The organism is Acidobacteriota bacterium, from assembly GCA_026393755.1.
Classification (GTDB): domain Bacteria; phylum Acidobacteriota; class Vicinamibacteria; order Vicinamibacterales; family JAKQTR01; genus JBAXOX01.
Genome location: JAPKZO010000036.1, coordinates 1 through 57,671 on the forward strand (window position 1 = coordinate 1; position 57,671 = coordinate 57,671).

The following is a 57,671-nucleotide window of genomic DNA, read 5'->3' on the forward strand; positions in this document are numbered from 1 at the left end:
ACCATCACTAACGCGGGCGCGGACTTCACGATCAACCCGAAGGTGGCGTCGGTGACGCCGACGGTGGCGGGCAAGACGTATGGCGACGTCGACCCGGCATTGACGGGGACCCTGAGTGACTTCCTCGCGGCTGACAACGTGACAGCGGTCTACGCCCGGACGGCCGGAGAGACGGTGGCGGGGAGTTCGTACACCATCAACGCGACGCTGAATCCGTCAGGAGCGCTAGGGAACTACAGCATTACCTATAACACTGCGGCCTTCACAATCGCCAAGCGCCTGGCGGCGTGGACGACGAACGCAAGCGGCAAGACGTACGGCGACGCGGACCCGGCCCCGCTGACGACAGGGAGCGGCAGCAATTTCACGGCGGCGGACAACGTGACGGCGACCTACGGCCGTGCGTCTGGCGAGACGGTGACGGGCGGGCCGTATCCCATCACGGCGACGCTGAGCCCGGCAGGCGTGCTGAGCAACTACACCATCACTAACGCGGGCGCGGACTTCACGATCAACCCGAAGGTGGCGTCGGTGACGCCGACGGTGGCGGGCAAGACGTATGGCGACGTCGGCAAGACGTATGGCGACGTCGACCCGGCATTGACGGGGACCCTGAGTGGCTTCCTCGCGGCTGACAACGTGACAGCGGCCTACGCCCGGACGGCCGGAGAGGCGGTGGCCGGGAGTCCCTACACGATCAGCGCGACGCTGAGCCCGGCAGGCGTGCTGAGCAACTATACGATCACGAACGCCGGGGCGGCCTTCACGATCAACAAGCTGGCGGCGACGTGGACGACCAGCCCCAACAGCAAGACCTACGGGACCGCCGATCCGAGTCCGTTGACGACGGGGAGTGGCACTTTCCTGACGGCGGACAACATCAGCGCAACCTACACCCGAGCCCCCGGGAATACGGTCGCGGGCGGGCCGTATCTCATTACGGCAACACTGGTCGATCCGAACGGGAAGTTGGTGAACTATGAGCCGGTCACCAACATCGGCGCGAGCTTCACGATCAGCCCGGCCAATACCACGACGACCGCACCGAGCATCAATGCGCACTTTGGGGATCCGCTCGTGACACTCACCGCGAATGTCAAGGCCGGCTTGCCGTCTACGGCAACCGTCAATGAGGGGTCGGTCACTTTCGTCGTGACAACGACGAGCGGCACAGTGCTTGCCACACTGGGACCCGTAACTGTTGCTGCCGGCGCGGCGAGCGCAAGCGTGACACTTGGATCGAGCTTTGTCGCTGGCCACTACAACGTCGCTGTGACGTACAACCCAGCCAGTGTTGCGCCGAATTTCAGCGCCGGCGGTACAACCTCCGGGTTGACAATAGACCCGGCGCAAACGACGCTCGTCATTACGAAGCCCGCAGACACTCAGTACAGCGATCCGGTTAAGCTGGCAGCCACCGTCAGCCCGACGATTCTCAATGGCCAGACAATCTCCGGTTCCGTGGAGTTCTTCATCGCCGGAGTGTCGGTTGGTTCGGCTGCGGTGAACAATGCCGGCGTGGCGACGAAGTCGGGAATCTCGAACATGCGGGTGCCCGCCAACTACGCTGTAACGGCTGCATTCACTAGCACGAACTCCAACTTCACCGATAGCAGTGGCGTCGGAGTTGTTCTCACCGTAACCCCGGAGGACGCGCGAGCGGTTTCCACGGGATTGACGTCACTGAGTACTCCTTCCACCAGTACCTCCAACGTGTCCGCGAAGCTCATGGCGACGGTCCAGGACATCACGGGCATCCTGCTCGACCCCGCCTATGACGGCGACCTCGGCGATACACGGAACGCGCGCGTAACGTTCGTGAACCGTAATCAATCGAACGCGCCGTTCCCGGGCTGCTCTGACCTGACTCCCACTCTAATTGCTCCAGCCGACCTCAAGACAGGTGTTGTGTCCTGTGTGACCACGCTGACAACGGGAAGCGCGGACAGTGCCACCTATGAAGTAGGAATCGTGGTCACTGGCTACTACACGAGGAACGACTCGTACGACGACTTCGATGTCAACGTGTACAAACCCGGTACCGGGTTCCTCGGCGGCGGCGGGTACCTGATCAACACCGCGTCGGTCGGTGTGTATGCTGGCACGGCCGGGACGAGAACGAACTTTGGCTTCAACGCGAAGGCGAAGACGCCAAAGGTACTCCAAGGGCACGTGAACATCATCGTACGAAGCCGCCAGGCCGACGGCCGGTGGAAGATCTACCAAATCAAGAGCAACGCGATTGATTCTCTGAGTATTACGCCGGGCACGGTAAAGGGTACTGGCACGGGACAGTTCCTCTCCAAGGCAACTATCTCGGATATCACGAATCCCCTCGCGCCGACGTCGCTCGGCGGCAACTACCAACTCCAGGTCACGGTCTTCGACAACGGCGAGCCCGGAACAAGCGACACGCTGGCGGTGGCGCTCTGGGACGGAAGCGTACTTCTGTTCTCCAGCAACTGGTCCGGTACGCCTCCCAAGACCGTCCCGCAGATCCTCGCAGGCGGTAACCTGCAGGCTCGTTGAAGGCGGTAGCCTCACCAGCGCCGTCCAGGTTCACGATGGGGTCGACCGCCACAGAATCACCGCCGGTTGAGTGCGGGGCTTTGCGTTCCTCGCGGACCTCACCGAGGAAGAGCGCGTGCTCGCTGGTGACCAGCATCAGCGTTGCCCTTTTCTTGCCCTTTGGACGCCACAAAGTCCGGCAAGCGGCAGCAAACAGCGGCACAAAGCGAAACCGCAAGATCGTCAGGTGTTCCGGTGTCAGGCGCGCGGTCCGACACAGCGGCGCAACGCCCAGCAAGACGCGGCTAACGACGCTTGTTCCGCCTGTTAACCGGAGGGTTGTCCGCCTTCGCTCGCCGAGACTCGAGGCGAGCTTCGGCGAGATCCCGCCGAAGCTTCGCACCCGTACACCACGAAGCGTAGGCGAATAAGTTCGAATCTTACCTGAGGAGCCAGACCCGCTCGGAGCGCACGCGGGCTCGCTCCGAAGAAGAGCGCGCCGGAGCCTTGGCGAAGGCGTGCCGAGGATCCAACTTCTCCACTTCCCGTCTACTCCATCAGAGTTGGCGACGAAATCGCGCCGTAGCTCCGTCTGCGGAGTGAAGGCGGATGAGGAGCCAATCTCATTTTGTCGCAATCACTACCCGTCGCCCGACAGTTCGGCGAGCAGCCACGCCTTGGCGAGCAGCCAGTCGCGTTTCGCGGTGCCCGGGGAGACCTGGAGGAACGTCGCGGCCTCATCGATGGTCAGCCCGCCGAAGTAGCGCAACTCGACGAGGCGGCTCTTGCGGGGATCGATGCGGGCCAGAGCCTCGAGCGCTTCGTCCAGTTCGAGCAATTCCACGCCGTGCCCGGGAGCCGGCAGCCGGGCCTCTTCGATCGGCAACTTCGTGACGCCACCCCCGCGCTTGGCGGAGGCCCGCTCCCGCACGTGGTCCACGACGATCCGCCGCATGATCTGGGCGCAGAGCGCCAGGAAGTGGACCCGGTTCTCGCAGCCAATCCCGCCCGCGCGCACGAGCCTGAGATACGCCTCGTTGGCCAGCCCGACGGACTCGAGGCTGTCGCCCGGACGGCGCCTCCAGAGCTGCCGGTGCGCGATGCGGCGAAGCTCCGCGTAGACGAGGGCAACCAGGCGGTCCAGAGCATCCTGGTCGCCGTGCTTCCATGCGTCCAGCATCGCCGTCAGATCGGCGTCTTCCCACTTCGCCACGTTGCGCGAATCCTACACCGGCTCGCCGCCCGTTGGCCATTCCGCCGCCCACTTGCGGATTGAAGATAGATGGACGGTCGCCGGACCACTTCGCGTCGAGGATGCTACAATTCGCGCCGTCCGCCTGCGGCGCTGCCTGCCGCCGGCCCCCGGCCGGGCAGAAGGTCGCGCGCTTAGGCCTCCCATCGGAGTTCGCCATGAAGCAGGAACTCTGGCGGCGCGTCGAGGCACTGTTCCACGCGGCGCGCGCGCGCGCGCCGGAAGCCCGCGCGGCGTTTCTGGAAGAGGCCTGCGGCGGAGACGTCGTGTTGCGACATGAGGTGCTCCGGCTCCTCTCGAAGGAAGCTCAGGCCGCCAGCTTCCTGGAAAACCCCTCCTGCGAGTTTCGCGGGGAAGTCGAGGCGCTGCTTGCCGGGGACGCGGACGACGATGCGATTCCGGTGACGACACCGGCCGCGCCCGCCCGCCCCGTTCTCGAGGCCGGCCGGCGCCTCGGGCCGTACGAGATTCAGTCGGTGATTGGCCGCGGTGGCATGGGCGAGGTCTACAAGGCCCGAGACACGCGCCTCGACCGCACGGTTGCCATCAAGGTTCTCCCGCCGGGGCTCGCCGCGGATTCCGGCCTTCCGACATCGAAGACCCCCTGGCGCACCCGCTTCGACCGCGAGGCGAAGGCGATCGCCAGCCTGAATCACCCGCACGTCTGCGCGCTTCACGACGTGGGAGACCAGGCAGGCCTGACGTTCCTCGTGATGGAGTACATCGAGGGGCAGACGCTCGCCGATCGCCTGCAAGGCGGTCTGCTGCCGGTGGACGAGGCGCTCACGAGCGCAATCGAAATGGCGGACGCCCTGGCGGCCGCCCACCGCCAGGGCGTCATTCACCGCGACCTCAAGCCGGCGAACGTGATGGTGACGGCCGACGGGCAGGTGAAGGTTCTCGACTTCGGCCTGGCGAAGCACGTGGGCGCGCGGTTCGACATCGAGCAGAGTGCGATGACCCCGACCGCTCCGCCGCCCGAGAGCGACCTCACGGAAGACGGCGCGGTGCTTGGCACGGCGGCCTACATGTCGCCCGAGCAGGTGGAGGGCGCCACGCTCGATGCTCGCTCCGACGTCTTCAGCTTCGGAGCCGTGCTCTATGAACTGCTGACGGGGCGGAGAGCCTTCCAGGGGCACTCGCCGATCTCGAAGATGCAGGCGATCCTGCGCGACACCCCGGTGCCCGTCCACCGCCTTCGACACGACGTTCCCAGAGCGCTCGAAGCCATCGTGACCCGGTGTCTCGAGAAGGAGCGTGATCTCCGCTATCCCTCGGGCGTCGAACTCCACGAGGCCCTGGCCGGCTGCCAGGCGCAGATGGCCACCCGGCCCGGGCCGTGGACGCTCCTGCGAGACCGGCGGTTGGCGGTTCCCGCGCTTGCAATCGTCGTCGTGTCGCTCGCGGCCGTCTCGTGGTCGCTCTGGGGGTTGTCACGCGTCAGTTGGGCCCGGAGGATCGCGTTGCCCGAGATCGCGCGCCTGATCGACGAAGGGCGGAATGCCGCGGCGTTCCGCCTGGTCCGGCGCGCTGAGCGCTACCTGCCGAACGACCCGGAGATCGCGCGGCTCCGGGTGAACCACACGCGCCGCGCCTCGTTCCAGTCGGATCCACTCGGTGCCGACGTGCGGGTCCGCGACTACATCGATACGGGCGCCGATGCCGAGTGGGACAACCTCGGCCGAACGCCCCTCGATGCGGTGGCCATTCCCGCCGGGCACCTGGCGTACCGGATCTCGAAGCCGGGCTATACGACCGCTGAGGGATACACGGCCAGCGCCGTCACCAGCGGTGTCGGGCGCGTGAGCGTCAAGCTGGATCTTGAAGGGACCGCGCCGCGCGGGATGGTCCGCGTGTGGGGGCGGATGCCAATCGGGAAATTCTGGCTGGACAAGTACGAGGTCAGCAACGCGCGCTACAAGGAGTTCGTCGATCGCGGTGGCTACGGAAAGGCCGAGTACTGGAAAGGGCCATTCGTCGAAGGCGGCCGGGTGATCGGTTGGGAACGGGCCGTCGCGCGTCTCACGGACGCCACGGGCCGTCCCGGCCCCGCGACCTGGCAGTTCGGCGCTTATCCCCGCGGACAGGACGACTACCCGGTCGGCGGCGTGAGCTGGTACGAGGCGGCGGCGTACTGTGAATCGGAGGGAAAGGTGCTCCCGACGGTCCATCACTGGCAGGTGGCGGCACACCAGGGGATGTTCACGACCATCCTGGAGACGAGCAATTTCGGCGGGCGGGGACCGGCCCGCGTCGGAAGCTACGCGGGGCTCGGGCCGTTCGGAACCTACGACGCCGCGGGGAACGTGAGGGAGTGGTGCCTGAACGCGTCCGGCGACAACCGCTGCATCCTGGGCGGGGCGTGGAACGACCCGCTGTATCTCTTCCAGCTCTCGGACGCGCGCCCCCCGTTGGACCGCTCGAACGGCAACGGCTTTCGTTGCGCGAAGTACGAGCTCGAGCCGCCGCCCGAACTCACCGGGTCCGTGGCCGTGTCTCTCGTCGCTGCCGACCGCTCCGGTGACCGGCCTGTCGGCGACGAGATCTTCCAGGTCTACAAGGCGCTCCACGCGTACGATCACGGCGAGCTGGACGCAAGGGTCGAGGCGATCGACGAGGGTTCCCCTTTCTGGCGCCAGGAGAAGGTCAGCTTCCGCGCGGCCTACGGCAACGAGAGGGTGACCATGTACCTCTTCCTTCCGAAGAACGCCGTCCCTCCGTTCCAGGCCGTGGTGACGTTCCCGGGGACGTGGGCGCTGGACCTCCAAAGTAGCGCCCGGCTGGAGTCCCAGTGGTTCGACTTCTTCGTCCGGAGCGGCCGCGCGGTGGTGCACCCGATCTACAAGGGGATGTACGAGCGCACGATCGGGGAGAACTACGCCGCCTGCATCTCGAAGCCGAACGTCTGGCGCGAGCTGGCCCTTCAGTGGCACAAGGACCTCGGGCGAACCCTCGACTACCTGGAGACACGCGGGGACTTCGACCGCGAGAAGGTGGCGTACCACGGGCTCAGCCTCGGCACGGTGCAGGCCCCGAGACTGCTGGCGCTGGAGCCGCGCCTGAAGGCGGCGGTGCTGTTCTGGGGCGGGTTCCTTCACCGGGTCTCCGCCGAGGTCAACCCGCTCGACTACGCCCCTCGTTCGACGGTGCCGACGCTCATGGTCTCCGGTCGTTCAGACCCCCTCTTCCCGGAATCGACCAGCCAGATTCCCATGTTCCGCCTCCTCGGCACGCCCGACAAGGACAAGCGCCGCTTGGTCGTCGAGGGAGGGCACGTCGCCTTCAACCAGGAAGTGGTGCGGGAAGTTCTCGCCTGGCTCGACAAGTACCTGGGGCCCGTCAGGACCCGGTGAGACGGGCGAGCTCGAGTCATCCTCCGAGCATGTCGAATTTGGCGCGGGCGGGCGGTCCGTTGGCCGTTTCCGCCCCCGCTTCCGGAGTACTGATGGGAGCGAGTGCCGCGTGAAGGCACCGCTTTCAGGAAGACGCCGCGAAGCGAAAGGCCACAGAGGAGATGTGCTATGAGACTGCGCAGGTTGATCCCCGCCGTGCCGATGATCTTGGCGCTGTTCGCGCCGGCGACTGCCGCCGCGCAAGTGCCGGCCGCCGTGCCGCTGCCCGCCGACTTGCAGGGCGAGCTGGGCGGCGTTCCGTATCGCATCCGGGTCCCGGCCAACTGGAACGGCACGCTGATCGTGTACGCCCACGGGTACGGCGAAAGTGCCGTGCCGCCGGCGCTGGCGCCGCTGCCCGCCGATGTGGACGCGCTCCTGGCAAAGGGGTTCGCGCTGGCCGCGTCGCGCTTCCAAGGGGGGGTGCCGGTGCCGCCACAGGTCCTTGCCGGGTACCAGGTCAAGGAGGGCATGCAGAACAACGTCGCGCTGACGGGCGCTTTTCGGGAGATCGTGGGCCGTCCTCTACGGACGATCATCTGGGGCAAGTCGCTGGGCGGCCTCATCGCGCTCGGCCTGATCGAGAAGTTCCCAGGCCTCTACGACGGGGCGGTTGCCCTGTGCGCCGCGGGTGCGGGTACGCCGCGTCGGTTCGACCATTTCCTCGACATCACGCTGGCCTACAAGGTCGCCTTCGGCTGGATGCCGGAGTGGGGGTCGCCCGGTGATCTTCGCGACGACCTGAACTACATGACCGACGTACTCCCGCACGTGCCAACACCGACTCCCGGCAACTTCGGCCGCTGGGAATTCATCCGGCTGGTGAACCGGCTGCCGAACGACAGCTACTACGTCAACCCGGTTGGGTTGCCGGAGAGAGGCCAGAACCTGTACTTCGCCTTCGCCGTTCGAGCGGAACTGGAGCGACGCGCGGGCGGGCCGGTGGCCGAGAACGTCGGCCGCGTGTACACGCTGAGCGACGACGACAAAGCCTACCTGGGCGGGCTCGGCGTGAACGCCGACGAGCTGCTGGCGGACATGAACGAGATGACGAACATCACGTCCGACCGCAACGCCCGGAACTATGCCGCCCGCTATTTCGACCCGTCCGGTGACATCCGTCGGCCGGTTCTCACCGTGCACACGACGGGCGATGCGCTCGCCCCGCCCAATCACGAGAGCGCGTACTGCGCCAGCGTCGGGCAGTTGGGCAACGGCGACCTGCTGATGCAGCAGTTCACCGCCGGGTATCGCACGCAGAGCGGGACCGCCGTGAACGGCCACTGCACGTTTACGTCGCCGCAGGATGTTGCTGGCATCGACGCGATGGTGAGCTGGCTCGACACGGGGATCCGGCCGGAGGAGGAGGCGCTCTTCCCGGCAACACTCGGATTCCTGCGAGGATTCGTCCCGCCGCCGTGGCCCTGGTGAACGCCACCTGGGTGCCGGATGTCGTATAGCCGGCGCGACCCCGGATAAGGAGACACCGGGCGCAGACAACCAGATCGGCGCACAGCTCCAACCGTCGTACAGGTGGGTGCCTGAACAGCGCCCACCTCTCGCCGCGTTCCGGCGGCACGTGACATTCGACCTGACCGCTCGGCAGTGCGCCTGATGTTGGATGTGGCTTTGCGGCAGGCTCGGGTCGTCCCGAGCGACGTCGAGGGACGAAGCGCAGGCGGGTAAGTTCGAATCTTACCTGAGGGGCAAACCTCTCCACGAAAACCACTCGCTTCCAGCCGCGGTTCTTAGAACTTCACCGCATTTGGCTTGTCAACCTGCGGAGTCGCCTCGAACCGATCGGGTAGGTACCGCCCGCGGAGTACAAAGCGCGATACGGTGAGCAGGCCAAGGTGGCCTGACTCACACAACCCGCTCTCCGAGATTCGCGGTACGATTCATGTCCTCGAGCATGCGTTGGCGCAACGGTGTCATGGCGGTCTCCTTTCGGCGGAGAGGGAGATCTCTCCGACAATCGGAGTATCGTCAGACGCACGGTGGGATTCGCAGACCGAGATAGACGAGCGAGGGTTACACTATCCGCCGCAGGCGGATTGAGTTCAACAAGCGGCTGCACCCGACGGCCGCCTGACCTGGCGCGGCGCGGCCGCGGGTGGACCGCAGCCGTTGGGCAGAAACAACGCACACGCGAGAACTGGAGAGGTACTTGAGTAGTCGTCGTCGATGGCCGCCATGGTGGGACTGGGAATTGGAATTCAGTCCTCACCTGCTGAAGCGCATGGAAGACCGGCGCTTCACGGAAGTCGATCTCAGGCGTATGCTGGAACATGCGACCGGAAATCGGCGGGACGCGGTGGCTGGGCGATGGATCATCCAGACACGGCACAGTCGGCGGGCGTGGGAAGTGATTGTGGAACCACTGACGACCGAACAACTTCTTCTGGTCGTCACCGCGTACCCTCTCGAGAACGAGAAGAAGGCGAGATGAACACCCCGTATCTTGAAGTGACGTATCGCCGAGGGCGAGCGATCGCGGCCTACTACTACCTGCCGCGCCGTCCCGGTCAACGCAGCATGCGAACACGGCGGGTGGAGGCTGGCCTGTTGGTCGACTACGCCAGGGGCGGTCGGCCGATCGGCGTGGAAATCACCAACCCCGGCGCCCTCTCGGTGGCCGCGTTCAATCGGGTGTTGCGAGAACTCGGCTTCGCATCGGTGAGCCGGGAGGACGTAGCTCCGCTCATTGCTGCCTGATCGGTCGGGCAATGTCGAACCTCCGCCCAACATGGCTTGCGCCGACGGCGGCTGGTGCGATCGTGGGCCGCCGCGGCTGAAGCCTGACGTCTAGGGGGACAGCGGGGCAACGAAAGGTGAGGGATTCCCTGATGAGACATTCAAGTGTGCTTGGGTTCGGTGGTGCATCAGCAATTGCTGTCGGCATGCTCAACATTCTTACAGGGGTGACGCACTTTTTGCTGCCGCGGGCTCAACTTCGAGGTGCCGGCGGCGTCACTGCAGCGTTCTTTCAGTCACTCTCTGAGAGCTCATTGGTCTTCTCGCTTCACTACTGGATTGTCGTCGCTCTCTCGCTGCTGACGCTCGCGGTTATCGTGGCCTTCCTCTCATTGCTTCGTGAACAGCTCACGGGACCTCTGTGTTGGGCGGCGGTTGTGGGCTTCCTCGGGGCGGCACTGGCAACAATCGATTTTGCCTATGTCGCCGTGGAGGCGCCCCGGCTGGCGAAGCTGTTCATGAGTGCCTCACCCGATGTACAGTCGCTATTGCTCGTCGTTGGTATGCCTCACATCGATCCGTGCTTCTTCGCGTGGGGCCTCATGGGGGTATTCGCGCTGACCGTAAACGCCGCAGCGCTACGCCGGAGGCTCGTTCCCCGCTCACTTGGGTACATCGGCCTTGTCGGCGGCGTGCTGTTTCTCCTTGTGTTTGTGGGATCGCTTTCACGATCTTCGTGGCTGATTGATTTCTCTGTAGGGTTGGGAGCGCTCGCCGTTGGCCCGGTATGGTACTTCTGGATTGGATTCGTGCTCAGGGCCAGAGGTCGATCCGAGGAATTGGCTCGACATGAGATATGAGATGGAGGCCCCCTAACCCGCAAATTGGGCCTGATCCGACTATGCGGAGATCCGCATAGACGGATCAAGCCCAGAGGCCGCGCGATGCCGCGTGGAAGATCTACGTGAACGCCACCGTGGAAGCGGACCTGTGATTCCTCGCGACCATCACCTTCTTCTTCTTGTTCCCCGTGGCCATCGTCATGGTCGTCGTCGCCGTCGTTGAACTAAACCGCTTCGCGGCAGTCGCGCTCGCCAACGCTCATTACCCGCCGACCGCCCCCATCTTCGGCCACCCGTTTCTCCTCTGACGGATCGCTCTTCGCCTCGTCGCGCATGACGATTCGCGTCGAGCAGATTATCGGCGCGGTGAAGCGACTTCCGAAGAGGGAGTTCGCGCAGTTTCGAAAGTGGTTTGCGGAATACGACGCGGCTGTCTGGGACTGGCAGATCGAACAGGACACAGCGGCTGGGCGGCTGGACGCTCTCGCTCGCGAAGCACTTCGGGACCACGCAGGGGCGCACACTCGCGAACTATGAAACACTACGCCACCGCGCGATTCTGGCGTTGCTACCGCACACTACCTCAGGAAGTCCGCCAGTTGGCCGATCGGTATTTTGCTCTGCTCAAGAGCGACAGTTCACATCGATCGCTGCAATTCAAGAGACCTGGCTAGTTGCGGTCCGCCCGCGTCGGGCGTTAGAGTCCCAGCATGTGGTGGAATTTCGGTAAACCGCTGAGCCTGGACAGGGGAAGCGGCCATCGTGCATCGTTCCGTGAGTTCTTCTCGGCAAAGAGGACCTACACGGAGGGCGACGACGATGGCCAAGGCAAGGATGGATCTGACGGCGTTTGTTGGCAAGCTCCTTGAGGAGCAGGACGGGGATGTCCTTCGGGAGGGCATCCGGGTGCTCTCCCAGGCGTTGATGGAGAGCGAGGTCGCCGGCTTGATCGGTGCGGAGCGGTACGAACGCACGAGCGACCGGGCCGCGTATCGGAACGTGTGCTGATTGTGTGGGCGCCGTGGAAGTGCTGGCGGACCAGAATCGTCAAGAAGGGTAACGCCGGTGAGCTGCCTGATCTGTCTCGGTCCTACGGATTCATCGCCATATCACGCCCGCTGCCTCCGAAGGTTGTTCGGGGCTGGGTCGGTACCGGATCTGGACATCGATCTCGCGCGTCTCCATACCGTCGCCTTGGCGATGGTCGGACGTACTACTCTGTCGGGCATCCAGCGGAAGATCTCGATCGACTTGGCGGTCGAGCGGGGAGCGTTGCGACTGGTGCTTGGAGCCGGTCACTTCATTCTGAAGCCACAAGCGCAGACGTTTCCAGAAATTCCCCAGAATGAACTGCTGACGACGCGGATGGCGGAGCACGTGGGGATCGACGTTCCGCCCTGTGGTCTCGTCCGTTTGCGTGACAACACACTCGCGTACATCGTTCGGCGGTTCGATCGTCTTCAGGATAAGCGGAAACTGCGCCAGGAAGATTTCTGCCAGCTTGCGGAAAAGCCGCCCAAGGATAAGTACGAGGGCTCGGGTGAACTGTGCGTTCGGCTGCTCCGTCGCTACGCGAGCGAGCCGCTGGTTGACGTGTTGCGCCTGTACCGCTTGATGGTGTTCTCGTGGTGGACGGGCAACGGTGACATGCATCTGAAGAACTTCTCGCTGTTGACCGGCGACGATGACCTGCATCGACTCTCTCCAGCCTACGACCTCATATGTACAAGGCTGGTCATCCCCGGTGATCAGCTCGCGTTGTCGGTAGGCGGCAAGTGTGAACACCTCACACGCGAGGACTGGTTGGCTTTCGCCAAATATGGGGGAGTTCCTGATCGATCGGCGCAGCGCATCTTAGCGACGATTGTATCGTCGCTGGACGCGTGTCTGCAGATGATTGACCGGTCTTTCCTCAGTAGCGCATTCACGGACGCCTATCGCGATCTGCTGCGAGAGCGGGCAGCCGTTCTTGCAGCGTGAAGCGAGTGAGTGACGTTGGTCCCAAAACGCGACAGCCAGCGCTAGAGAAATCCGGCTTCAGGCGATCCGTCGTTCCTGACCGACATCAGCCCGCTGCTTTCGGCTGGCTACACGTGGGACCCGGAGGCGGAAGCACCGCTCGTTTCTTTGCGGCTGATCGAACGTTTACCCGGCGATCCCTGGAAGGGCGCAGCGTAGCAGTTGCTGACGGTCCGGTGCGCTGGGATATCCGCCGGGCGTTCATCGGAACAGAGGCGCACCCGCTTTCGTAGCTTCTGGAGAGCGTTTCTGCACCGCGAACCCCGGTCCGATGGCCAGAACGGGAGTGCCTGTTTCGGCTGAACCCCTGGGGTCGCACGCGGGCCGGTATCTGGAACGCAGCCCAGGTGAATCAGGGAGGGGATCGTGGACAGGAGATCGTGGCTGAAGGTTGCGGCCGGGCTGAGTTTCCTGCAAGGGCAAGTCCTGCTGCCGGGCGTGGCGTCCCACGTGGTCTTCCTCTCAGCCGGTATCGCGTACCTGGGAGGAGCCGTCCTCAACTGGAAGGCATCGAAGGGTCGCTAGCCCGCTTCGGACAGTGGTTCTGTGCTTCCCATCGCAGTGGTGGACCCGTCATCCAGCCGCGAGGCAAGGCCCGGCAGCAGTCTACCCATGACTGTCGATCGAGAGGCGGAGCTTGCGTCAGGAAGAGCGAATCATCGGGTCAATGTGAACTGGCCGCTGTTCATGGCGCCGCCGCAGGACACGGTGGACATCATTCCGGACATCATCCCGGACATACTGCCCGAGTAGGTCCCCGTCAGGGCGTGTCCATCGTCGGACATCTGTCCCTGGCCATCCACCAGCATGGAGCAGGACGACATCGTGCCGCTGAATCCGCCGCTCGGCACCGTCATGTGGAACGACACGGTGGAGCCGCTGATGGCGCCCTGCATCGAGCCGTTCCCCATCATGCTTCGGCTGGTGTCGCTGATGTTCATCGTGCCGGTCATGGAGTTTCCGTTCTGGGTGAGGGCCCACGTCATGCTCTCCCGGCCGGTCGTGTCCGCCGACGTGCCAATCCACGTGCCGGACAGGCTCGTGAGCGGGGCAGCGGGGGTCTGCGTAAGTGCGGTGGGTGCGGTAGGTGTCGCCGCGCTTCCAGCGCACGCGGTCGTGAACATCAGACTCAAGGCAACGAGAGCATATCTGCGCATATCACGCTTCCGATTGGGTTTACGCCGAGTTGTAGAGGTGGGTTGTCCCACTCGTCACCATAACAGATTCACAGAACCGACTTTCGGTGACACCAGGAGCGATCCACGCATCGGTGCGGCGAGCGCAGCCCATAACGAGGCATCCTCATCGCTTCGGTTGCGGCGGCACTGCAGCCGCAAGCCGAACCTCATTCACGGAGCAGACGACGCGAATGTCACCTGACAAACGACGGTCGTGGCTTGCGCGTCCCCAGAACTCTCGTGCCGCCGTGCGAGCGTCGTCCCAGACGTCCAGCGTGTCGGAAGCCGCCCTCGGCAACGCAAACGTCCTCGCGCGCACTTGGCCGTCGGCCAAAGGCGCGTACAGCATCGAGACCTGATCGAACGCCGGCGCGAGCCGGAAACTCGAACCATCGGGGAACAAGAGGATGTTGAACTGATGTCGATCGGTATTCCCGATAAACGCGCCAAAGGCATCAAGCCATCGAAGGCGACGCGCGTCTTCATCAGACAGGCGACCGGCGTTTCTCAGCTCGACCGCCGCCCGGGCCCAGGAGTGCGCCGGATCGTTGCAGACCGCGGCCAGGCTCAGCACAGCAATGCGTCCACGCGCCCCAAGCCGATCAAATCGCTCGCTCTCGAGGAACCGGTGCGAAGGCGTCTCCACGACTTGCGTGCGGGCCGCCGACACGCCGTGCGATGAAACCACGTCGAGCGCCAACGCTTCCATGGCAAGCAAGTCACACCACCGCCTCGCCACAGCATCTGCGGAGCGGGCGGCGAACTTGATGAGCCGGTGACGTCTGTCAACAAACACCCCGAATTTCGGCCGCTCACCGCCGGCCGATGAACCGGGCGGATGCCCGGCCATCGTCGCTTCTGCCAGTTCGGGATAGTCGTCGTGCGTTTTCGCACCGGTGTCAAGCGCTTGCCATCGCGCAAATGATTCGTCGCCGAGGATCAGATTGCCTGGCAGATCTTCGCCGCGTCTCGACATGGCGATGAGAACATGATGATCAGACCAGTCAGCCAGACGCGTCGGCAACCGAAGATCGGCGTGAATTGCAGCGAAGTGTCGGCCCAGGAAACCCGAAGGCCGCGCATCTGCGATTTCGATGGGCAGTCCGTCGGACACCGCACCGGCTGGCATCCAGACTGTCTGACGCGATGCCAGGGTGAGCACCTCGCCCGCCGAACGAGCGACGCCGTTTTCAAGTATGCGAAACACTGGGAACCGCGACGCGTCGAGGCCGGGCCACAACTCGCGCAAGCCATAGCGTGTGGCTCGTCCTCGACCGATGCGGATTACACGCGCCTCGGCTTTGCGGACGGCTCGCATCATCGTCGGTGCGGACACTCCAAGCCTCTGCCGGAGGTCGGCGGCGTCAACAACCCTACGGCCTAGCTCGCTCAGAAGATTGTTCACAATGAAACGATTCAATCATATCGTACTATGGCATAATATCGAATAAAATGCAGCACTTGTCGATGACTGTGAAACAAATAATGAAACGAGTATGAAACGATTTAACGTGTGAACGAGGAGACACAATTTCCAGAAAGGTCACTCGGTTCCAGCGCCGTTGGATTCGACGCGATCAAGGAGCGCGGCCGGCCTTCAGCGCGACTGTGGACGTGTCTTCACGTAGCCGAAGTAGAAGAACACGGCGCACAAAACGACTGACACGACCGCCCTCACGCCAAAGAGTCGTGGGGAGATCGTGAATCCAAAGAACGGAAACGGCACGGAGATGTCGTACAGGAACAGATACCCATTCGCGATCGTGCCGGCGAATGCTGCGCCAGAGAAGAACTTGAACACTTCCCGCCAATTGATTCGCATGGTCACACCCTCCGTTTCAGTAGCCAGGAGGCCGATGCGCGAGAGTATAGCGCGACGCCACCGGCCGCGTGGGAGAGCCCCCTCGGGACGTATCGAACCATCTGTTCAATTTTGAACAGCGTAGACCCACCTGTTACCAGTAACGTCGCTTCTCATGACAGACCGCGCAGAGCTCATGCGACTGAGCCTGCAACTCGAGCGTGACCTGGTGGCTCAAATGCACCTCAGAGTGCTCTTGACCGCCACCGAGACAACCGTCGCCGGTCGCCGGCTGGAATTGCGAAACCTCAAGGCTCGCATGGCGCGCCGATCGCCCGGGCCAGGACAAACTGAATGACACAAAAGACGAAGACAAGGCCACCATCTTCCCTGACGCTCCCGAAGGCCCTCACGGGCATCCAGGGTCTGGACGAAATCACCGGGGGAGGGTTGCCATGCGGACGGCCCACGCTGGTCAGCGGAGGCGCCGGCTCCGGAAAGACGATGTTCGGACTGGAGTTCCTGGTTCGGGGCGCCACGCAATACGGCGAAACCGGCGTGTTCATCTCGTTCGAGGAGACAATCCCGGACCTGGCCAAGAACGCCGCTTCCCTGGGCTTTGATCTGCACGGGCTCGTGGCCGACAAGAAGCTCTTCCTGGACCACGTGCACATTTCGCGAAGCGAGATTGCGGAAACCGGGGAATATGACCTCGACGGTTTGTTTATTCGCATTGCCGATGCCGTCAAGAGGGTCGGGGCTCGGCGAGTCGTCCTGGACACCATTGAAGCGCTGTTCAGCGAGTTGCCGAACCCGGGTATCCTGCGCGCCGAAATCCGCCGCCTGTTCGGCTGGCTCAAGGACCAGGGACTCACCACGGTCATTACCGCCGAGCGGGACCGGCCCGACAAGCTGACCCGGCACGGCATTGAGGAGTTCGTTTCAGATTGCGTGATCGTCCTGGACCATCGTATTCGGGAGGAGATCTCGACCCGGCGCCTGCGCATCGTCAAGTACCGCGGATCGACTCACGGCACGAACGAGTACCCCTTCCTCATTGATGAGCACGGCATTTCGGTCCTGCCGATTTCCTCGCTGGGCCTGGACCATGCGGCGCCCGCCGAACGCATCTCGACGGGTATCGACCGGCTCGACGGCATGATGGGCGGCAAGGGCTTCTATCGGGGCAGCAGCATTCTGATGTCCGGCACCTCCGGCACCGGCAAGACGAGCGTGGCGGCACATTTCGTGGATGCGGCCTGCCGCCGCGGCGAGCGCTGTTTATATTTTGCTTTCGAGGAATCGCCCAAGCAGGTCATTCGCAATATGCGTTCGATCGGCATCGACCTCGAACCCTGGGTCAGCAAAGGGCTCCTGCAATTCCATGCGGCGCGTCCCACCTACGGGGGAATCGAAGAAGTCCTGTTAGTGACCCACAAACAAATCTCCGCCTTCAAGCCCAGCATCGTGGTGGTGGACCCGATTACCAATCTGCTCATGGTCAGCACCCTGAACGAAGTGCGGTCCATGCTCACGCGGCTGGTCGATTTTCTGAAGACGCAGGAGATCACGGCGATATTCGCCAGTTTGACAGCGGCAGGCGGCGACCTGGAAGCGAGCGAGGCGGACGTCTCCTCCCTCATGGACACCTGGCTCCTGCTGAAAGCCGTTGAGGTCGGGGGAGAGCGGAACCGCGCGCTCTACGTGCTGAAATCGCGAGGCATGGAGCATTCCAACCAGATTCGCGAATTCGTGCTCACCAACGACGGCCTCCGCATGCTGGACGTGTACCTCGGGCCCGAGGGCGTGCTGACCGGTTCCGCCCGGATGTCACAGGAAGGGCGCGAGAAAGCCGCAAGCACATTCCGCAGCCAGCAACTGCAGGGCCGCGGGCGCGAACTGGACCGCAAGCGCCAGATCTTCGAAGCCCGCATGACCATGCTCCGGGCGGAGTTTGAAGTGGAAGAAGAGATCATTCAACAGAGCATCGCCGAATCGAAATTACTCGACGCGGAACTGTTGCAGGACCGCGGGCAGATGGTGCGCAGCCGGGAAGCCGACACCTCTGCCTACAAGAAGGTGGGGAGCGCGCCAGCCGCGCGGAAACGCTGAATGGCGACCACCAGGATCAAGACGCGGGCGCGGCCCAGTAAGGCCGCCTTCGAAAGCCTCAAGCCGGCCCCCGTCCATCGAGGGGCGAAGCCACCAGGACCGAAGGCGTGGAAGCTGAGACTCTACGTAGCGGGCCAGACACCCAAGTCGATTTGCGCCTTTGCCAACCTCAACGTGCTGTGTGAAAAGCACTTGAAGGGCCGCTATCAGATAGAAGTGATCGACCTGCTGGAGCATCCGGAGATGGCGCGCGGCAACCAGATCGTCGCCATTCCAACCCTGGAAATCAAGCTTCCGCAGCAAGTGCGAAAGATCATTGGAGACCTGTCCAACACCGATCGTGTGCTGGTGGGTCTGGCTCTGCAGCCGGTTGACTAGCCCGGCTCGGAAATGTCTGTATGAAGAAACTCCCGACGAAGTCCAAGGCCCGCGAGCCCCACTACGTTCTGCGTTTGTATGTCAGCCGATCCACATTGAAGTCAAAGCTGGCGATCGAGAACATGAAGCGGGTCTGTGAGGAGCACTTGAATGGCCGGTATGACCTCGAAGTCATCGACATTCACGAGCATGCGAATCTGGCCAGAAACGAACAGATTGTGGCGGTACCGACGCTCATCAAGCGGCTCCCGCTCCCGCTTCGAAGGCTCGTTGGCGACATGTCGGATCTGAACAAGGTGCTCTTTGGACTTGACCTCAGACAGCAGGGGTCATAGGTGGCAGCAGGCAAGAAGACGTTGGTTCGGCCGATCCGATTGCCCATTGGCGCTCGGGCACGACGTGTGCCCGTCGACGAGCCGGAGGCGACCGTCGTGGTGACGACGAAGAACGCACCAGTCGGATGGGAAGGCCTTCTGACTCAAAGCTCCAGGGGCAAGACCGCGTTGGAATGCGGCGACAACCACACGATCTTCATGCAGGGACAGCCTGCGGATTCCCTGTACTTGCTCCTGCGAGGCAAGGTGAGGCTCGCGGCGACCACACAGGGCGGCAAGGAAGCGATTGTCGCGACGCTCGGTTCCGGTCAGTTCTTCGGGGAAGGATGCCTCGCCGGTCAGCCGTCGCGCGTGGTCACGGCGACTTCCGTGGGAGACTGCACGCTAACCAGGTTTGAGAAGCCGACCCTGGCACGAATGCTCCACGAAGAGCCGGGACTCGCGGAGACTTTTGTCACGCATCTGCTTTCCCGACTCGTCCGGTACGAAGCGGATCTGATCGACCAGATGTTCAACTCCAGCGAGAAGCGCCTGGCTCGGATGCTCCTGCTGCTGTCGCATTTTGGGAAGGACAGCACGACCGAAACGGTCGTGGCCGGCATCAATCAGGAACACCTGGCGCAGATGGTCGGCACGACCCGGTCGCGGATCAACGTGTTCATGAACAGGTTCAGGAAGCTCGGCTTCATCGATTACAGCAGTGAAGCCGGACTGACGGTCCATCGTGGCCTTCTCAGCGTCCTGCAGGACTAGCGGGACGAGCAGGTCATCAGAAAACCGCCGGAACTTTGGCTCCTCTGACGTCACGGGTTTTTCAGATTCACGACAGCGTCGCCGACAAGCGTGGTGTTCCTGGCAAGGGCGTGCACGAGCTTCGCTGTCTCGGCACGGGCGGTCGTCCAATCCTGCTTCTCAACCGCCTCGGTGATGCCGGGCAGTTCGAGATGCGCGTACGTGTAGCGCGCGGCGTAGATCATGTGCTTGAACCACGGGCGGCCGGGGATGCCCTCCGGGGACAGCCAGTTTGCTTCCACATCCAGGATGCGCCTGTTCAGCGCGGCGGCCTTCTTCTGGTCGAGCGGGCCGGCGGCGAGCGCCACGTCAATAGCCTGCTTCAGCTCGCGGCCCGCGGCGGCAAACCCCTCCGCTGCAGCGATCGCGGGACCGAGATCCAGTTCTCCAGCGCGGCACCCAACCGACGTTGCGCCGCCAGCCGTGCCAGACGGAACGCCGGCCCCGCATAGTTCCTTCAAGAACTTCGCGATGTCGCGGCCGTAGAAACCGAAGTCGAGGGGCAGGACGTCGGCGTTGGCCAGCCGCAGCGCGAGCACGCCCCAGAGCTGCGACATCAGCGTGTGATAGCGGTAGCCGGGATCGCCGAAGTGATTGATCCAGAAGTAGTCGTCGTACACCGAGTGATACACGCCATACGGCCCGTCGAACGTCAGGCCGACAACGGGCCGCCCGAGTGCATTCAGGAACACGGTGTGGTCGGAGCCGCTGCCGATTCGCGTGTCCACCAGCGACTCATCGTCTACGGCCGCCTTGCGCTCGCCACCGCCGGTGGCCGCGAATCGCGCGGAGTCCGTCGCAGCCGACTTCTTCCACGCGTCGTACAGCGACGTGCCGGCCGGATCGTCGAGCGTGCGGCTGACCTCGACCAGCAGCGGCGCCAGCGAGCCCACCGCACTGCCCTGGAAGTTCGGGCCCGACGCCGACGAGTCGACGTTGATGTAGGCGACGAGCTTGCGTGCGAGGTCGGCGGCGAACTGCTCGCCCCATTCGGTCGAACCGGTGAGGCCGACTTCCTCGCCGTCCCAGCTGCAGACGACAAGCGTGCGACGCGGCCGTGTCCCGTTCTTCGCCATTTCGCCGAGCGCGCGCGTCAGCTCCAGCATGGACGCGGTGCCGCTCGAGGGATCCACGCCGCCGAACTCCCACGCGTCGCGGTGATTGCCGAGGAGCACCCACTCGTCCGGCACGTCGGTGCCGCGCAGACGCGCCTCGACGACGTAGTTGGGTTTGACGCTGTTGTCCATGTCCACCTTGAGGTGGACCTTCACCCGCCCGCCGCCGAGCCGATAGGTGATCGGCAGGCCCCCCTGCCACTCCTTCGGGGCCTCGGGGCCGTCCATCTGCTCGAGCAGCGGCTTCGCGTCGTGCCACGACATCACGGTCGCCATGATCTTCGGCACCGACTGCGCCTCTTCAGGCTTGATGCGGCGAGCGCCCTCGGTCGAGGCCCATCCAGGCGTCAGCGGATCCCCGGGCACGATGAAGTCGTACGTGATCGCGCCCCGCTGGAGGTGCGTCTCCGGCCCCCAGGGGCCATCGGGAAAGACCGCGCCCTTCGTGAAACCATCTTCGGCCGGATCGGAGTAGATGATGAGCGCGGCCGCACCGCGCCTCTCGGCGGTCAGCGCTTTGAACCCGCGGTAGCTGTACGGATTCGAGTAGCGGACAATCACCACCTTGCCGCGAACGTCGATGCCCTGCTTCTGCAACAGGTCATAGTCCTCAGGATTGCCGCCGCGCGCATACACCAGCGGAGCCGTCACCTCGCCCGACGCCGACATGGCGAGATAGCCTCCGCTGACGCGCGGGTTCTTCGTATCCGGATCGACGTCGTAGGCCGCTTCGCGCAGCCCGGCGGTGTAGCGCACGGGTTCCACCATCTCCAGCGTGATCTGGCGGGGCGAGGAGTTGTAGACGTCGTAGCGGTGAATGGTGACATCCTGCCAGCCCTGACGCTTCCACGCGTCGGCGACATAACGCGCCAGTTCGAAGTTCCGCTCGGACCCGGCCGGGTGTGGCTCGGCGGTGAGATAACGGTGGAACGTGCGCACGCTCTCGGGCGACGGCAGCGACTTGAGCGTCCGCTCGATCTCGGCCTCCCGCGCGGTCGACGCAATGGTGTAGCCGGTGAAACGCTGAGCCGGCGCGGCGCCAGCCACGAAGACACACAGGCACAGCACGGAGACCTTTTTCATAGTGGCCTTTCTCAATTCATCATCGATCGGGTGTCGAGACTCGACGGATGGCGGCTTCCAATCAGATCGGGAGCGCAACAGGTCTGCTGTGCGCCAGGCGCGTACGTTCGTGCAAATCCCTCAGGATCCTCAGCTCATCGTCGGTCGGCGGGGCAACGACGTCCACACGGTCGGCTACCTTCAACGGCCAGCCGGTTGCCTTCACGGCCTGTCCCACGGTCGTGTGCTCGTAGCGCGCCACGAACTGAAGCTCGTCGCTTCCCGCCTCGGGTTTGAGCACCCCAATGTCGGTAATGATGACCTGAGGCCCGTCCCCGCGTGCGCCGGATCGGGCGCGCGAACCATGGCCGCTCAGAAAGCCGGCGCTGCTGCGAAAGTCCAGTGCCGGCACGAACGAGCGCGCAGACTGCTTGAGCACGACGAACACCTGTCTGGCGCTGGTCGCGATCTCTGGAGCGCCGCCGCCTCCGGGCAGCCGGGTCTTGGGCCTGGCATAGTCGCCGATGACGGTGCTGTTGAGATTGCCGAAGCGGTCAATCTGTGCCGCACCCAGAAAGCCCACATCGATCCGACCAGCCTGCAGCCAGTAGGCGAAGATCTCGGGAAGCGGGACGACAGCCGTGGCGGTGTCGGCAAGCTCGCCATCGCCGATGGAAAGCGGCAGCACGTTAGGCCGCGCGCCAACGGTGCCCGATTCGTAAATGAGCACGATGTTCGGCGCCTGCGTGAAGCGCGCGAGATTCGCCGCCGCCGACGGCAAACCGATGCCCACGAAGCACACGCAGCCGTCCCACAACAGCCGCGCCGAGGCCACCGTCATCATCTCGTCCGCGGTGAACGCTCTGGAGTCGGTCATCTCACGCCTCCGCCATTCGGACGGAGCGCAGGAACTCCGCATGATCCTCGGTTCCCCTCACGTGCCGATTGATCCACTCGGTGAACCGCGCCCGATCGCGGGCGATGTCATCCCAGGCCAGATAGAAAGCGTTATCCCGCGAATAGTACCCCTGGGCGTAAGACGGATAGGCACCGCCGGGAACACACGCGACGGCTGTGACCACCCAGTGGGGCAGCACGATCGCGTTCATCGGAGCCTCGAGTTCGTCGACGATCTCTTCGACCGAAACGATGAGCGTCTTCGCGGCGAGCCCAGCCTCCTTCTGCGCGCCGACGATGCCCCGCACGAGCACGTTGCCGTGTCGATCCGCCTTCTGTGCGTGCAGGATCGTGACATCAGGATTGACGGCAGCGACCGTGGCAATCTCTTCTCCGGTGTAAGGGCAGGTGACGCTGCGAATGGCGGGATTGATGGCGGCCAGGTCCGTGCCGATGTACCCGCGCAGCATCCCGAACGGCAGGTGCGAGGCTCCGGCGGTGTAGGCGGCCGCGAGGCCGGCATGAGAGTGCTCGGTGATCTCCAGCGGCGCGGGCCAGCCGTTCTCCACGGCGTCGCGAAGTCTGTGGAGCGATCCGACGCCCGGGTTTCCGCCCCAGGAGAACGTGAGAGCGCGGGCGCAGCCGGCGCCGATCATCTGATCGTAGATGAGGTCCGGCGTCATCCGAATCAGATGGAGATCCTTCCGCCCCTGCCGGATGAGCTCGTGACCGGCGGCGAACGGGATGAGATGCGTGAAGCCTTCCAGCGCGACGCTCTGCCCGTCGTGCACGTGCAAGGCGAGCGCTTCTTTGAGGCCGAGAACGGGCATGGCTACTCCACCACCGTCTGGGATTGTTCCCGCATGTACTGGGGCAGGTAGTAGTAAGAACCGATGGCTTTGCCGGTCGAGCCGGATCCCTTCCAGCCCCCGAATGACTGGTAGCCTGGCCACGCCCCGGTGGTCGCGCCCTGCGGCCGATTCACGTACGTCACGCCGGCTTCGATACGATCGAGGAACGTGGCGACCTCCTCATTGCTGCCGTAGACGCCGGCGGTAAGGCCCAGCGTCGTGTCGTTCGCGCGCCTCAATGCCTCGTCCAGATCCTTCACGCGGTTGACCATGAGGATGGGCTGGAACATCTCTTCCTTGAAGAGGGGATGATCGTGCGGAGCCTCCGCGACGGTGGGCGCCACAAAGAACCCGCGCGCAAGATCGCCCTCCGAAAGACGGACGCCGCCGGTGAGAATGCGTCCTCCGCCGGTCCGGAGTTCGGCGCAATAGCGCTCGAAGTTCTTCGCTGCCCCCGCCGAGATGACAGGCCCCAGCCAGTTCTTCCGCTTCGTGGGATCGCCGACGCACAACGCCTTCGTGTTCTCGACCACGCGTTCGATCAGGGCGTCTGCCACACCCGACTCCACATAGACGCGGGACAGCGCCGAGCACTTCTGGCCGCACATGCCGAAGGCGGAACGGACGATGCCGATTGCCGCTCGATCGAGGTCGCCGTGTCTGGTCACCACGCAGGGGTTCTTTCCGCCCATCTCGGCGATGCACGGGCGCGGCCAGGCGCCGGCACCCATCAGGCGGTAGATCTTCATGCCCACTTCGGCCGAGCCGGTGATGGTGACGCCGGCCAGATCGGCGTGGTGGATGATGGCCTCGCCGACCACGGAACCTGGCCCGCTCAGGTAGTTGAATACGCCCGGCGGGAAGCCCGCGTCGCGAAGACAATCCGCCAGCAGGCGCCCGGTCCATGGCGTATCGGTCGCGCCCTTGAGGACAACGGTGTTGCCGGTGACGAGGGCAGCGGCCACGGGGCCGCCCGCCAGCGCGAGCGGATAGTTGAAGGGCGTGATCACGGCCCAGACGCCGTGAGGCTTCAGCACGCTTCTGTTGTGGGATCGGAAATCAGGCAACGGGTCGTCCGGCATCACGTGATCGAAGCCGTGATGTCGCTCGAATTCATCCGCGTAGCCCCGGAAGAAATCCGCCGTCTCCTGGGTCTCGCCGAGCGACTCCATCCGGTTCTTGCCGACCTCGAGAGAGATGGCGGCGCCAAGCTGATACACGCGTTCCTCGATGAGCGCCGCGGCGCGGCGGACCAGCGCGAGCCGATCGCTTGTCGGCGTGGTCCGCCAGCCATCGAACGCGTGCCTTGCGGCAGACATGGCGCGCTCCACGTCGGCAGCATCGCCGAGCGGGAAATGGCCCAGCAGCAGACGATCGTCGATCGGGCTGTAGTTCGCGTACGTTCTGGCGGCGGCGACATCGCGCCCGTCGATATACAACGCGTGGGTGGCGCCCAGCCGGGCCCGCACCTCCGCGAGAGCCGCCTCGAAGCGCTCGTGCATCTCCTCCGGCGGATTGAACATCGTCGAATAGGTGAGTTTGAACGTCATGACCAGTCCGACTCCGCAATGAGGCGATCCAGAACGGCGAGGGCGTCGCCCAGTTCCGTTTCCGTGATGACGAGCGGCGGTGCGAGCACGATCAGGTTGCCGCGGATTGCGAACGACACACCCGCGGCCCGGCCCCGGCCGACGAGCGACTTGAGCGCCGGGTGAACCTCCGGCCACGGACGCAGCGGTTCCCGCGTGGCTCGATCTTTCACGAGCTCCAGCACTGCAAAGAGGCCGTGACCTCCACGCACGTCGCCGATGACCGCGTGCCTGGTCTGCATCGCCCGAAGCGCCTCGAACATCCACGCCCCGAGGCTCCGGGATCGCTCGATGAGTCCTTCTTCTTCGTACGCCTGGATTGCGGCGACACCGGCCGCACACGAAAGAGGATGGCCGCAGTAGGTGAGACCCGTCTCGAGCATCTGGCGCTCGAGCTTCGCGGCCACCTCCGCCGAGAGCACGACGGCGGCAAGCGGGATGTGCGCGCCGGTCAGTCCTTTCGCGAGCGTCATCAGATCCGGCCGTCCCGCCTCGCCGTACCGCTGCCAGGCGAACCACTCACCGCAGCGGCCGAAGCCGCTCATCACTTCATCGGCGATGAGGTAGACGCCGCGCCGCCGTGTTTCCTCCCGGAGGGCCGGCCAGAACGTATCCGGCGCGACGATGCCATTGGTGCCGGCGTTGGGCTCCATCAGAACGGCGGATGCGCCCTCGTGCTCGTCAATTGTCCGTCCGACCGACGCCGCGGCCCTGGTTCCGCAGTCGGCTTCTGATGTGGAATTGAAAGGACAGCGGTAAGCGTATGGAGGCGGCACGTGGACGACGCCGTACCGCGTCGGGTCCGTTTGAGCCACCGTGCGGCTGTCTCCGCTGAAGGCCATCGCCGCGTAGCTGGCGCCGTGGTAGCCGCGATCCCGGGTGATGATGAGGCCGAGAGGATAGCCGGAGGCCAGTCGAGCGAACTTCACCGCGTGTTCGTTGGCGTCGGCGCCACCGAGTGTAAAGAACACCCGTCCGCCCTCGAATCCTGATTTCTCGAGCAGGCGCTCGGCCAGGCGCGCCCGCGGCTCAGCGCCCCACGCGGCCGACGTATAGCAGAGTGTTGCCGCCTGCGCCTGGATGGCCGCAACGACGCCTGGATGCTGATGCCCGAGATTCATGCACTCGGACAGGCTGCTCATGTCCACCAGGATGCGGCCGTCTTGATCCCAGAAACGCGCGCCGCGTCCGCCGACGATGGTGGGGGCGTCCCAGTCCGCCTGGACGCACCAGCTGTGCAGAACGCTGTGCCGCTCGGCCCTCAACGCGGACATATCCGTGTAAGATCCACCCGGGCCTCATCTCTTGTCAATGTTCGCGTCTGTTCTTCATGGAGATGTGATGGTGGCGAAACCCCCTTCCGTCAGAAAACTGGGCCTCTGGATGTCGATCGCCCTCGTGATGGGCAACATGATCGGCTCCGGCGTCTTCCTGCTGCCAGCCTCGCTTGCCCCCTACGGCTTGAACAGCGTCGTCGCCTGGTTTTTCACCGCCGCCGCTGGCATTGCCCTCGCGGTTGTCTTCTCCCGCTTGAGCCGGGCGTTTCCCAAAGGGGGCGGGCCGTATGCGTACACGCATGCGGCTTTCGGTCCGATGCCGGCGTTTCTTATTGCCTGGGGTTACTGGATCAGCGTGTGGGTGGGAAATGCGGCGATTGCCACGGGGAGCGTCAGCTATCTCGTGCCCTTCATCCCGCGCATTGCGTCGGACCCGCATGTCAGCGCGGCTGTCGTCCTGGTGTTTCTGTGGCTCCTGACAGCGGTGAACTGCATCGGGGTGCGCTCGGCGGGATGGGTGCAGGGCGTGACCACCGTGCTGAAGGTCATTCCGCTGCTGGCCATCTCCGCCGTCGGGCTCTTTGCCGTCAAGCTGAACAGCCTGACGCTGAACGCCGCGGTTCCGTTCTCTGTCAGCGCTGTGACGGCGTCGGCCACGCTGACGCTGTGGGGAATGCTGGGTCTGGAGTCGGCCACCATCCCCGACGGCAAGGTCGAGAACCCGGAGCGCACGATTCCGCGGGCGACCATGATTGGCACCGTGTTCACGGCCCTCGTCTACGTGGTGTCGTGCAGCACCGTCCTGATTCTGCTTCCCACCAGCCAACTCGCGTCCTCCAACGCTCCCTTCGCCGACGTGGCCCGGATGTTCTGGGGTCAGGCCGGTGCCACAGTTATCGCGCTGGCGGCCGCAGTCAGCGGCTTTGGCGCCCTGGCCGGGTGGATTCTGCTGCAGGGCGAAGTGCCGCACGTGATGGCCAAGGACGGTGTCTTCCCGAAGGTCTTTGCCAGGGCCTCGCGCAGGAACACGCCCGTATTTGCGCTCGTCTTCGGCAGCGTGCTCGTCACCATCCTCGTGCTGCTGAACGCCAACGAGACGACGGTGAAGGTGTTCACCTTCATGGTGCTGCTTTCGACAACGGCGTGCCTCGTGATGTATCTGGTCTGCTGCCTGGCGCTCCTTCGCCTCCAGTGGCTGGGCCGTCTTGGAGAGGCCAGGCGCGGCACCGCGGGGTTGGCCGCCGTCGGCCTGTTTGCCGGGCTCTATTCGTTGTGGGCCATTGTCGGCGCCGGCCGCGAAGCCTCGCTGTGGGGCCTGGTGCTGTTCGCCCTGGGCGGACCGGTGTACTGGCTGATGCGCCGACGATCGGGGAGCGCGCAACGGTCGCAACAAGTCTGAAGCGCCGGGACGGCCGCATCAACGTCAACCTGCTTCCTGCGTGATGTCCCACTTCCAGTTCCGAATCTCCGGCAGATCCTCGCCGTATGTGTTGATGTGTGCCTTGTGCTCGACTAGCTTGTCCTTGAGTTGCTGCTTCAGACAGAGCCCCCGGTTACCGGTCTGCGGCAGGCGGTCGATGGTATCCATCACAAGGTGGAAGCGGTCCAGATCGTTCAACACCGTCATGTCGAAGGCGGTGGTGATCGTTCCTTCTTCCTTGTAGCCGCGGACGTGGATGTTGTCGTGGTTGGTGCGGCGGTAGGTCAGCCGGTGGATCAGCGACGGGTAGGCATGGAAGGCGAAGATGACCGGCTTGTCCCTCGTGAAGATCTCGTCAAAATCCCTGTCGCTCAATCCGTGCGGGTGCTCTGTTTGCGGCTGCAGCTTCATGAGGTCGACGACGTTGACCACCCGGATTCTCACATCGGGCAGATGCTGCCTCAGGATGGAGACTGCCGCGAGCGTCTCCAGCGTCGGCACGTCGCCACAACAGGCCATCACCACGTCGGGCGCCACGCCCTGGTCGTTGCCGGCCCACGGCCAGACGCCGATGCCTGCGGTGCAGTGCGCGACGGCGGCGTCCATTGCCAGCCACTGCGGCGCCGGGTGTTTGCCCGCGATGACGACGTTGACGTAGTGGCGGCTGCGCAGGCAATGATCCATCACCGACAGCAGGCAATTCGCGTCCGGCGGCAGATACACGCGCACGATTTCGGCCTTCTTGTTCATGACCACGTCGATGAAGCCGGGATCCTGATGTGTGAAGCCGTTGTGATCCTGGCGCCAGACATGCGAGGCCAGCAGGTAGTTGAGCGAGGCGATCTTCGGTCGCCACGGCAGGCGCGACGTCACCTTGAGCCACTTGGCGTGCTGATTAAACATCGAGTCGACGATATGGATGAACGCCTCGTAGCAGTTGAAGAGCCCGTGCCGCCCGGTGAGGAGGTAGCCCTCGAGCCAGCCCTCGCATTGGTGCTCGCTGAGCATTTCCATCACGCGCCCGGTGGGAGCAAGGAACTCGTCGTTCGGCACCATCGCGGCGCCCCATTGGCGGTTGGTGACTTCAAAGAGGGCTTCGAGGCCGTTGGAGAGCGTCTCGTCAGGGCCAAAGACCCGGAAGTTCCGCTGTTCACTGTTCAGCTTCGCCACGTCGCGCAGGAACCGGCCGAGCACATGCGTGTCGCCGATGCCGCGCACTCCCGGCGAGAGCACGTCGACTGCGTAGTCGCGAAAGTCCGGCATCCGCAGATCACGGAGCAGCCTGCCGCCGTTGGCGTGCGGATTCGCGCCCATGCGTCGATCGCGTGTGGGCGCAAGTTCCGCCAGTTCCGGCTTCAGGCGGCCCTGCTCATCGAAGAGCTCCTGCGGCCGGTAGCCCCTCAGCCAGTCTTCCAACTGCTTGAGGTGCTCGGGATGCGTGGCCGGATCGGAGAGCGGCACCTGATGTGATCGGAAGGTGCCTTCAACCTTCAGGCCATCGACCATCTTCGGTCCCGTCCAGCCCTTCGGTGAGTCAAGAACGATCATCGGCCAGCGCGGACGCGTGATGTTGCCGCGGACGCGGGCGTCCTGCTGGATCTGTATGATCTGCTCCACCGCCGTATCGAGCGTCGTGGCCATGGCCTCATGCATCCGCGCCGGATCGTGGCCCTCGACAAACAGCGGCGTCCATCCGTAGCCGAGAAGCAACTGTTTCAGTTCCTCGCGGGTGATGCGGGCGAGGAGGGTCGGGTTGGAAATCTTGTAGCCGTTGAGATGCAGGATCGGCAGCACCGCGCCGTCGGTGGCCGGATTGAGAAACTTGTTCGAATGCCACGCCGTGGCGAGCGGTCCGGTTTCCGCCTCGCCATCGCCGACGACGCAGGCGACGACGAGATCGGGATTGTCGAACACCGCCCCAAACGCATGGCTGAGCGAATAGCCGAGCTCACCACCCTCATGGATCGAGCCCGGGCACTCCGGCGAAGCGTGGCTGGGGATGCCTCCGGGAAATGAGAACTGAACGAACAGCTTCCGCAGCCCCGCCTCGTCCTGGCTGATGCCGGGGTAGATCTCGCTGTACGTGCCCTCGAGGTACGTGTTGCTCACAACCGCCGGGCCTCCGTGCCCGGGGCCGGAGACGTAGATCATGTTGAGGTTGTACTTCTTGATGACCCGGTTCAAGTGCACATAAATGAAGTTCTGCCCCGGGGTCGTGCCCCAGTGTCCCAGCAGCATGTGCTTGACATCCGCAAGCGTGAGCGGTCGCTTCAGCAGCGGATTGTCGCACAGGTACATCTGGCCGACCGACAGATAGTTGGCGGCGCGCCAGTAGGCATCCATCCGATAGAGCAGTTCCGGCGCGAGTGTGCGGGTGGTCACGGCTTACCTCTTCCGTGTGGAGCCCAGCTTGAGGACGCGGGTGACGGACTTCGCAATCATCAGTTCCTCGTCGGTGCGGATGACGCGCACGGTGACGCGACCGGCGTCCCGTGAAATCAGCGGCGCATTCTCCGCATTGCGCTTCCGGTGCAGTTCGATGCCAAGAAAGCCGAGTCCGTCGCAGATCCGCTCCCGGATGGGCGGTGCGTGCTCGCCGATGCCTCCCGCGAAAACGAGCGTGTCCAATCCGCCGAGCGCCGCGGCGAAGGAACCGATCCACTTCTTCGCCTGATAACAGAAGAGCGCCACGGCGTCCGCCGCCCGCGCGTCGACGGCTTCGTCGGCGAGCAGGTCGCGCAGGTCGGAACTCGTCCCCGATACTCCGAGCAGACCGGATTCGTGGTTCACCATCTGCTGAAAGCGCCCCGCGGTCATGTGGTCGGCGTGTGCGAGGTAGTACAACAGGCCTGGATCGAGGTCTCCCGTGCGTGTGCTCATCACCAGTCCGGCCGTGGGCGTAAAGCCCATGCTGGTCTCGATGCTCTTGCCGTGGCGCACGGCGGCGAGGCTGGCGCCATTGCCGAGATGCGCGAGGATCACGCGGCCCTTCGTGGCCGCGGGATCAAGGCGGCCGAGTTCTTCCATCAAGTACGCGTAGGACAGGCCGTGGAAGCCGTAACGCTCGACGCCCCTGGCCTGGTAGCGCCGCGGGATTGGCAGCAACCTGGCGACCCGCGGCATCGAGCGGTGAAACGCCGTATCGAAGCATGCCACCTGGGGCAGCGTCGGATACCGCCGCAGGCACGCTTCGATCATCGCGATCTCGCGTGGCAGATGTTCCGGGGCATAGGGCGAGATCCGGCGCAGTTCCGCGAGCAATCTCGGCGTGACCCGCTCCGGTTCGGCGTGCTTCATGCCGTGCACCACGCGGTGTCCCGCAGCATTGACCGACGCGAAGATCGGCTGGGCCTCAAGCCAATCGAACAGGAAACCCACCGCAGTGCGGTGGTCGGCGGCGGCAAGGCGGCGGGGAACCGGCGGTGTCCCCGTCGCATTGTTGACGATGAGGTTCGTGCCGCTCAATCCGATGCGATCGATCTTCCCATCAAGCAGCCGCCGCGGTGTGTCGCCTGCTTCGTACACCGCGAACCGAATGGTCGACGAGCCGCCGTTGATCGTCAGGACGCAGGGCAACGCCACGTGCATGGGGTCAGGCCCACGAGGAATCATCGCCTGAGGCCGAGGCACCTAGTGCTTCATGCCGCCCATCTGTTTCATCATGGGGCACATCGCCATGGAGTCCTTGCCGGCCTGCATATGCTCCATCATGTTGAATGTCATCGGTATTCTCCTTCGATGGATCATCGGTCCAATCACGGTGGCGGGCGTGTTCAATACCGCACAGCCTCACAGAAGCTCCCGGACGCAGAACGCACGCTCCGGTGCCGAATGGTCTGCGGTGCTTCTGCGGCTTCTGCTCACACTCACAGGACGAGTCACCTCGAAGGAGGCCACATCCGGTGAAGTTCTTGCAATTGCACCGTGAACTGGGACCAGATTGGCGTGTAAGCTCTTCTTGAGGGCCACACGGATGAACACCGCTCACGCTCGCGCGACGACCACAGAAACGATTCTCAAGGACCCCGTCTGCGGCATGACGGTCTCGCCGGACTCGCCGCACCGTATCGATCATCACGGACGCACCTTTGTTTTCTGCTGCCGGGGCTGTCTCGCCAAGTTCACGGCGAATCCGGATCAGTACGTGGATGTCACGACGACGAAGCCGGCCGAGCCTCTCGCGAGCCGCCGTGGCGCTGGGGAATACACCTGCCCGATGCATCCGGAGATCGTCAAAGACGCGCCCGGGCCTTGCCCGATTTGCGGCATGGCGCTCGAACCGCGAACGCCGTCTGGCAGCGCCGAGGAAGAGGGCGGGGAACTGGTTGACATGACCCGTCGCTTCCGGGTGAGCGTCTTCCTGACCCTGCCGCTGCTGGTTGCGGCGATGGGCGAGCACATTCCCGGGCAACCTCTGGAGCACCTGGTCTCGCCACGGATGCTCAGTTGGCTGGAACTGCTGCTTGCAACACCGGTGGTGTTCTGGGGCGGCTGGCCGTTCTTTGTTCGCGCCTGGCAATCGCTGGTGACCAGGCACTTGAACATGTTCACCCTGATTGGGCTGGGTGTGGGCGTGGCGTACGGGTACAGCCTTGTCGCGACGCTGCTGCCGTCGATCTTCCCGGCGGCCGTCCGCGCTGCCGACGGAACCGTTGCTGTCTACTTCGAGGCTGCAGCGGTCATCGTCTCTCTGGTGTTGCTCGGCCAGGTTCTCGAGCTCAGGGCCCGCCATCAGACAGGCGCCGCCATCCGCGCCCTGCTCGGCCTCGCGCCGAAGACGGCCCGCCGCCTGAAAGATGACGGCAGCGAAGTCGACGTGCCACTGGCAGAGGTCACCGTTGGCGATCGGCTGCGCGTACGTCCTGGCGAGAAGGTTCCGGTCGATGGGGTCGTGTTGACAGGCATCAGTTCGGTGGACGAGTCCATGGTGACGGGCGAGCCAATCCCGGTCGAAAAGCGGGAGGGAGATTCTCTGATAGGGGGAACGATCAACAGCACGGGCGCGCTCGTCATGCGGGCCGACAAGGTGGGAAGCGAAACGCTGCTGGCTCGCATCGTTCAAATGGTCGCCGACGCTCAGCGGAGCCGCGCGCCGATCCAGAGGCTTGCCGATGTGGTGGCCGGCTATTTCGTTCCGGTCGTCGTGCTGTCAGCGATCGTCACATTTGCGGCCTGGGCCGTGGTCGGACCGGACCCGCGCCTCGCGCATGCGCTCATCGCCGCGGTGGCCGTCCTGATCATCGCGTGCCCGTGCGCGCTCGGATTGGCGACCCCCATGTCGATCATGGTGGCGACCGGCAAGGGCGCCACAACCGGCGTGCTGTTCAGGAATGCAGAAGCCATCGAGGTCATGAGGAAGGTCGACACGCTGGTCGTGGACAAGACCGGAACGTTGACCGAAGGGAAACCCAAGCTGGTCACGGTTGAGTCGGTGGACGGCTCGGACTCATCTCTCCTGCTCACGGCGGCGGCGTCGCTCGAGCGCGGGAGCGAACACCCTCTGGCTGCGGCCATCGTTGCCGGCGCCGAGACCCGCCATCTCCAACTCGTCGACGCCGATCATTTTGAATCGCGCACCGGCAAAGGCGTTTCAGGCCGGGTTGGTGGACAGGATGTCGCCCTGGGCAATCTGGCGCTGTTGAGCGACATGAAACTCGAACCGGGCGCCCTCGGGCCTCGCGCCGAAGGTCTCCGGGCTGACGGCCAGACGATCATGTTCGTCGTGATGAGCGGCAGGGTCGCCGGGCTGGTGGGAGTCGCCGATCCCATCAAGGAGACGACGCCAGGGGCCATTCGCCAACTGCAGGCCGAGGGCCTTCGCATCGCGATGCTGACAGGGGACAGCCGCACGACAGCCGAGGCCGTGGCTCGCGCACTCGGCATCGACGAAGTGGTGCCGGAGGTGCTTCCGGATCAGAAGGCCGAAGCGATCAAGCGGTTTCAGCGCGAGGGGCGCATTGTCGCGATGGCCGGCGACGGCATCAACGATGCACCGGCCCTGGCCCAGGCCGACGTCGGCATCGCCATGGGAACCGGTACCGACGTCGCGATGGAGAGCGCGGGCGTCACGCTCGTCAGGGGCGACCTCGGCGGCATTATTCGCGCGAGGCGGCTCAGCCGGGCGACCATGCGGAACATCAAGCAGAATCTCTTCTTCGCGTTCGTCTACAACGCGATCGGGGTTCCGGTCGCGGCCGGCGTCCTCTATCCGTTCTTCGGCGTCCTGCTGAGTCCTATTATCGCCGCCGCGGCCATGAGCTTCAGTTCGGTGTCGGTCGTCGCCAACGCGTTGAGGCTCCGGCGCGTCCGACTGTAACGGTCTGGGCTCCCTCGGTCTGGATCTGTTGGTCGGGATGCCGTCATTTTACGGCTTCAGACGATATCCGGGTTATCTGGCAGGTGTCCTCGTTCCGGTGCGCCAGGGGCGGCCAGCTCGAGAAGGACGAACGGGGTGGACGCGGCTGGCCGGGGGAATTGCCCTCCCCCCCCGTCATGCTAAAATACCCCTCGGTGATTTGGACGGTTTGAACAGATCGGTTCCTCGGTGAGGCTGCGTGGGCTTATTCAGGGCGGTTCTGGCAAGAAACAGCGCCGGGCGTTCTGGGAAATGGGGACGAAGGGCTGAGTGCCGGGAGCGTTAGATGGTCAAGCATCAAACTCGCGTCAATCCGCCGAAGCAACGACCATTCGACATCCGTGCGTTCCTCGAGTCGGGAGGCGTCGCCGGGAAGGTCGTCACTCGTCAGAGCGGCGACGTGGTCTACTCGCAGGGCGAACCCTGCGACAGCGTCTTCTATATTCAGAAAGGCACGGTGAAGCTCGGGGTCCTCTCCCACGAAGGCAAGGAAGCCATTGTGGCGATGGCGGGGCCGGCGGATTTCTTTGGTGAAGGGGCCCTGGCGGGACAGGTCCTCCGGATGGCGACCGCGACTGCCACAAGTGTGAGTTCGCTCCTCGTCGTCGAGAAGCAGAAGATGCTCCGGCTGCTTCACGACCAGCACGAGCTCTCGGATCGGTTCCTGGCCTATGTCCTGTCGCGCAACATTCGCGTCGAGGCCGATCTTGTGGATCAACTGTTCAATTCCAGCGAGCGACGGCTGGCCCGGACGCTGCTCCTGCTCGCCCGCTATGGCAAGCAGGACGCCCCGCATCGGGTATTGCCCAAGATCTCGCAGGAGATGCTCGCGGAAATGGTCGGCACGACCCGCTCGCGCGTGAACTTCTTCATGAACAAGTTCAGGAAGCTCGGTTTCATCGAATACAACGGCGGACTCAAGGTCAACGACTCCCTGCTGAGCATCGTGCTGCACGACTGACGCGACGCGACTTTTCGGCGGGGTCCCCGACGCTTCTGCCGTGGTGGGGCCCCGGGTCCATCCCGGTCATTCCCGCGCCCGCAATGACCCTCATCGCGCGCGACCGCCATGGTTGCGTGGGAGGAGATCGCCTTAGCGCACCGGCGCATCCTTCGGGAGCCACTCGACGGCGCCGAACTTGTGACCGCTGCTGATGTAGCCGTAGAGCAAACTGAACGCCCCAATCGTCTGGTGTCGATCTGGCAGGTTGGGATAATACGCGTCCCGGCGGGATGCGACGTACTTGAGCGTGACCGTGCTGTGGTGGTAGACGCGCACCGTCAACGCCGCGTCCCCGCGGGCGATTTGCTCCGACCCTCGATTTTCGGTGGAGGCTGTGCCGCTGACGTAGTACCCGCGCACCGTCATGTCGAGGTTGGCGATGCCGCCAAACAGCAGGCGGAGCGCGAGGAGCCCCTGTGGTGTGGCGCCGTAGTGGTAGTCGCGTTCGGCACTGCTGCTGTGGCTGACGCCCGCCGCGCCATATCCGAGACTGCCCAGCAGCGTGCCCTGGAACTGCACCGATCGAGCGATCCGCCACGCGCCCGTCGTGCCGAGACCGAGGGCCGTGCTCGACACGCGGAAGATCTGCGGCGTGATGTAGTCGTAGCTGCCGTAGAGGCCCCACACCCCGCGATAGGCATCGCCCACCGCGTAGTCAGTTCCAGCCAGGAGGCCTCGGCTCATGATGTTCTCGAACGCACTGGTGTTGACAGCCGTGAACTGGAAGTCAAAGTAGTCAAACGGGCGCGTATAGCGATAACCGGGCTTCCCAGGGAGCCCGTAGGACATCTGAAAGTCCGCGATGGCCTCCTTGCGTTTGAAAGTCTGCGAGACGCCCTCCTGGGATACCTTCTCGCTCAGGCTCGCGCCGAGCCGCAAACGCGCGAACAGAGCCGGGTCGCGGCTCGGGAGGACCTCGTCGAACCGCTCGCCGCCGGCAAGACGATTGAAGCCGGTGGCCGGAGAGATCAACGCCGCGCCAAGCCCCCGCCAGAACCCGACGTTACCGTTTCCTCTCTCCAGCAACAGGCTCGCCGTCCGGAAGAGCGATTCGCCGAGGAACGTCCCGCCGAAGCCGGTGGTGATCTGGTCGTTATATGAGGGCGGGCCGGTCTCGCCCGCGATCTCCCAGAGCATGCTGCCGGCGAAGGTATAGCCGAGAGCTGTCCAGTAGTTGAGGCCGGCCGATCGCGCGAAGCCGAAGTAGAGCGATCCCTGGTACGGGTGGTAGAACTGATTCATAGCAAACGGATCGGTGTCGACGATCCATTTGTGCGTGGCATTCCTCCGGATCGAAGCAACGCTGATGCCATAGACCACCTTGTCGGTGGTGTAGTAGTTGAACCGATTCAAGAGGGCGTCGAATCCGACAATCTCCAGGGCCGGGACAAGAAAGCTCTTGCGGACCGTCTTTTCCGCCGGCGGCACCGGAGGCGGGGCGATCGTGTCGGCGACGATGGGAGTCGTCTCCGGTGGCACCAGTGACGTCGTCTGCGCTTCGGCGGTACCCGCGGATCCCAGCACGCCAGTCACCATCAGCACGACTGCCAGAATTCTCATTCGGTTCATCCAGGCTCCTCCGACGGGGCACTCGAGCCGTCGCCGACGGGAGCAGCAGCCCCGGTCAGCACCATGCGGGCTCATAGTGCCAGCACCACTTCGAGCGCGACCCTGACGAGCAGCACGATGGGCGCGCCAATCACCAGGATGGCGATCGGGACAGCCAGCGCAACGAGGGTGACCTCGCCAAGAGTCGCCAGGCCATTGAGGAATGTCCGCATGGCGACAGTGTGGCGTACGGCGGCAAGCCGCGCTGTGCCGAACGGAACAGGGTCAAGAGACGTGTCCAATATTGGACAGACAGCCGCCGCAGGAGCGCGCATCCTATTGCAGTTACTCAACCGCGTTTTCAGGAAAGGACGGCCCAGCCATGACGACCACCACGAGAACTGCCGCCGCCGCTCCCCGCCCGAATCAGGCGCGGCACAAGGACCTGCAGGTGATGCTGCAAGACCGGCAGCGCGAGCTGCAAGATGTGCTTCGCTGCCGGGTCCGCGGCGTGCCCTCCGGCGGGGCAGGCGACGGGCTCGACGAAACCGAGCACGCCGAAGCCGACATCCAGGAGCATATCGAGGTCGCCCTGATCCAGATGAAGGGAGAGACGCTCCAGCGGCTTCGCGAGGCGCTGGTTCGGCTGGAGGCCGGTGAGTACGGCTACTGCACCGAATGCGATGGTGAGATCTCGGAAAAGCGGCTGCAGGCGCTCCCGTTTGCCGTGCGCTGCAAGGCCTGCGAAGAGCTGCACGAGCAGCACACCGCCCGGGAGCGGCGGATCAACTCGCCTCAGGGCTTCGCGTTCAGCTTCACTCAACAGGCTCGATCGTGAGCCGGTACGCCCGTTCTTCTTGACGCGCGTTGGCGGGCTGGATCAGCGGCTTGGTGGAGGCCGCTGATCCCAACCCGACCAGTCTTCAGTCAGCTGTCACAGCCGGCCCGTGAGCAGCAGGATCACCAGGATCAACACGACGAGTCCGATGCCGCCGCTTGGGCCGTATCCCCAGTTGCGGCTGTGTGGCCAGGTTGGCAACGCGCCGAGCAGCATCAGTACCGCGATCACGACCAAGATAGTAATCATCGATCTTCTCCTCATTATGACGGTCAGACCGTCACCGCCTGTTGTCTACCCGCGGAGCGTCTTCACCTAACCAACCCTCGGAGTCTTGGCGTCGGCCGCGTAACGCTGAACATCCTGTGCGGCGATCTCGACGTGTTTCGCACCACGTTCGACGTCCCTCGCACCTCGCACAACGGTGTCACACACATCGTCGCGAACCCCCTGCCCCTTGCGGGTGAGTCCGTCGACCGCTCCGGTGGCGCGGATCTTTGCCTCCCGATAACGCTCGGAAACCGCGTCGCCGAGGTTCTTCGCCGAGTCCACAGCCCGCGCCTTGATCTCCGCGGCCGCCCGCGGAGCCAGCCACAGCGCCAGTCCCGCGCCGACGACCCCGCCCATCGCGAGTCCTGCCAGGAATCGAAAGTCGTGAGTCTGTCTATCCTGTCCGTTCATTGTTCGTCCTCCTGCGTATTGACGCTCATATAGGAAGGTCGATCACACATGTGTGATTCAGGCCTCAGTGCACCACCACCAGGTGGTCCAGTACTCGGGTGACGCCGTTTGTGTCTCGCGCGAGCTTGAGCGCCTGGTCGCGCTCAGCGATCGATCGGACGGTGCCGGTCAGCGTGACGACGCCGCCGGCCGTGGAGACGCCAATCGTTCGCGCGCGCACGAGATCGTCCAGCGCCATCTTCGACTTGATCTTCCCGCTCAGGCCGGCCTCCTGGGCGAAGGTTTCCACCTTCCGTGCGGCGCGTACGGCCTGTTCATCAAACTGCTTCAGGCGATCACCGGCGGTTCCGGTGTTGATCGTTCCCGCTGTGGTTGTGGCGCTGCCCCAGCGGCCTGCCATCACGTCAGCGGGAGACCAGAACCCCATCAACCACGCCCCGATTGCGACGACTGCGATCAGCAGGACCAGCCGAAAGATCATCTTCATACCGACCTCCGTTTACAGCCTTCGACGCGATCGTCAGGCAGCCCGCGGTCCTTGACCACACGCCCCGCGTACGGGATGGCGCCCGTTGTAGGCAGCCGTCCATGCCCTCCAGCCACTAGCAGTGTCGTGTATGCGCGCCGATCGCGCTGTCCCGCATTGCACACCTGTCGAGGGTGCACAGGCCGTTGTTCCGGCGACAACCGGCACGGAAGGGATGCCGGGCGCCGTCGTCAGTCCCCGAACCTGCGGATGAACCACGCCTTCACCGCTTGCGTCAGCACGGCGTAGCCCAGCAGCATGATGGCCAGCAGCAGCCAGTACAGGGGAGGGAGCGGGACGAACCCGAGCGTGCTGGCCAGGGGCGAAACCGTCAGCCCGGCGCCAACCGCGACGATGAGCACGGACGTGAGGATGAGCGGCCAACTCGCCCGGCTTTCGATGAACGGGATCTTGTTGGTACGGATGACATGGATGATGAGCGTCTGCGTGAACAACGACTCCACGAACCAGCCCGTGTGGAACAGGGCGGGATTCTGCCAGCAGTCGAAGACGTACAGCATCACGAAAAATGTCGCATAGTCGAAGATTGAGCTGATCGGCCCGATAAATAGAATGAAGCGCAGGATCTTGCTGATGGTCCACTGGCGCGGCTTGGTCAGCCAGTCAGCATCCACCTCGTCGGTCGGGATCGTGGTCTGCGAGAAATCGTACAGGAGGTTGTTGGTCAGCACCTGGATTGGCAGCATGGGCAGAAACGGCAGGAATGCGCTGGCCCCCACGACACTGAACATGTTGCCGAAGTTCGAACTGGCCGCCATCTTGATGTACTTGACGATGTTGCCAAACACCCGCCGGCCTTCGAGCACGCCCTGTTCCAGCACCAGCAGGCTGTTCTCCAGCAGGATGATGTCGGACGATTCCTTGGCGATGTCCACGGCGGTGTCGACCGAGATGCCTACGTCGGCAGCCTTCAGGGCCGGGGCGTCGTTGATGCCATCGCCCATGAACCCGACGGCGTGGCCCTTGCTCTGGAGCGCCCGGATGATGCGTTCCTTGTGTGCCGGGACCAGCCTCGCGAAAACGCTGGCATGGCTGGCGGCGTCGGCCAGTTCCGTCTCGCTCATCGTTTCGACTTGAGAGCCGAGCAGCAGGTGCGCGACCGGCATGCCCACTTCCTTGCAGATGTAGGCCGTGATGATCTCGTTGTCGCCCGTCAGGACCTTGACCTCCACGTTCAGGCGATGAAGCCGGCTCAACGCCTCTGTCGCCGTGTCCTTGGGCGGATCGAGGAAGGCCAGGAAGCCCAGCAGGATCAGATCCGATTCATCCTTGACCGCGTACACGGGATCATCTGACGAGCCCGGCATGTGCTTGTACGCGAGGGCAACGACCCGGAAGCCCTGACTGTTCAGGTCGTCGGCCAACCGTCGGCGTGTGGCGTCGTGCTCGGGCAGAACCTCGATGACCTCCCCTTTGACTTCCACCCGGGTACACACACTCATCACTTCATCCACGGCGCCCTTGCAGATCAGCGTGTTCAACCCGGTTTCGTCTTCCACGACCACTGACATTCGCCGACGGACAAAGTCGAACGGGATCTCGTCGATCTTGCGGTACTTCTCGTCCGCTTTCAGGTGCGCTCTCAGTTCCTCATGGTCGAGGATCGCCTTGTCCAGCAGGTTCTTCAGCCCGGTGTGGTGATAGCTGTTCAGGTAGCCGTAGTGCAGCACCTTCTCGCTGGGATCGCCGTACACGTCCAGGTACTTTTCGAGCACGATCCTGCCCTGGGTGAGGGTGCCCGTCTTGTCGGTGCACAGCACATCCATCGCCCCGAAGTTCTGGATCGAGTTCAGGCGCTTGACGATCACCTTCTTGCGCGCCATGGCCAGCGCGCCTTTCGACAGGTTCACCGTCACGATCATGGGGAGCATCTCGGGCGTGAGCCCGACGGCTACGGCCAGGGCAAACAGGAACGCTTCCATCCAGTTGTGTTTGCTCAGCCCGTTGATGAGGAACACCGCCGGCACCATCACGGCGATAAAGCGGATCATCAGCCAGGTGAACTTGTTGACGCCCGTATCGAAGCTGGTCAGCTGCCGCTGCCCGACAATCCTGGCGGCGAGCGATCCGAAATAGGTGTGGTCCCCGGTATGGATGACCACGGCGGTGGCGGAGCCGCTCTCCACGTTGGAGCCGAGGAAGCAGAGGTTGAACAGATCGAGCGGGTTCTCGATATTGGCTGGTGCCGGGCCAGCCGTTCGCTCCACCGGCACCGCTTCACCGGTGAGGGCCGCCTGATTCAGGAACAGGTCTTTGGCGGATATGACCCGGACGTCTGCCGGGACCATGTCGCCGGCTGCCAGCCGGATGATGTCGCCAGGCACCAGCAGCTTGAGCGCGACTTCCTCTTCCTTGCCGTCCCGCACCAGTGTCGCCGTATTGCTGACCATCGCTCTGAGCGATTCGGCTGCATGATCGGCCCGCATCTCCTGGACGAAACGCAAGACGATGCCCAGCGCCACCATCACCAGAATCACCACCGTCGCCCGCAGGTCACCCGTGAGATACGACAGGGCGGCCAGCGCCAGGAGCAGAAGCACCAGTGGATTCTTGATGTTTCGCAGGAGGCGCATCAGGGCCGTTTGAGGCTTTTCCCGTGCGATCTCATTGGTCCCGAACTGCTTCAAGCGGGAATCGGCTTCGGCCTGGTTCAGCCCGCTTGCCCGGGAGGCAAGCCTCTTCAGAACGGCATCGGCATCGGCGCGTGCCGCTTCCAGCAGTTGGACGGGATCTGGCGCACCGTGTCCTCCGGGGAAGTGACCCGGGCGCGGTGGTGGGGCCAGCGTCATTTCGGGCGCATTCATCGCAGTCGTGCGGCTTCGAGGAGGAGTTCGGAACCCGGGCGCTCGGGTCCACTGGCCTATGTCGTCAGCGGCCGGACGCCCGGTTCAGAACATCACCGAGGCTAGCGAATCGACTGGAAGTTGAGGATGGTCGCCGCGATGGCGCCCAGAATCGTGCCTCTCCCGCTGACATACGTGCCGTACTGATAGCGGCCGCCGTAGCCATCCTGATAGCCGCGACGGAAGCCCTCGCGGAAGTAATAGTTGTAGTCGCCGCGATCGACGTAGAAGCCGTTGTACCCGAAGTTCGCATCCTGATACGCGTAGGCGTTCCGGTAGTTGCCGGCCCAGCGATCCTGCCGGTCTGCCATCCCGGCGCGAAGACCCTGGTCATAGCCGTAGTTCACCGCCTGCCGCAGCAGGTCCACGCCGTACTGATTCGTCTCGTAGTACTGGCCTCCACGAGAGTAACGATACGTTGAGCGCGTGTAGAAGTACGGGTCGGAGCCGTAGTTGTAGTTGCGCTGACTCTGGATACCCACCCGCAGCTGATTGAGGCCCGCCACGTACTGTAGTTGCACGTTGTACTGCGCCGTGCGGTTCGCCCGCTGTAGTTGGACGGCCTGGTCCTGCGCCACGCGCGTCTGCTGATTCAGAACAGCTCCGTACTGCACCAGACGCTGTTGCTGCTGGACAATCAACCTCTGTTGCTCAGGCTGGGCGAGGCGCTGAAACGACCGCGGCTGCTGCGCCACGCGCGTCTGCTGTAGCTGCTGATCCCGCGCAGCCTGCTGCTGCTGCGCCACGCGCGCATTCTGTTGCTGGACCTGCTGCCGTTGGGTCACGCGTGCAGCCTGCTGCTGTTGCGCGACGCGTGCAGCCTGCTGCTGATTCTGCGCCTGCTGCTGATTGCGCGCGGCCTGCTGCTGATTGCGCTGCGCCTGCTGCTGATTGCGCTGCGCCTGCTGCTGCTGTGCCGCCCGAGCCTGCTGTTGATCCTGCGCCTGCTTGTCCTTCGCCTGTTTATCCTTCGCCTGCTGGGCGCGCTTATTCGCCTCCTGCTGCTTCTTGTCCTTCTGGTCCTGCTGCTGTTGCTGACCCCGCTGTGGCTGGGCGTTGAGCGCGACGCCCAATCCCAACAGTGCGACTGCGCCGATTCCCACCGCCCCGACCATCCGATTCAAGACATTGCCTCTCATTGCCCACCTCTTTTCAAACTCTGTATCACTCGCCGGCAACCCCGTCCACCAAGCCGCCTCACCTACGTGACCGGGCGCGCCCCTGACTCGACGCTCATCTTCCCGTCGTGCCTGCTCATCCAGCCGCCCCGCACCGTTCGGGTTGACGCGCGACTCGTACCAACCACGATAGGGCAATCGCTGATACGCGTATGTGCCGTTGGGAACACCCCCCCGCGTGGCTGGTTCAGATGATCGTGCCGGGGAGGCCGGGTGACCGCGGCCAGCCGGTGGCCTGTGCGTTCTTGTACATCCGTCCAGCAGCCGCACTGGTACGCTCGGGATATTGACGACATGTTCGAGCCGGTGTGTTCGTTACCGAGGAGGACTTCGATGAAACGTTTCAGGCACGTGATGATTCTGGGGGTTGGACTGCTGGTCGCGAGTGCCAGCGCGGCGACGGCCCAGCGCCCGGGCTTTCGCCATCTTCTGACAGGCACCTATCAGCTTGATCTCAACCAGGGCGACGATCCGCAGCGGGCCGCTCAACGGGCTGCCAGCGCGGTGCCTTCTGACCAGAGGGACCGGACGTATCAGAGCCTGCTGGCCCGGCTAGAGGCGCCCGATCAGATCGCGATCGAGCGCCATGCGAACAGCGTGACGATGGCGTCAACGCGAGCCGCGCGCGTGACATTCGAAGCTGACGGCCTGGACCGCCAGGAAGAATGGTCTGCTGGGCGAACCATGAACACCCGCGCCACTCTCGAGGGGGAACGGCTGGTGGTGGTGACCACCGGTTATCGAGGCAGTGATTTCACGGTGACCTTCGATCCGATGAACAACGGCCGCAGCCTGTACATGACGCGCACCATCGATGATGAGCGGCTCCGTCAACCAGTGACGGTTCGAAGCTCCTATCGGCGGCTGTCGAATGAGGCCCGATGGAACATCGAGACCATCGGGACTCCAGGCCCGACCCGCAACGTTGTCGGACCGGGACGCGATGTCGGCGTGCCGGATGGCACACGCTTCATCGTGGTGCTGGACAACGACCTGACCACGGCAAATGCACGTGAGGGCGACTCCTTTACGATGACCACCCAAAGCCCGTCACAGTATGCGGGCGCCGCGATCCAGGGGAGCGTGTCCTCCGTGAACGATTCGGGACGCATGAGAGGACGGGCGGGCATGATGCTGAACCTGCAGAGTATCCGGTTTCGCAACGGCCGTTCGTATCAGTTCGACGGGATCATCGTGGACGTCCGCACGCCAGGCGGAGAGACGATCAGGGTCAATCGAGAAGGCGGCGTGGATAATCGCGACGGCCAGACCCAGAAGATCGTGGAACGCAGCGTCCTTGGCGCAGCGCTCGGCGCGCTCATTGGCGCGGTGGCCGGCGGCGGCAAAGGTGCCGCCATCGGTGCGGCGATTGGCGCGAGTGGGGGTGCCGGCACGGTCATGATCGAAGGACGGGATCGGCTCGATCTGCCGCGCGGCACGGAGTTGACCATCCTGTCGGGCGACCCAAGGAGACAGTAAACGATCGCCGACGGGTGGTCACATCAGCAGATCACGGAGAACTTCACACAGGAGACGGCACATGTGGAACAAAGATGAACGCGACGGGAAGATCGATCAGGCGAAGGGTCGGGCCAAACAGGCGGCGGGCGATCTGACCGGCAACAAGGACTTGAAGGCCGAGGGTCGAAAGGACGAGGCTTCCGGCAAGGTGCAGGAGGCGGTCGGTCACATCCGTCGAGAGACCGGCGACGCTATCAAGGACATCGGCGCCGCAATCAAGAAGTGAACCCGGGCCGGCGGCCTGCTTTCGCGCAGGCCGCCGGCGGGTCGGGAACCGACTCGGCTACCCCTTCTTGATCGGCACGCGAACGTCGACCGCCTGATCGAGGCCAAGCGACAGCACCGTGCCGCGCGGCAGGTGGATCTGTGGACCGCGCTGGTTCATTGTCACGGCCGTCCCGGCGCCTCCGCCGATGGCCCCGCCAATCGCGGCACCCTTCTTGCCGCCGAAAATCGCACCGAGAATCGCACCGCCGGCCGCTGGGATGCCGATCGTGGCGATATCCTTGTTCTTCCCAGAGGGCGCCAGAAAGCTGACGCGCGCCGCAATCTGGTACCGCTCGTCGCGCCCCGCGACCGACACCGAACTGAAGAGGAGCGCCAGCGTGCCGCGGCCCTTTACCTTCCCGGACGACTGGACCCCCACGACCGCGCCCCGGACAACGCTGCCGGCAGGAATGACCTCTGTGCCGTCGACCAGTATCGCGTTGGTGAGCGTCGCCTCGACCGGATCTTCGACGCGGCTTGAGTCCGAACCGACCGGCGACTCCAATCGGACGGCGAGCCTGGTTCCGTCCGGGACCGTGAATTCGCGGAATTTCGCCATCGCGGGAAGCGGGCCTGGGGTCTGGTTCACCAGGCGCACGTCGACGATTTGACCGCGAGGGACCACGCGAGTGGCCGACCCCACAGTGATGCTCACGCTCTGATCGTCGAGTGCGGCGAGCGTTCCGGTGACGACGCCGCCGTCCTGTCGCGTGACTTCGATCTGGGTGCCGACCGGCACCTTTTCAAGATTGACTTTGCCCGAGCAGCCGGCACCGGCAACCACGAGCGCGAGACCGACGGCCAGCAGGATGTTCTTCATGGTGTTGTCCCTCATCGCCTTCAACCTCCTGATTGTGCAGCCGATGCGACGTACGGGCGTGTTCACTTTGGAACAGCCTGCCGTCAGGCGCCAGAGGTACTGTCCACGATCGAGGCGTCCGAAACATGTACCGGTTTGTCCAGACAATCACTGCGGTGGCCGTCGGCGCCGTGGTGCTCTACAGGCTGGAACGCATTGCTGTCGCGTTGATTGTCGCGATGTTGTTTGCGTACCTGATTGCCCCGCTCGTGCAATCCGCCGAGGTTCCGTTACGCGCCGTGAGAATCCCGCCGCGCCTGTCGCGAGGGGTGGCCATCGGCATCATCTACGCAATCATCGCCGGGGTCGCGTGGGGCGGAGCCGCAATTCTCCTTCCAACCGTGTCCCAGCAAGTCGATGAGGCCGCGTCGCTGGCGCCAGGCTACGCGCAGTCACTGCGCACGTGGCAGGGAGGGTGGTCGAGGTACTACCAGCGGTTGAGACTGCCGATCGAAGTGCGACGACGCGTCGACCAGGGGTTGGGCGACGTTGGCGATCGCATCGTCGAAGGTGTACGGAACTCGCTCGTCGCCGGCTTCGGCATCCTCTCGTACCTGCCGTGGCTGGTGTTGATTCCCGTTCTGTCATTCTTTCTCCTGAAAGATGCCGAGCGTCTCAGGCAGTCCACCCTCGACGCGCTTCCAGAACGCTTTCGCGGGCGCGGATACCACCTGTTCGACGAGCTGAACACGACGCTGGCCGCCTACATTCGCGCGCAACTTCTGGCGTGCCTGCTGGTCGGCGTCGTCTGCGGGCTCGGGTTTGCAGCGCTCGGTCTGCCGTATGCGGTCCTGCTCGGCGTGCTCGCGGGTGTGGTCGAGTTCATTCCGTTTGTCGGCCCGATTCTGATCATCGTCGTCGCCGGCATCGTCGGAGCACTGCACGCACCAATGCTGGCGGTCTATTCGACCGGTTTCCTCGTGATCATGCGGGTGATCGAAGACTACGTGATCTATCCACGCCTGATGGGAAACGGTGTCCATCTGCATCCATTGGCCGTGATCGTCGCGGTACTCGTCGGCTTCGAACTAGGTGGACTCGCCGGGATATTCCTGGCGGTTCCGGTCGTCGCAGCCTTGTCGGTGGCCTGGCGTCATGGGCTCGGGTGGCTGAGCCAGCCGCACGGCCCCGTTGAGTTATGAGCGACTGGGGCAGGCCGGGAGGACGTGCCGTGCTCACTCGCGGGCGACGCGCACGCAAGCCTGTCCGTCTGACGCCCGCCAAGCGGTATCGGCGCTTCTGGGCCGACCTGGGCGACCGGTTTCCCGACCTGGGCGGGGCAGCCTCGACGCGGTACTACGCAGACAACGAACGCCGTCTCTTCACTGATCACTTTCCGTCGCTGAAGGGCCTGAGCCTCTTCAAGACCGACCTCTGGGACGAAGCCAGAAACACGCGTATCCTGGTCTGGGCTGGCGAGCAGGGCGCCCGCGTCTACGGCATCGACATCTCCGAGCCCACCGTGATCCGGGCTCGCGCCGCCTTCGAGCGCAAGCCGAACGGTTGTCACGGCACGGTGGCCGATCTTCGCGAGCTGCCCTTCCTCGACGCGAGCTTCGACGCGATCTACTCCATGGGAACGATCGAGCACTTCGACGAGACCCAACGGGCGATTGAGGAGATGGCTCGCGTGCTCAAGCCGGGCGGGCGCGCCATCGTCGGCGTGCCGAATCGTTACGATCCGTTTCTCCGGCCCGTCTTCGTGGCTGCGCTCCAGGCTATGGGGCTCTATGCCTATGGCGACGAAAGATCCTACTCCCGCCGTGCCCTGAGGAAGATGCTCGAGCGGGCCGGCCTCGAGGTGGTTGCCGAAACGGCGATTCTGTTTGTTCCGGGCTGGCTCAGAATGATTGATCTCGCGTGTCATGCGTGGTGCCGGCCGCTCGCGACGGTCACTGGCGCCCTCGTCTGGCCGTTCGCCTTTCTCGATCGCCACTGGCCAGCCGTGCGGCGACATGGGTATTTACTCGCGACGATCGTCGTGAAGCCGGACGCTGCGGCCGCGGGATGAGAGGGGAGCGCCGGCGCCGCGTCACCGTTCCTGAACCCGACCCTTCACACCTGGCGTGTGCACGTCCAGCCGCGCAGCCATCACCGCAAAGAGAAGCCAGTAGTGCCTGCAGTTCAGCAGATCGGTCGAGATCGCCTCGATGAGGAACGCCGTTCCGGCTCCGGCGTAGGCAGCGGCCTCCCACCGGAGAAGCGCGGATCCGGCCAACAGACGGCGGATCGTCGAGCCGCCCGCGATCAGGATCAACAGGAGAGCCGCAAGTCCCGCTGCCCCGAGTTCGGCCACCGGCTTCAGGTAGGTCGAGTGAGGGGTGATGAGCCAGATCGTGCTCGGAAACCGACCCTCGCGCTGCAGACCGGATGTGAAGGCCTCTTGACCTGCGGGCCCAACACCTGCAGGCCACGAGCGTTCAATCGCGAGAAGGCTGGCGCGCTTGTTGAAGAGGTACGTCGTCGGCATCACGACCCAGTTGTCGTCGCGCCACCGAAACGACGCGAGCGGCGTGCCGCCGACCAGTTGAGCCGCGCTCATGTTCGCGATGGCGGTTCCCCGCAGCACCATCACGTGCGATCCCAAAGTGAAGACGGATGCCACGATCACACACACTGCGACAGCCAGCCCCAGCCGCACGCGTGGGCGGTGGGGTCGGGGTCCCCGCCGGATCGGTTGAGCCAACGCCCACATCACGCTTAGAGCGGCAGCCAGACACATCGCGGTCTTCGAGAACGTGGCGCCGAGACCCAGCACCAGCAAGAAGACGAGCGCACGATCGCGGCGCCGCCATCCCTGCCTCATTCTGCTCGCGACAAACAGGGGAACCGCCATCAGAATCATGCTCGCCAGCATCTGCGGGCCGGCAGTGAGCGCCTGCGCCCGGGCAGCGTGTCCGAGGTAGGGAACAGGCGTCAGCGCGACGGTCGCCAGTCGATTGGCAAGGCCGGCGTATGACGCAAGGCTGCCGGCGATCCCGATCGCCGCGGCGACGGCGGCCGAGTACCCGAACCAGTCGCCAAAGCGATCGAGAAGACGCGGTGTCGCCGTGAGGCGCACGACGAGGTAGAGACCGGTCAGAGAGACAGCCCCCAAAGTTTCGATGAGCCCGTCTCGGCTGCGTGGCTCGCTCGACCACGCATACGCCAGCACGTTGGCGGCGAGCCATGCGGCCGCCGCAACATCGGTAAGGGCGAACCGCCACTGCACGCTTCCCCGCAACCACATGACAGCCGAGGCGCCGACCAGTAACACCAACACGATTTCAGGGGGTTGGAGTTTGACGCCCAGCCACGGAAGAACCCAGAGACGGTGGAAGGGAAGAACCACGAGGTACCCCGCCCAGAGCGTCGCGATTGCCGCAGACGCGACATCCGCGCCAGGCGAACGCCTCGACGGGTCATCTGTTGCCATCCCAATCAACCGATCCGTGACGCATCAGCCGTGCCGTCGCGTTCCGCCGCCCCGGCCCGCACGGGCCGGCGAAGCAGCCAGTCGATGTTCGCGATGGCCAGGACGACGAGCAGCGGGCCGATCACCGCCCACGCGCGCACGTCGCGGACGTGGAGCGTGAGATCAGAACGGCTGGCAAGGAGGCGCAATGCCACAAAGGTCGCCATCTGGACGAACTCGAGGAGTGCCAGGCCGATTATCAATCGTCTCCACCCGATGGCGGCGAAGGCCGCGACCCACACCGCCATGAAGAGGCCAACCTGAAAGGCGGGAAGCAGCATGACGGCGCCCTGCGGATCGTCGAGCGGCTTGCCTGCCCCAACACCAGCAGGCACAGCGCCGCCGACAAGTTCCGCCGCGCGAGTCAGGACGTGCGCGTACGGTACGCCGAGCAGATATGCGACCAGCACGCCCAGCGTCATGCCCGTCAGTGCCAGACGCGCGCCTGTGCCGCCGGCGCCGTGACGCCAGACCGCGGCGGCGGCGACGACCGCGGCGGCGAGAAGCAGCTGGTAGAACGCGTGGATCAGGAAGAACGGTGATGCCACCAGTGCGGCCGGGAGTGCCACCACCAGCAGCCGGGCGATGCCGAGACCGATGAAGAGCGGTGCCGCGGCGGCCAGACCCAGCGCGCACCGGCGCCACGTGCCGGCATAGGCGATGACCGCCGCCAGGTAGATCGGGATGAGCGGCGTGGAGATGCACTCCTGGGTCACCTCGAAACCGCCCCTGGATGTCCACAGCACATTGACTGCAGCATGAGCCTCAACGCCGAAGACAGAGAGAACCGTTGCCGCTGCACGGCTGATGAAGGCAGCCACCGCGAGAACGCCAGCGCTCTCGACGTAGAGCGGCGACGCGGCGGTAGACAGAAAGAGCAACGCCCCCGCGACAATGATGAAGCGCGGCGTCAGGCGGGCCGAGGAGAACGCCGCGACCGGCGGCGTGACGCGCGTGACGGATTCGCCAACATGATTCCGGTCTCCGGTGTCGCCGTCTGCGCGGCGCATCCAGCCGAAGACGTACGCCGCGACGGCGAGGATGAGCGCCGCGGGCCATGCGTAGAGGTGGAGTATCTCGAACCACACCGGCGAGACGGCGACGCGGCCGAGCGTGCCGATGCGCAGCGTGTTGAGGCCGAGGACCAGCATCAGGCCGCCGCCGGCTCCGGCCAGCCGCATGCGCCGACTGGTTGGGTACGCGAGGATGGCGCCAGCACAAATCGCCAGCGCATCGGCGCCGCTGCACGAGAGAGTGACGTCGATGGAGCCGGCGGGGGCTCCACAAAACGTCACCGCGAGCCGTGACTCAAGTCGGGTAAGAGGCAGCAGCGCGTGTGTCTCGAACCAGGGGAGGCGCAGAAGGCCGAACGAACCCAGGCTCCAGGCCGTCGCTCGCAGGGCGAAACTAGCGGCCCGGGTCGGGCTGTGGACAGTGTCCGTCGGCACGTCGAACCTCCTGGATCGAGACACGGCGCGGACGGAATATACCCAGCCGTCTCGGGATCGGGATGTTCAATAGGGAACAGCCGGTGCCGCGGCGCTGCCATATAGTCACAACGAATAGCGCCGATCCGATATCGGCCGGACCTGATACTCCGCGACGTACGTCGGAACAGGGAGATGCAACATGAAGCGTCTATGCTTCAGCCTGGTTGTGAGTGTGGCATCCGCCGCGCTGCTCGTCGGTTCGTCCTCCGCACTGGCCCAGGTGGCCCCGACACTTGGAACTGCGGGCCAGTTCGGCGTACTCGCGAACTCGGCCGTGACCGGGTCCACAGGATCCGGCACGGTGGTCAGCGGCGACGTGGGTTCTTACCCGACTCCCACCATCAACAATTTTCCTCCTTCGACGGCCGCTGCGCCTTACACGGTTCACCGCTCCGCTGATGGAGTCGTACAGCAGGCGCACACGGACGCCAAGACGGCGTACGATTTCCTGGCCGGCCAGGGCGGAACGACGTTGAATGACAATCTGAGTACCAACGGAATCATCGGCCCGGGTGTCTATTCACTGGGTGCGGCAGACCTGCCGGCATCGACCACCCTCACGCTCAACGGATCGGGCATCTTCATCTTCAACGTTGCGAGCACGCTCACGATGAACACCAGTTCAGCGGTGACCGGCACCGCGAATCCGTGCAACGTGTACTGGCGGGTCGGCACGTCCGCAACGCTCAATGGAACGTCCTTCATCGGCACCGTCATCTCGGACGCGAGCATCACCGTGGGGGGAGGCACCGTGTCCGGGCGTGTCCTGGCTGGAACCGGTGCAACAGGCGCGGTGTCGATGCCTGGTTCCGGCGGCAACACGATCGGCGGCTGCAGCACCACCCCCGTTCCGACGCTACCGCAGTGGGCGGCGGCGTTTCTCCTCGCGGGACTCCTGGGCGTCGGGTACCTTCGGCTGCGGCGCCGATCTGCCGGCACCCAGCCAACGGCGTAAGTCGAGGAGGGGCACGTGGCCGTCTCGGTACCAAAGCGACTCGGGATCGGCGCTCTCGTCCTGCTGGGCACGTTCCTGCTGGGGTACGTGCCCGCCTCTCTCAATGCCCGCGACGCGCGGGCGGAACAGGAGCGGCTCACGCAGCAGTTGATGTTGACTGGACTCGAGGTCCAACTCGGGATGATGAGTTATGAAGCGAACCGAGATAACTACGGGCTCGCCGCCCAGCTGGCCACGCCGTTCTTCGACGCCGTGAGAGGCGCGATTGCGCGTCCAGCCAACCAGGACGCGGCATCTTCGTTACAGGCCGTGATCGCTCGCCGCGATGAGATTACCTCGGACCTCGCCCGGGCCAACCCCGTGGTCAAGGGCAAGCTCGCCCAATTGTACGCAGACTGCTATCGTCTGACGCAGACTCCGGGCGCCGCCCACCCGACCGTTTCTCGTTGAGTTCGCTCCCCCGGAATCGAACGTGCAGAACAACCGCCAGGATGAATCCTGGCGGCCTTCCTCGACATCACGCGATCCGGCGTCCCTGAATCACCCTGATCAGCAACGCGACGACGGCCACCACCAGAAGGATGTGGATGAACCCACCCATCGTGTAGGACGTCACCAGTCCCAGGAACCACAAGACGAGCAGAATGACGAAGATTGTCCAGAGCATGTTGATCACCCACGTGAAATCAGACAGTTGTCTACGTCCCGCCGTTACTTCCGTACCATGAGACTAGCAGTGACGCCCACGAAGGTCTGTCCACTTGTGTACACCGGTTGGCGCGCGTGCGAGATCGACGACGTCGCGTCGAATGACCGTCAGGGCGTCTGTGCCGATGGAGGCCGCTAATGAGGCCTCTCGCGAATTGCCTCGAGCAGAGGCGACACTGCGGTCTTGTTGTCGATCATCGGCGCGGCTTTGGGCCGGCCAGTCTGAGCCTTGGCGGACACTGCTCCTGGGGGCGTCGCGGCAGGGGAGGCTCCAGGCCGCGCGGTGCCGCTCGCCTCCGCCGGCGCCAGCAGCGCCAGGTACTTGTCAATCCCGTCCTCGATCTCGCGGGGAAAGTGCGGCGCCTTTCCGGCGAGCTGGTCCTTGTAGATGCGGAGCATGATTTCGCGGAAGATCGGCAACGCGGTGCGCCCGCCAGTCTCGCTCCCTCCCAGGGGGCGATTGTCGTCAAAGCCGATCCGGACCGCCACCGTGATCCCCGATGCCCCGTAGGTGGATCCCACAAAGAGCGCATCGCGGAAATCGCTCGTCGTTCCGGTCTTGCCCATCACCGGGACCGGAAAATCCCGGGAATCGAGACTGTGGGCCGTGCCATCAGGGAGACGCACGACGCCCCTGAGCCCTTCCTGAATCAACCGCAGGGCGTCGGAGTCAATCTGACGCCCGCGCAGCGGCGCGCCGTACAACAGGTTGCCGGAGACGTCGGTCACGCTCTCGATCACGTGCGGTTCGGCCAGCACGCCCGAAGCAATGGCGCGATAGGCGTCCGCCAACTCGAGCAGCCGCACCTCTGACGCCCCGAGCGCCGTTGACAGATACGGCTGCAGCGGCGATCGGATCCCCATCTCGTGGGCGATCCGGATCACCGTGCCGACGCCAATCTCGCGAGTGATCCACACGGCCACGGCATTGCGCGACTCGGCGAGGGCCTGGCGCATCGGGATGGGGCCCTTGAACTGGTTGTCGTAGTTGGCGATCCACTTGACGCCGCCGGAGTTTCCGAGCGGCACCTCGATCGGCTCGTCCGGCACGGTTGTGTCTATATCCAGGCCGGCTTCGAACGCGGCCAGGTACACGGGCGGCTTCATCGCGGAGCCCGGCTGGCGCAGCGAACCGGTGGCGCGGTTGTAGTCGGAGTAGCGCGTATCGCGATCCCGGTAGACCTGCCGCCCGCCGACCTCCGCCAGAATCGCCGCTTCCGCGTTGCCGAGCACGACCACCGATCCCTGGATCAGCCCCTTCATCTTCGGATGCCGCTTCTCGTAGCTCGCCAGACCGTGCTCGAGCGCTTCGTTCACGATCGTCTGCACGCGCACGTCAATGGTCGAACGGACGACGATCCGTCCCTGGAACAGGTCTTCGACGCCGACGCCGCTCTTGCCGCGCCGGGTCAGTTCGTCGAGGACGTGCTCGACCGCTGCCGGTGCATCGGTCTTGATCGGGCTCAGCGCCACGACGCGGATGGGTTCGCCCTGGCAGCGCTTCGCCAGTTCTTCGGGAATGGCTCCGCTGCGCGCCATGAGGCCGAGGATCTGATTGCGGCGAGCGAGTGTCCGCCGGTTGCCTGCCACCGGGGCGTAGTCGCGCGGCGACTTGCTGATCGCCGCCAGCAGCGCGGCGTTGCCCGCGTCGGCCGGTGTATAGCTCGCCAGGGGTTTGCCGAAGTAATACTCGGAGGCGGCGGCGAAGCCGTAGCGGCCGTTGCCCAGATAGATGAAGCTGGCATAGCGCGCAAAGATCTCGCGCTTGGCCCGCTCCTGCGATCCATATCGCCTGCGCATCTCCTGTTCGAGCCACAGCGTGAGGCGGACCTCTTCCATCTTTCGCAGGAGTTTGTTCACGGCTGACGCGCCCAGGACCACGGAGAGGAGCCGGGTTGGGGCCAGACCGGCGTGGAACCGCACGTCTGCGTCCGGCCGGCTCGTCAGCGTCTGCAGGAAGTACCCGCGGACCAGTTGCTGCGTCAGCGTGGAACCCCCTTGCGGCAGGAGCAGCCGCAAGCCATGGCCGCCCTTCCACCATTCACTGAACGAGCGCGCCGCCATCTTCTGGATCACCCGCGGCAGCGCGCTGTAGTCCACGCCCGAATGAGAGAAGAAGCGCTTGTCCTCGGCGGCGATGATGGCCTGGCGCAGGACGGTCGGTACCTCGTCATAGGTGACGACTCGGCGGTACTCATACGCCACCTCGATCAGCGCCTTGCCGTGCACGTCGTTGACGACGCCGGTGGTGGGAGGCTCGAACCGGATGAACGGCTCGAGGTCCGGCACGCCGGAACGGTCGAAGTAGACGTGGTGGACCAGCCACGCGCCCGTCAGCAGCACGAGCGCCACGGGGAAGATCGCCGCACCGAGGAGCACGACACGCCGTCGCCGCGTGGCTGTCAGCCGGGTAGCCAGGCGCCGTGCGACGCGGAAGAGTGATCGGATTCGAGCCGGCAGCATGTCGTGTGTCCTTCGCGTTCCTGCTTGACGCCAGCATGCCGAAGCGGAGCACGGACGTCTGTTCACTGTTGAACACTGTGGCTCCGCCGCCCCGCGCCACAGGAAGATCCAGCTGACGGGGGCGTGTGCATAAGTGAACAGACGGCGTCACTCTTCGCATCTAGCATGTTGCGGAAGGACAAGTGGCGCGACCGTGTCGGCAGTGTTGAGGGTCGCAGGTTCCGGGCAAGCATCGATTGGCCGCCGAAACGGCGCCGTCGGGTGGCTCATCCAGATGCCGTATTCACAAGGAGGTCAGCAATGATAGGTGTGCTTCGTCGTCGTTGTACCGTTGGTGCCGTCGCGGTCGTTGCGGGACTCGCGCTGGCATCAGGGGCCGCCGGGCAGGGCAGTAGCACGGGTGCCATGCACGAGGCCACTCATCTCGGCGGGCCGACGGCGTTCTACGCGCCACCCTTGAGATCGGCCGCCAACCTGAAACAGATGGCGGCAAGAAAGGGCATGGCGGACGACATCCGGTTGGTGCTGACCGAGAGCGGCATTCCGGAAACGGCGGACGCCGTGCTGGCGACCCTCGCCGGGGCCGGCGCTTCAGTAAAGGGCGGCTTCTGCGACGAGGCGACACCAGCCGATGGCGTCATCGTGGAATGCGAGTTCCGGAAGGGATCAACCCTGCTGTGGATGGCCTACCGGCCCAACATCGGGAAACGAGTCCGCACGCCGGGCAGGCTCGAAGCCGTCAGATGGGCAGGCCCCAAGCCGTTCAAGGCATTTCTCTTCCGCGTGACGAACGACTACAAGATCTACACATTCATCCTGCCGATGGTTTGTTCCAACCTGTCGCTCATGTCGGTCACAGAGATCCCTGGTGAGCCGGTGACCGTATCGATTGACCGGGTGTGCGATCCGGCCACGGGCAACATACGGACCACCGTGAGGGCCAGCAGCAAGGACATGGCGCGCGTGCAGCGGGTGAGCGTGGCGATCAACGGCCAGCCGGCCGGTGAGTTGACCGCGTCGGCATGGACAGTCACCACCACCAGATCCGGCGACTACGCGTTCGACGCCAGCGATACGAAGGGCAGACCGTATACCCTCGCGCCGCGAACGATGCGCGTGGACGCATGCCAGCCGCCGCCGCCGCCGCCGCCCAAGACGGTGATCGCGCCGACGTGCAGCTTTGTGTTGTCCTCCCTTCGAGTGAAGGGCGGCTACGAGATCTCGGTTGACGCGACGAAGAGCTCAACCGGTACGAGCAACGTCGCTCCCGCCATCACGGTGGACCTGCGCGACGACAAGGGCGCAACGGTCGGACAGACCACGCTCGACAGCACCCTCATCGGGAAGATTATGGTGCGGCGGCACGGCATCTATCACGGCACCGCGACGGTGAGGACAGCGCAGCCCTTCGAGGCTGGCAACTTCCGCTACGAGGGCACGGCCACGTGCGAGGCGAGCGTCACGATCGAGAAACCCACGGGCCCAGCGGTCTTCTTCGACGTCCTCGGCGGCAAGGAAAGACGCGTACGCCCGGATGCTGACACGGGCGCGGATTTCGCCCAGTGCTCGCCGCTGGCCGGCGTGAAGTTCGGGGTCGCGAAGCGATTCCGGAACGACGTTGAAATAGCCGGAGCCGTCGGCGTGGCGATCAGTCTGGTCACCGACAGCCAGAAGGTCAAGGAGTCGGAACTCTTTGTCGATGCCGAGGTGAACAAGTATGCGTCCGGCGGCGCCTTCATCGGCACCGGACTCTCGCTCTGGGACATTACGCGGAGCGACACGTGGACGCCTGCCTGGCTTCTGCACTTTGGCCTCCCGCTGTCGAAAGGCGAGAAGCACATGGTGCTCTTCATGGTCGAGGGCCGTCTGTTCTTCGACCACATCGGCGATCCCAGCAACAACTACCTGGTGTGGGCTGGATTGCGGGTGAGACTGGGGCGGTAACGCGCTGGAGTCAACGACAATCAGCAGTCCGTGCTGTCAGGGCCGGTGGTCCGAAACGACCGCCGGCCCGACGGCGCGTTCACCAGTCAGCGAAAGGACCATTCCGTCATGACGATCACATTACCGGGTCTCATCCTCCTCATCGTCATCGCAGCCGTCTGCGGATCGGTGGGGAAGGCCATCGCCGGGGGCGCCAGAGGCGGACTGATCGTCTCGGTCGCTCTCGGCTTCATCGGAGCCGCGCTCGGGCCCTGGATGGCAGGTAAGCTTGGCCTGTCGGAACCCCTCGTGCTCCAGATCGGCGGGCATCCCTTTCCGGTGCTGTGGTCGATCATCGGCGCCGCGATCTTCGTCGCGATCATCCACCTTGTCTCCAGGCGGCGGTAGATGAGGGTCAACCTCGAAAGCGCGTCACGGAGGACAACATGAAGTCAATGCACATGTATCTGGTGGGGTACGTCATTGCCGTGGGCGGACTCATCGCCGCGCTGTGGAAGCTTGGCGTGCTCGATCGCGTGGGGCCGACGTGGACGGTGATTGGAGTCGTGATCGCGATCGGGCTGGGGGTCATGCTATCGGTCTCAATCGGGACGTCGAAGACCGTCGAGGTGGACGAGAAGCACTCGTAGACAGCCCGTGGCGAAAATCGGAACGGGCCGCCAGGCGGCCACAGTTCAGGATGAGGGGGATGACATGCGGATAGTTGGAGTCGTCGTGCTGGTGGCCGGGATTCTGGCGCTCGTCTATGGCGGGTTCAGTTACACCAAAGAGACCCACGACGCCAAGCTGGGTCCCATCGAGATCTCCGTGAGCGAGAAACAGCAGGTCAATGTGCCCGTGTGGGCGGGCGTCGTCCTTGCGGTTGTGGGCGGCGGGATCTTGCTCAGCGGAAGGAAGTAGCCTGGTCACTGCCGGGTCCCTCGGTGGAGCCGGCACGTCTGCTGATCATGTGCAATATGTCTCGCTTCACTCGGGCTGTCGCCGTCGCGCTGGTGGGCGCGGCGCTTTCCGTGGCCGGCCAAGCCGTGGCCGCGAGTGCATCGGAGCCCTCCAATGTTCACGCGCTGCTCGACGTCCCGTACGTCTCCCAGACTCCCGAACTGTGCGGGGGAGCCGCGGTCGCCATGGTTCTGCGGTATTGGGGCGAGCGCGGTGTGTTTCCCCAGGACTTCGCGTCATTTGTTGGCGCGGGTGACGGTGGGATTCTCACGGGCGCGCTGACATCGGCGGTTCGCAACCGCGGCTGGCAGGCCTTTGTCGTGCCCGCGGGTGAGGATGTTGGCCACTTGCGGATTCGATCGGAGATCGATCGGGGCCGGCCGCTCATCGCGCTCATCGAAGTTGGCACCCGCACCTATCACTATGTGGTGATCGTGGGCACGACGGATCAGGCGGTCGTGATCCATGATCCCGCGCGCGCGCCCTTCCGAGTGATGCCGTGGGCCGAGTTCGACCGGGCGTGGGCGGGCACCGGAAAATGGATGATGCTCGTGCTTCCTCCAG

General features: G+C 64.4%; 51 protein-coding genes and 1 pseudogene (1 of these 52 running past the window's edge). 29 read left to right on the forward strand and 23 right to left on the reverse strand.

The features are described 5' to 3' along the window. A partial coding sequence (locus tag NTV05_15360; GenBank protein MCX6545777.1) for an MBG domain-containing protein occupies window positions 1-2,529 on the forward strand: 2,529 nt, incomplete at its 5' end. Window positions 2,530-3,148: 619 nt separating this feature from the next. Here NTV05_15360 and NTV05_15365 read toward each other — a convergent pair. Further along, complete coding sequence (locus tag NTV05_15365; GenBank protein MCX6545778.1) at window positions 3,149-3,721, reverse strand: ECF-type sigma factor; 573 nt, start codon at window positions 3,719-3,721, stop codon at window positions 3,149-3,151. Window positions 3,722-3,918: 197 nt separating this feature from the next. On the opposite strand from NTV05_15365, the gene NTV05_15370 reads away from it, so the two are divergent. The 9 genes and pseudogenes from NTV05_15370 (at window position 3,919) to NTV05_15410 (ending at window position 13,232) form a co-directional block, all read left to right on the forward strand. Then, window positions 3,919-7,113 (forward strand): protein kinase, encoded by a 3,195-nt coding sequence (locus NTV05_15370; GenBank protein MCX6545779.1) that lies wholly within the window; start codon window positions 3,919-3,921, stop codon window positions 7,111-7,113. Window positions 7,114-7,281: 168 nt separating this feature from the next. Next, the gene (locus NTV05_15375) at window positions 7,282-8,583 is read left to right on the forward strand and encodes a hypothetical protein (protein ID MCX6545780.1); all 1,302 of its coding nucleotides are present in this window, start codon (window positions 7,282-7,284) and stop codon (window positions 8,581-8,583) included. 736 nt (window positions 8,584-9,319) lie between these two features. Further along, window positions 9,320-9,601 carry a DUF4258 domain-containing protein gene (locus NTV05_15380; protein ID MCX6545781.1) on the forward strand — a complete coding sequence of 94 codons (282 nt, stop codon included), beginning with the start codon at window positions 9,320-9,322 and terminating at the stop codon, window positions 9,599-9,601. Continuing rightward, entirely contained in the window at window positions 9,598-9,867 is a 270-nt protein-coding gene (locus NTV05_15385) for a DUF2283 domain-containing protein (protein ID MCX6545782.1), read from the forward strand. Before NTV05_15380 ends, NTV05_15385 begins: the two co-directional genes overlap by 4 nt. Window positions 9,868-10,013: 146 nt before the next feature. Next, the gene (locus NTV05_15390) at window positions 10,014-10,706 is read left to right on the forward strand and encodes a DUF4386 family protein (protein ID MCX6545783.1); all 693 of its coding nucleotides are present in this window, start codon (window positions 10,014-10,016) and stop codon (window positions 10,704-10,706) included. A 315-nt stretch (window positions 10,707-11,021) separates the two neighbouring features. After that, entirely contained in the window at window positions 11,022-11,225 is a 204-nt protein-coding gene (locus NTV05_15395; GenBank protein MCX6545784.1) for a hypothetical protein, read from the forward strand. 282 nt (window positions 11,226-11,507) lie between these two features. Further along, window positions 11,508-11,687: pseudogene (locus tag NTV05_15400) on the forward strand (transposase). Between the two features lie 201 nt (window positions 11,688-11,888). After that, window positions 11,889-12,668, forward strand: a complete 780-nt coding sequence (locus NTV05_15405) for a HipA domain-containing protein (GenBank protein ID MCX6545785.1) — start codon at window positions 11,889-11,891, stop codon at window positions 12,666-12,668. 405 nt (window positions 12,669-13,073) lie between these two features. Continuing rightward, on the forward strand, window positions 13,074-13,232 hold the full coding sequence (locus tag NTV05_15410) for a hypothetical protein (protein MCX6545786.1): 159 nt from the start codon (window positions 13,074-13,076) through the stop codon (window positions 13,230-13,232). 131 nt (window positions 13,233-13,363) lie between these two features. On the opposite strand, the gene NTV05_15415 is transcribed toward NTV05_15410, so the two are convergent. The 3 genes from NTV05_15415 to NTV05_15425 form a co-directional block, all read right to left on the reverse strand. Beyond that, window positions 13,364-13,864, reverse strand: coding sequence for a hypothetical protein (locus NTV05_15415; GenBank protein MCX6545787.1), 501 nt, complete (start codon window positions 13,862-13,864; stop codon window positions 13,364-13,366). Window positions 13,865-14,009: 145 nt separating this feature from the next. Next, window positions 14,010-15,206 carry a HipA domain-containing protein gene (locus NTV05_15420; GenBank protein ID MCX6545788.1) on the reverse strand — a complete coding sequence of 399 codons (1,197 nt, stop codon included), beginning with the start codon at window positions 15,204-15,206 and terminating at the stop codon, window positions 14,010-14,012. Window positions 15,207-15,482: 276 nt separating this feature from the next. Next, window positions 15,483-15,707 carry a hypothetical protein gene (locus NTV05_15425; protein ID MCX6545789.1) on the reverse strand — a complete coding sequence of 75 codons (225 nt, stop codon included), beginning with the start codon at window positions 15,705-15,707 and terminating at the stop codon, window positions 15,483-15,485. Between the two features lie 333 nt (window positions 15,708-16,040). Between NTV05_15425 and kaiC the strand changes: the two genes are divergently transcribed. Genes kaiC through NTV05_15445 form a run of 4 tightly spaced genes read left to right on the forward strand, consistent with a single transcriptional unit; the run spans window position 16,041 to window position 19,264 of the window. Then, complete coding sequence (gene kaiC, locus NTV05_15430; GenBank protein MCX6545790.1) at window positions 16,041-17,798, forward strand: circadian clock protein KaiC; 1,758 nt, start codon at window positions 16,041-16,043, stop codon at window positions 17,796-17,798. Beyond that, the gene (locus tag NTV05_15435; protein MCX6545791.1) at window positions 17,799-18,176 is read left to right on the forward strand and encodes a circadian clock KaiB family protein; all 378 of its coding nucleotides are present in this window, start codon (window positions 17,799-17,801) and stop codon (window positions 18,174-18,176) included. 20 nt (window positions 18,177-18,196) lie between these two features. Next, a complete protein-coding gene (locus tag NTV05_15440) occupies window positions 18,197-18,511 on the forward strand; it encodes a circadian clock KaiB family protein (GenBank protein ID MCX6545792.1) in 315 nt (104 codons plus the stop codon). After that, window positions 18,512-19,264, forward strand: a complete 753-nt coding sequence (locus NTV05_15445; GenBank protein MCX6545793.1) for a Crp/Fnr family transcriptional regulator — start codon at window positions 18,512-18,514, stop codon at window positions 19,262-19,264. A gap of 50 nt (window positions 19,265-19,314) precedes the next feature. On the opposite strand, the gene NTV05_15450 is transcribed toward NTV05_15445, so the two are convergent. The 5 genes from NTV05_15450 to NTV05_15470 form a co-directional block, all read right to left on the reverse strand. Continuing rightward, on the reverse strand, window positions 19,315-21,501 hold the full coding sequence (locus NTV05_15450) for a M28 family peptidase (protein MCX6545794.1): 2,187 nt from the start codon (window positions 21,499-21,501) through the stop codon (window positions 19,315-19,317). Window positions 21,502-21,562: 61 nt separating this feature from the next. Further along, window positions 21,563-22,357, reverse strand: coding sequence for a CoA-transferase subunit beta (locus tag NTV05_15455; GenBank protein ID MCX6545795.1), 795 nt, complete (start codon window positions 22,355-22,357; stop codon window positions 21,563-21,565). Between the two features lies 1 nt (window position 22,358). Next, window positions 22,359-23,207: a CoA transferase subunit A gene (locus NTV05_15460; GenBank protein ID MCX6545796.1), complete on the reverse strand. Its 849-nt coding sequence runs from the start codon at window positions 23,205-23,207 to the stop codon at window positions 22,359-22,361. 2 nt (window positions 23,208-23,209) lie between these two features. After that, entirely contained in the window at window positions 23,210-24,778 is a 1,569-nt protein-coding gene (locus NTV05_15465; protein MCX6545797.1) for an aldehyde dehydrogenase family protein, read from the reverse strand. Further along, complete coding sequence (locus NTV05_15470; GenBank protein MCX6545798.1) at window positions 24,775-26,091, reverse strand: aminotransferase class III-fold pyridoxal phosphate-dependent enzyme; 1,317 nt, start codon at window positions 26,089-26,091, stop codon at window positions 24,775-24,777. The genes NTV05_15465 and NTV05_15470 overlap by 4 nt, the downstream gene beginning before the upstream one ends. Window positions 26,092-26,158: 67 nt before the next feature. On the opposite strand from NTV05_15470, the gene NTV05_15475 reads away from it, so the two are divergent. Further along, a complete protein-coding gene (locus NTV05_15475; GenBank protein ID MCX6545799.1) occupies window positions 26,159-27,493 on the forward strand; it encodes an amino acid permease in 1,335 nt (444 codons plus the stop codon). 24 nt (window positions 27,494-27,517) lie between these two features. On the opposite strand, the gene NTV05_15480 is transcribed toward NTV05_15475, so the two are convergent. Together NTV05_15480 and NTV05_15485 are read right to left on the reverse strand one after the other, a co-directional pair. Then, window positions 27,518-29,857, reverse strand: coding sequence for a phosphoketolase family protein (locus tag NTV05_15480; protein MCX6545800.1), 2,340 nt, complete (start codon window positions 29,855-29,857; stop codon window positions 27,518-27,520). A gap of 42 nt (window positions 29,858-29,899) precedes the next feature. After that, a complete protein-coding gene (locus tag NTV05_15485) occupies window positions 29,900-31,102 on the reverse strand; it encodes an acetate/propionate family kinase (GenBank protein ID MCX6545801.1) in 1,203 nt (400 codons plus the stop codon). Between the two features lie 385 nt (window positions 31,103-31,487). Here NTV05_15485 and NTV05_15490 point away from each other — a divergent pair, with 385 nt between their 5' ends. Next, on the forward strand, window positions 31,488-33,830 hold the full coding sequence (locus tag NTV05_15490; protein ID MCX6545802.1) for a heavy metal translocating P-type ATPase: 2,343 nt from the start codon (window positions 31,488-31,490) through the stop codon (window positions 33,828-33,830). A 325-nt stretch (window positions 33,831-34,155) separates the two neighbouring features. After that, a complete protein-coding gene (locus NTV05_15495; protein ID MCX6545803.1) occupies window positions 34,156-34,830 on the forward strand; it encodes a Crp/Fnr family transcriptional regulator in 675 nt (224 codons plus the stop codon). Window positions 34,831-34,962: 132 nt separating this feature from the next. On the opposite strand, the gene NTV05_15500 is transcribed toward NTV05_15495, so the two are convergent. After that, window positions 34,963-36,432, reverse strand: a complete 1,470-nt coding sequence (locus NTV05_15500) for a DUF3943 domain-containing protein (GenBank protein ID MCX6545804.1) — start codon at window positions 36,430-36,432, stop codon at window positions 34,963-34,965. A gap of 80 nt (window positions 36,433-36,512) precedes the next feature. After that, window positions 36,513-36,653, reverse strand: a complete 141-nt coding sequence (locus NTV05_15505) for a hypothetical protein (protein MCX6545805.1) — start codon at window positions 36,651-36,653, stop codon at window positions 36,513-36,515. Between the two features lie 149 nt (window positions 36,654-36,802). On the opposite strand from NTV05_15505, the gene NTV05_15510 reads away from it, so the two are divergent. Continuing rightward, window positions 36,803-37,258 carry a TraR/DksA C4-type zinc finger protein gene (locus NTV05_15510; protein ID MCX6545806.1) on the forward strand — a complete coding sequence of 152 codons (456 nt, stop codon included), beginning with the start codon at window positions 36,803-36,805 and terminating at the stop codon, window positions 37,256-37,258. A 96-nt stretch (window positions 37,259-37,354) separates the two neighbouring features. On the opposite strand, the gene NTV05_15515 is transcribed toward NTV05_15510, so the two are convergent. The 5 genes from NTV05_15515 to NTV05_15535 all read right to left on the reverse strand — a co-directional run bounded on the left by NTV05_15515 (window position 37,355) and on the right by NTV05_15535 (window position 42,468). Beyond that, window positions 37,355-37,507, reverse strand: a complete 153-nt coding sequence (locus NTV05_15515; protein ID MCX6545807.1) for a DUF3309 domain-containing protein — start codon at window positions 37,505-37,507, stop codon at window positions 37,355-37,357. A gap of 66 nt (window positions 37,508-37,573) precedes the next feature. Continuing rightward, a complete protein-coding gene (locus NTV05_15520) occupies window positions 37,574-37,939 on the reverse strand; it encodes a YtxH domain-containing protein (protein ID MCX6545808.1) in 366 nt (121 codons plus the stop codon). A gap of 64 nt (window positions 37,940-38,003) precedes the next feature. Continuing rightward, entirely contained in the window at window positions 38,004-38,426 is a 423-nt protein-coding gene (locus tag NTV05_15525) for a BON domain-containing protein (protein ID MCX6545809.1), read from the reverse strand. A gap of 230 nt (window positions 38,427-38,656) precedes the next feature. Further along, window positions 38,657-41,290 (reverse strand): magnesium-translocating P-type ATPase, encoded by a 2,634-nt coding sequence (gene mgtA, locus NTV05_15530; GenBank protein MCX6545810.1) that lies wholly within the window; start codon window positions 41,288-41,290, stop codon window positions 38,657-38,659. Between the two features lie 101 nt (window positions 41,291-41,391). Continuing rightward, window positions 41,392-42,468 carry a hypothetical protein gene (locus NTV05_15535; protein ID MCX6545811.1) on the reverse strand — a complete coding sequence of 359 codons (1,077 nt, stop codon included), beginning with the start codon at window positions 42,466-42,468 and terminating at the stop codon, window positions 41,392-41,394. Between the two features lie 372 nt (window positions 42,469-42,840). Between NTV05_15535 and NTV05_15540 the strand changes: the two genes are divergently transcribed. Next, window positions 42,841-43,986, forward strand: coding sequence for a hypothetical protein (locus NTV05_15540; GenBank protein MCX6545812.1), 1,146 nt, complete (start codon window positions 42,841-42,843; stop codon window positions 43,984-43,986). A gap of 61 nt (window positions 43,987-44,047) precedes the next feature. Then, entirely contained in the window at window positions 44,048-44,254 is a 207-nt protein-coding gene (locus tag NTV05_15545) for a CsbD family protein (protein ID MCX6545813.1), read from the forward strand. 57 nt (window positions 44,255-44,311) lie between these two features. Here the strand turns inward: NTV05_15545 and NTV05_15550 are convergent, their stop codons facing one another. Then, window positions 44,312-45,130, reverse strand: a complete 819-nt coding sequence (locus NTV05_15550; GenBank protein MCX6545814.1) for a hypothetical protein — start codon at window positions 45,128-45,130, stop codon at window positions 44,312-44,314. 110 nt (window positions 45,131-45,240) lie between these two features. Here NTV05_15550 and NTV05_15555 point away from each other — a divergent pair, with 110 nt between their 5' ends. Beyond that, window positions 45,241-46,296 (forward strand): AI-2E family transporter, encoded by a 1,056-nt coding sequence (locus NTV05_15555; protein MCX6545815.1) that lies wholly within the window; start codon window positions 45,241-45,243, stop codon window positions 46,294-46,296. A gap of 29 nt (window positions 46,297-46,325) precedes the next feature. Beyond that, window positions 46,326-47,165, forward strand: a complete 840-nt coding sequence (locus tag NTV05_15560) for a methyltransferase domain-containing protein (GenBank protein ID MCX6545816.1) — start codon at window positions 46,326-46,328, stop codon at window positions 47,163-47,165. A 21-nt stretch (window positions 47,166-47,186) separates the two neighbouring features. On the opposite strand, the gene NTV05_15565 is transcribed toward NTV05_15560, so the two are convergent. Both NTV05_15565 and NTV05_15570 read right to left on the reverse strand, forming a co-directional pair. Beyond that, window positions 47,187-48,569 carry a hypothetical protein gene (locus NTV05_15565; GenBank protein MCX6545817.1) on the reverse strand — a complete coding sequence of 461 codons (1,383 nt, stop codon included), beginning with the start codon at window positions 48,567-48,569 and terminating at the stop codon, window positions 47,187-47,189. 5 nt (window positions 48,570-48,574) lie between these two features. Then, window positions 48,575-50,056, reverse strand: coding sequence for a hypothetical protein (locus NTV05_15570; protein ID MCX6545818.1), 1,482 nt, complete (start codon window positions 50,054-50,056; stop codon window positions 48,575-48,577). A gap of 181 nt (window positions 50,057-50,237) precedes the next feature. Here NTV05_15570 and NTV05_15575 point away from each other — a divergent pair, with 181 nt between their 5' ends. Together NTV05_15575 and NTV05_15580 are read left to right on the forward strand one after the other, a co-directional pair. After that, on the forward strand, window positions 50,238-51,053 hold the full coding sequence (locus NTV05_15575) for an ice-binding family protein (protein MCX6545819.1): 816 nt from the start codon (window positions 50,238-50,240) through the stop codon (window positions 51,051-51,053). A 15-nt stretch (window positions 51,054-51,068) separates the two neighbouring features. Then, window positions 51,069-51,503: a hypothetical protein gene (locus NTV05_15580; GenBank protein MCX6545820.1), complete on the forward strand. Its 435-nt coding sequence runs from the start codon at window positions 51,069-51,071 to the stop codon at window positions 51,501-51,503. A 67-nt stretch (window positions 51,504-51,570) separates the two neighbouring features. On the opposite strand, the gene NTV05_15585 is transcribed toward NTV05_15580, so the two are convergent. Further along, a complete protein-coding gene (locus NTV05_15585) occupies window positions 51,571-51,720 on the reverse strand; it encodes a lmo0937 family membrane protein (protein ID MCX6545821.1) in 150 nt (49 codons plus the stop codon). 176 nt (window positions 51,721-51,896) lie between these two features. After that, window positions 51,897-54,224 carry a transglycosylase domain-containing protein gene (locus NTV05_15590; protein ID MCX6545822.1) on the reverse strand — a complete coding sequence of 776 codons (2,328 nt, stop codon included), beginning with the start codon at window positions 54,222-54,224 and terminating at the stop codon, window positions 51,897-51,899. Between the two features lie 405 nt (window positions 54,225-54,629). Here NTV05_15590 and NTV05_15595 point away from each other — a divergent pair, with 405 nt between their 5' ends. From NTV05_15595 to NTV05_15615, 5 genes are all read left to right on the forward strand, one after another. Beyond that, entirely contained in the window at window positions 54,630-56,168 is a 1,539-nt protein-coding gene (locus NTV05_15595; GenBank protein ID MCX6545823.1) for a hypothetical protein, read from the forward strand. Between the two features lie 108 nt (window positions 56,169-56,276). Further along, window positions 56,277-56,555, forward strand: coding sequence for a GlsB/YeaQ/YmgE family stress response membrane protein (locus NTV05_15600; GenBank protein ID MCX6545824.1), 279 nt, complete (start codon window positions 56,277-56,279; stop codon window positions 56,553-56,555). A 38-nt stretch (window positions 56,556-56,593) separates the two neighbouring features. Continuing rightward, window positions 56,594-56,797, forward strand: coding sequence for a hypothetical protein (locus tag NTV05_15605; protein ID MCX6545825.1), 204 nt, complete (start codon window positions 56,594-56,596; stop codon window positions 56,795-56,797). A gap of 64 nt (window positions 56,798-56,861) precedes the next feature. Then, window positions 56,862-57,068: a hypothetical protein gene (locus tag NTV05_15610; GenBank protein MCX6545826.1), complete on the forward strand. Its 207-nt coding sequence runs from the start codon at window positions 56,862-56,864 to the stop codon at window positions 57,066-57,068. A 56-nt stretch (window positions 57,069-57,124) separates the two neighbouring features. Beyond that, window positions 57,125-57,671, forward strand: the 5' end (the start) of a protein-coding gene (locus tag NTV05_15615) for a C39 family peptidase (GenBank protein ID MCX6545827.1). 1,571 nt of this gene lie beyond the right edge of the window; 547 of the gene's 2,118 nt are visible here — the first part of the coding sequence; the start codon lies at window positions 57,125-57,127; its stop codon lies beyond the right edge, outside the window.

What these genes read in the sequence shown, in the direction of transcription:
- NTV05_15370 (MCX6545779.1), top strand. Translation starts at nt 3,919, where the DNA reads ATGAAGCAGGAACTCTGGCGGCGCGTCGAGGCACTGTTCCACGCGGCG.
- NTV05_15375 (MCX6545780.1), top strand. Translation starts at nt 7,282, where the DNA reads ATGAGACTGCGCAGGTTGATCCCCGCCGTGCCGATGATCTTGGCGCTG.
- NTV05_15385 (MCX6545782.1), top strand. Translation starts at nt 9,598, where the DNA reads ATGAACACCCCGTATCTTGAAGTGACGTATCGCCGAGGGCGAGCGATC.
- NTV05_15395 (MCX6545784.1), top strand. Translation starts at nt 11,022, where the DNA reads ATGACGATTCGCGTCGAGCAGATTATCGGCGCGGTGAAGCGACTTCCG.
- NTV05_15405 (MCX6545785.1), top strand. Translation starts at nt 11,889, where the DNA reads ATGGTCGGACGTACTACTCTGTCGGGCATCCAGCGGAAGATCTCGATC.
- NTV05_15415 (MCX6545787.1), bottom strand. Translation starts at nt 13,864, where the DNA reads ATGCGCAGATATGCTCTCGTTGCCTTGAGTCTGATGTTCACGACCGCG.
- NTV05_15420 (MCX6545788.1), bottom strand. Translation starts at nt 15,206, where the DNA reads ATGATGCGAGCCGTCCGCAAAGCCGAGGCGCGTGTAATCCGCATCGGT.
- NTV05_15425 (MCX6545789.1), bottom strand. Translation starts at nt 15,707, where the DNA reads ATGCGAATCAATTGGCGGGAAGTGTTCAAGTTCTTCTCTGGCGCAGCA.
- kaiC (MCX6545790.1), top strand. Translation starts at nt 16,041, where the DNA reads ATGACACAAAAGACGAAGACAAGGCCACCATCTTCCCTGACGCTCCCG.
- NTV05_15435 (MCX6545791.1), top strand. Translation starts at nt 17,799, where the DNA reads ATGGCGACCACCAGGATCAAGACGCGGGCGCGGCCCAGTAAGGCCGCC.
- NTV05_15440 (MCX6545792.1), top strand. Translation starts at nt 18,197, where the DNA reads ATGAAGAAACTCCCGACGAAGTCCAAGGCCCGCGAGCCCCACTACGTT.
- NTV05_15450 (MCX6545794.1), bottom strand. Translation starts at nt 21,501, where the DNA reads ATGAAAAAGGTCTCCGTGCTGTGCCTGTGTGTCTTCGTGGCTGGCGCC.
- NTV05_15455 (MCX6545795.1), bottom strand. Translation starts at nt 22,357, where the DNA reads ATGACCGACTCCAGAGCGTTCACCGCGGACGAGATGATGACGGTGGCC.
- NTV05_15460 (MCX6545796.1), bottom strand. Translation starts at nt 23,207, where the DNA reads ATGCCCGTTCTCGGCCTCAAAGAAGCGCTCGCCTTGCACGTGCACGAC.
- NTV05_15465 (MCX6545797.1), bottom strand. Translation starts at nt 24,778, where the DNA reads ATGACGTTCAAACTCACCTATTCGACGATGTTCAATCCGCCGGAGGAG.
- NTV05_15470 (MCX6545798.1), bottom strand. Translation starts at nt 26,091, where the DNA reads ATGTCCGCGTTGAGGGCCGAGCGGCACAGCGTTCTGCACAGCTGGTGC.
- NTV05_15475 (MCX6545799.1), top strand. Translation starts at nt 26,159, where the DNA reads ATGGTGGCGAAACCCCCTTCCGTCAGAAAACTGGGCCTCTGGATGTCG.
- NTV05_15480 (MCX6545800.1), bottom strand. Translation starts at nt 29,857, where the DNA reads ATGGATGCCTACTGGCGCGCCGCCAACTATCTGTCGGTCGGCCAGATG.
- NTV05_15485 (MCX6545801.1), bottom strand. Translation starts at nt 31,102, where the DNA reads ATGCACGTGGCGTTGCCCTGCGTCCTGACGATCAACGGCGGCTCGTCG.
- NTV05_15490 (MCX6545802.1), top strand. Translation starts at nt 31,488, where the DNA reads ATGAACACCGCTCACGCTCGCGCGACGACCACAGAAACGATTCTCAAG.
- NTV05_15495 (MCX6545803.1), top strand. Translation starts at nt 34,156, where the DNA reads ATGGTCAAGCATCAAACTCGCGTCAATCCGCCGAAGCAACGACCATTC.
- NTV05_15500 (MCX6545804.1), bottom strand. Translation starts at nt 36,432, where the DNA reads ATGAGAATTCTGGCAGTCGTGCTGATGGTGACTGGCGTGCTGGGATCC.
- NTV05_15505 (MCX6545805.1), bottom strand. Translation starts at nt 36,653, where the DNA reads ATGCGGACATTCCTCAATGGCCTGGCGACTCTTGGCGAGGTCACCCTC.
- NTV05_15510 (MCX6545806.1), top strand. Translation starts at nt 36,803, where the DNA reads ATGACGACCACCACGAGAACTGCCGCCGCCGCTCCCCGCCCGAATCAG.
- NTV05_15515 (MCX6545807.1), bottom strand. Translation starts at nt 37,507, where the DNA reads ATGATTACTATCTTGGTCGTGATCGCGGTACTGATGCTGCTCGGCGCG.
- NTV05_15520 (MCX6545808.1), bottom strand. Translation starts at nt 37,939, where the DNA reads ATGAACGGACAGGATAGACAGACTCACGACTTTCGATTCCTGGCAGGA.
- NTV05_15525 (MCX6545809.1), bottom strand. Translation starts at nt 38,426, where the DNA reads ATGAAGATGATCTTTCGGCTGGTCCTGCTGATCGCAGTCGTCGCAATC.
- mgtA (MCX6545810.1), bottom strand. Translation starts at nt 41,290, where the DNA reads ATGAATGCGCCCGAAATGACGCTGGCCCCACCACCGCGCCCGGGTCAC.
- NTV05_15535 (MCX6545811.1), bottom strand. Translation starts at nt 42,468, where the DNA reads ATGAGAGGCAATGTCTTGAATCGGATGGTCGGGGCGGTGGGAATCGGC.
- NTV05_15540 (MCX6545812.1), top strand. Translation starts at nt 42,841, where the DNA reads ATGAAACGTTTCAGGCACGTGATGATTCTGGGGGTTGGACTGCTGGTC.
- NTV05_15545 (MCX6545813.1), top strand. Translation starts at nt 44,048, where the DNA reads ATGTGGAACAAAGATGAACGCGACGGGAAGATCGATCAGGCGAAGGGT.
- NTV05_15550 (MCX6545814.1), bottom strand. Translation starts at nt 45,130, where the DNA reads ATGAGGGACAACACCATGAAGAACATCCTGCTGGCCGTCGGTCTCGCG.
- NTV05_15555 (MCX6545815.1), top strand. Translation starts at nt 45,241, where the DNA reads ATGTACCGGTTTGTCCAGACAATCACTGCGGTGGCCGTCGGCGCCGTG.
- NTV05_15565 (MCX6545817.1), bottom strand. Translation starts at nt 48,569, where the DNA reads ATGGCAACAGATGACCCGTCGAGGCGTTCGCCTGGCGCGGATGTCGCG.
- NTV05_15575 (MCX6545819.1), top strand. Translation starts at nt 50,238, where the DNA reads ATGAAGCGTCTATGCTTCAGCCTGGTTGTGAGTGTGGCATCCGCCGCG.
- NTV05_15585 (MCX6545821.1), bottom strand. Translation starts at nt 51,720, where the DNA reads ATGCTCTGGACAATCTTCGTCATTCTGCTCGTCTTGTGGTTCCTGGGA.
- NTV05_15590 (MCX6545822.1), bottom strand. Translation starts at nt 54,224, where the DNA reads ATGCTGCCGGCTCGAATCCGATCACTCTTCCGCGTCGCACGGCGCCTG.
- NTV05_15595 (MCX6545823.1), top strand. Translation starts at nt 54,630, where the DNA reads ATGCACGAGGCCACTCATCTCGGCGGGCCGACGGCGTTCTACGCGCCA.
- NTV05_15600 (MCX6545824.1), top strand. Translation starts at nt 56,277, where the DNA reads ATGACGATCACATTACCGGGTCTCATCCTCCTCATCGTCATCGCAGCC.
- NTV05_15605 (MCX6545825.1), top strand. Translation starts at nt 56,594, where the DNA reads ATGAAGTCAATGCACATGTATCTGGTGGGGTACGTCATTGCCGTGGGC.
- NTV05_15610 (MCX6545826.1), top strand. Translation starts at nt 56,862, where the DNA reads ATGCGGATAGTTGGAGTCGTCGTGCTGGTGGCCGGGATTCTGGCGCTC.